Origin of the sequence: Allobrachymonas chironomi DSM 19884, assembly GCF_000374625.1 — a bacterium.
In the GTDB taxonomy this organism is placed as follows: domain Bacteria; phylum Pseudomonadota; class Gammaproteobacteria; order Burkholderiales; family Burkholderiaceae_C; genus Brachymonas; species Brachymonas chironomi.
The window spans coordinates 83,776-139,777 of record NZ_KB894768.1 but is presented as its reverse complement, the minus strand read 5'-3'; the positions used below and the strand labels follow the sequence as shown (position 1 = coordinate 139,777).

Below are 56,002 nucleotides of genomic sequence, written 5' to 3'. Positions count from 1 at the left end.
CGCGGCAGCTTCCGCCGCCTGTGCGCCCTGATCGACAACCTGGATGGCGGTCCGCGCAGCGTGACCGAATTCAACTACCGCATGCACAGCAGCCAGCAGGCGCATGTGTATATCGGCATCTCCACCCACGGCAAGGGCGAAAGCCAGATGATCGCGCAGAAGCTGCATGAAAACGGCTTCGATACGCTGGACCTGACGGACAACGAGCTGGCCAAGGGCCATATCCGCTACATGGTGGGCGGCCCGAGCTCGGTCGCCGGCAACGAGCGCCTGCTGCGCTTCGAATTCCCCGAGCGTCCGGGCGCGCTGATGCGCTTTCTCAGCATGCTCAACCCGGACTGGAACATCAGCCTGTTCCACTACCGCAATCAGGGCGCCGACTACAGCGAGGTGCTGGTCGGCATCCAGGCTCCGCCCGAGGACAACGTCCCGTTCCAGGAATTCCTGCATTCGCTGGGCTATCCCTATGTCGAGGAAACGCAGAACCCGGTCTACCAGATGTTCCTGCGCAAACCGGCATGAGCACCTGAGGCGATGAGCGAGTTTGCGCGCAACCTGCTGCTGGCGCTGCAGTTCTTCACCCGGCTGCCGCTACCGGCCAGCCTGGCTGCCTGGGCCGATTTCAGCCCGGCGCGCATGCGGGCCGCGCTGGTGCACTTTCCGGCCATCGGCTGGCTGACCGGCTCGGTGGCAGTGCTGGTCTATCTGCTCGTGCTCTGGCTCTGGGGCTCTCCGGTCATGCTGATGGCCTCGTCCAGCCTGCTGATGGCGCTGGCGGCCCTGCTCAGCACCCTGGCCACGATCTGGCTCACCGGGGCGCTGCATGAAGATGGCCTGTCCGATGTGGCCGATGCCCTCGGCGGTCACGCCAGCCCGACGCGCGCGCTCGAAATCATGAAGGATTCGCGCGTTGGCAGCTATGCCGTCATCACGCTGGGCATGACGCTGCTGCTCAAGGTGCTGCTGCTGGCCAGTCTGGGCGTGCTGCAACCCGGCGTGGTGCTGGCCAGCCTGCTGTGTGCCCATGTGGTGTCGCGCTTCTTCCCGCTGCTGCTGATCAACGCCCTGCCCCATATCGGCCTTGATCAGCAGTCCAAGACCCTGCGCATCACCGGCGGCCTGCAGCAGGTATCGGTCTGGAGCGCCGCCCTCTGGTGCCTGCCACTGGCGGCTTTCTACTACGTTACCGGCCAGGGCGCCTGGACGCTGGCCATTCTCGGCAGCGCCACCATCGCCAGCGGCATCGCCGCCGCCCTGATGGGCTGGTGGTTCCGCCGCAGGCTGCAGGGCTTTACCGGCGACTGCCTGGGGGCCACGCAGCAGGTCTGCGAGCTGGTGTTCTACGCTGCCAGCCTGACGGCCACGCTGTACGCGATGGCGCACGCATGACACGGCTGCCTGAGCAGCCCTGGTGGTTGTTGCGGCACGCCACGCCGCTGGTGGATGCCGGCATCTGCTACGGCCAGCTGGATGTGCCGGCCGATGCCGCCGCAACCCGGCGCAGCGCCCATGCCTTTCTGGCGGCCTTGCCAGCCCTGTCACAGCCGCTGCACATCGTCTCCTCACCGGCACGGCGCTGCCGGCAGCTGGCACTGGCATTGCAGCAGCAGGCGGAGCAGGCCGGCATGGCCACCCTGCCGCGCGTCGATACACGCCTGCAGGAAATGCATTTCGGCAGCTGGGAAGGCCGCCCCTGGAGCGCCTTGCCCGCCCGCGAATGGGAGCACTGGATGGCGGATTTCGGCGGCTGGCACGCTGGTGGCCATGGGGAATCCCTGCACGATTTCATGGCACGGGTACAGGCTGCCGCACGCCAGCATCAGTCCCTGGCAAGCGCCCCGCCCACCGTCTGGGTCACCCACGCCGGTGTCATGCGCATCATGCACCTGTGGCAACACGGTGTGCTGCGCGTGCATCACGCGCACGACTGGCCCCGGCAGGGCGCGACCGATCCGGGCGGCTGGCTGCGCATCGGCCAGCCCGCTGCGGGCATCTAGGTCTTTGAGGTCTTTACTGCGCTGCCGAAGCGTCTTCCAGCGGCGGCAGGGCCTCGCTGGCATCCGGTAGCGGCGCTTCCGCTGCGGCATCATCCTGCTGCGGCATGGGCTGTGCTTCCGGCTGGTGGCGCTGCAGCTCCACCCCGCCCGGCGCCACAATCGCCCCTTCCTGCTGTCGCGCCGGATCCGCCTGTCCCTGCAGCGGCGGACGACCGGTCAGCTCCTCGGTCTGGGCCGAGGCATCCAGCGCCGCTGCCGATGCCGCTCCGCCATGGACGGTCAACTCGGCCGCCCCGTCTTCACGCACCGGCGAGCCATCGCTGCCGGCACCACGGCCCAGCCAGATACCGGCCAGCACGGCAAACAGCACCAAGGCAACAGCCGCCAGCAAAAGAAGGCGGCCACGGGAAGAACGGGAAGATCGGGATTGCATGGGTTTCGTACGGGATCAGCGGGTCAGCCCGCCTGTCCGGCTCCTTCAGTTGCCAAAAAAGATATCCACCTGCGCAGGCTCACGGCTGGTGTGCATGGCGCGGGACGGCGTCCGCACCAGCGCTGGCGGCGGTGCGTCCATGGCGGCGATGTCCATGGCCGATTGCAGCGGCGGCAGCGGGCGTTCCGGCATGCCCCGCTCCTGCGCCATCATATCGCGACGGATCTGCTCATCAAGCGCATTCAGCTCGGCCTGCAGCTCCGGGTCCATGCCGGCATCCAGCGGATCGACGATCTTGCCGTCCGGTCCCAGCTCGTGTACCAGGCCTTCTTCGTCAATCACGATCTGGCTGCGCGCCGCGGCTTCCGCCAGATAGGAATGGCCTGTGCCCCCCATGCTGACAGACGTCCCCTTGCCGACTAGCTCGCGGCTTTGCGCATGCTGATCCATGCCGGCTCGCAGCGGCGCTTCACCGGCCAGGCCCTGGTCAAACTCGGCACGCACATGCGGCCCCTGGGAAATACCCGTGCCCAGCATGTTGCCACCCACATAACCGACCAGACCGATCGTCGCGACCGCCAGCACGGCCCACAGCCAGCCCCAGCCGGCGTGGTCGGCAGAATCGGATGCCGCAGGCTGCTGCGTACCGGATGCTTGGCGAAATGGCGTTTTCATGATCTTCTCCTGCAGGTGCGGACCTAGCCCTGTTGATGGCCTTACCTTACGCCCGGTGCCTGCCACCGGCTGTCAGACAAGAGCGCATGCTCCTGCCAGTGCCGGCTGCAGGTATCATCGCACAAGCTGCATGCTTCGCGTGCAACCATTCATTTCCTTGCCAGGATTCCGCCCATGCCCGCATCCCTCGAAGGCCAGCTCGTCGTTGCCATTTCCTCGCGCGCCCTGTTCAATCTCGAAGAAGAAAACCGCCTGTTCGAATCCGGCGACACCCAGGGCTACATGCAGGCCCAGCTGGACCGCCTGACACAGACTGCCGAGCCCGGCGTGGCCTTCTCGCTGGTACGCAAACTGCTCGCCTTCAACCAGGGCGAGCAGCGCCGCGTCGAGGTCGTGCTGCTGTCGCGCAATGACCCGGTCAGCGGCATGCGCATCTTCCGCTCGGCACAGGCGCATGGCCTGAGCACTATCGAGCGCGGCGTGTTCACCCAGGGAGCCGATCCCTTCCGCTATCTGCGCCCGCTGGGAGCCCACCTGTTTCTTTCAGCCAATGATCACGATGTGCGTCAGGCGCTGGCACTGGGCTTTCCGGCGGCGCGCGTCTCCACCGAGTCCATGCGCGCCGGCGACCGGCATCCGCACGAAGTCCGCATCGCCTTTGACGGCGATGCCGTGCTGTTCAGCGACGAGGCCGAGCGCGTCTACCAGCAAAACGGCCTGCCTGCCTTCCAGCGCCACGAGATCGACAAGGCCGAACTGCCGCTGCCACCCGGGCCGTTCAAGCCGTTCCTGGACGCGCTGCACCAGCTGCAGCAGGCCTCGCGCCAGAGTGATGCGCCCATGCATATCCGCACCGCGCTGGTCACGGCACGCAGCGCGCCAGCGCATGAGCGCGCGATCCGGACCCTGATGAGCTGGAACATCGCCGTCGACGAAGCCATGTTCCTCGGCGGCCTGCCCAAGGGCGGCTTCCTGCAGGAATTCGAGCCCGATTTCTTCTTTGACGACCAGACCGGCCATGTCAACAACGCCGCCGCACATGTCCCGGCCGGCCATGTCAGCAGCGGCATTGCCAACATGATTTCCGGCGAGACCGTGGTTTCCCTGCCTGCCTCGACATGAGCTCCCGGCTTCCCAACCTCTCCCATCGCAATGCCCTGGTGCTGTTCTCCGGCGGCCAGGATTCGGCCACCTGCCTGGCGCACGCGCTGCGCATCTATGGCCGCGTCGAAACCGTCGGCTTCGACTATGGCCAGCGCCACCGCATCGAGCTGGACGCGCGCCAGCAGGTGCTGCGTGCCTTCCGCGAGCAGTTTCCGCAGTGGGCCGGCCATCTCGGCGATGACCACCTGCTGGACGTGAACATCCTCGGCCAGATCAGCGACACCTCGCTCACGCGCGATACCGCCTTCGCCATGGAGGCCAGCGGCCTGCCGAATACCTTTGTGCCAGGCCGCAACCTGCTGTTCCTGACCCTGGCCGCCGCCCTGGCCTACCGGCGCGGCATCGATGTGCTGGTCACCGGCGTCTGCGAAACCGACTACTCCGGCTACCCGGACTGCCGCGACGACACCATGAAGGCGATGCAGATCGCGCTCTCGCTCGGCATGGACAAGCGCCTGCTGATCGACACCCCGCTGATGTGGATCGACAAGGCGCAGACCTGGCAGCTGGCGCACGATCTGGGTGAAGGCTCCGGCACGCCCGATGGCGGCCGGCAGCTGGTGGAGCTGATCATCGAGCACAGCCACACCTGCTACCTGGGCGACCGGGAGCATCGCCATGACTGGGGCTACGGCTGCGGCAGCTGCCCGGCCTGCGAGCTGCGTGCGCGCGGCTACCAGCTCTGGATGCAGGCACAGGCCGCCGCCTGATCGCTTGCCGGAAACAGCACGGGGAGCCAGCGGCTCCCCGTTGTGCTGGCAGCGAGCTCAGCCGGCCCGAGCCTGCCGCACGACAAAGCCCTCCTCCGCCGGCTCCAGCAGCCACAAGCCGTCGTGGAAAGCCGCCACGCTCTGCCGGTGCGCCACCGACAGCAGCCCACCGCCATTGCGACGCACCATGGCGATCAGCTCGTGATAAAGCAGCTCCTCGGTCGGGGCATCCAGAGCGCTGGTGGCCTCGTCGGCAAACACCCACTTCGGCTGGCGCAGCAGCGCACGCGCAATCGCCACGCGCTGCTGTTCGCCACCCGAGAGCTTGTGCCCCCAGTTTTCACGCTGTTCCAGCTGATCGGACAGATGCGGCATGCGCACGATCGCCAGTACGCGGCGGATCTCGGCATCGTCATAGGCATCTTCCTGCGCCGGATAGGCCAGCGCGGCACGCAGGCTGCCATGCGGCAGGTAGGGACGCTGCGGCAGGAACATGCTGTGCTCGGGCAGCTGCACACGGCCAAAGGCCAGCGGCCAGATACCGGCAATCGCGCGCAGCAGCGTGGACTTGCCGCTGCCGGACGGTCCCTGCACCAGCACCGTCTCACCAGGCTGCAACACCAGGCCATCGGCCTGCACCTGCAGCTTGCCGCTGGGCAACAGACACTGCACATGCTGCAGCTCCAGCCGGTTGCCGGCCACCACGTGTTCACGCGGTGCTGTCGGCTGCAGCCCGGTCGTCACCTGCCAGCTGTCGGCCACGCCCCGGTCAAAGGTGTTCAGACGCTCGGTGGTGGCACGCCAGCTGGCCAGCGCCGGGTAGGCATCGACAAACCAGCTCAGCGAATCCTGCACCTTGCCAAAGGCGGAAGAAATCTGGATCAGGTCCCCCAGCTTGATGGCACCGGCAAAATAGCGCGGAGCCGCCACCAGGAACGGGAAGATGATGGCCGCCTGCTGAAAGAAGGAGGTGAACCAGACCAGCCGCTTTTGCGCCTTGATCAGGCGCAGGTAGTTGCCCAGCACCGCACCGAAGCGGTTGTCCAGCTGCTCATGCGATGCCGGTTCGCCACGGTCCAGCGCAATCGGTTCGCTGTACTCGCGCACGCGCACCAGGTTGTAGCGAAAATCGGCCTCGCGCCACTCCTGCCAGAAATTCAGCCGGATCAGGATGCGGCCAATATAGTGCGCCATCACGCTGCCGATCGCGCAGTAGGCGATCGCGACCCACACCATATACCCCGGCAGCGTCCATTCCTGCCCTCCCAGGCTGAAGCTGAAGCTGCCCGACAGTGTCCACAGGATGCCAATGAACGACACCAGCGTCACCACCGAGTTCAGCAGCCCCATGGAAATGCCGAGCGAGCTGCCGGTAAAGCGTGCAATGTCTTCCTGGATCCGCTGGTCCGGGTTGTCCGATACCGTGGCACCCCCGCTTTGCCGCGCCAGTTCCAGATGGTAGTAGCGATAGTGCCCGAGCCACTTGTCCAGGTAGTTGCGCGTCATCCAGGCACGCCAGCGCAGGTCCAGCAGCTGCGTGATGTAGAACTTGTACACCGCCAGGATGATGGCGATCACCGCCAGCCAGCTGAAGCGGGCCATCTGGCTCCAGAACACCTCGACATTCTTGTCCTGCAAGGCGTTGTAGAACACGTTGTACCACTGGTTGAACAGCACGCTCATGTAGACCGTGCCCAGGTTCAGCGCCACGATCACCGCCAGCATGGCACGTGCCCGCCATTTTTCCTCGGAGTGGAAATACGGCCGGGCCAGTCGCCAGGCATCTTTCAGGAAGACGCCCCAGCTGCGGCCCGGGCCGCTCCAGGGATCAGGCAGCGTCTCTTCGGCCACCTCTGCCGTGCGGGTGCCGTTCATGCGCCACCATCCTCGCTCTCGATCACGCGCACGGTCCCCGAGGGCAACTCACGTGACAGGTCGGACACGCCGGGAAGCAGCGGCCCGACCTGCCCCAGGCGCTCGCGCAGCGACTGCGGCTGGCCGGTCAGCAGGATGGCGTAGTTGGTGCTGTTGGCCAGCACCTTCTTGATGTAGTCACGCGTCTCGCCAAACGGAATCGATTCGGCCCAGGCCGCGCCTTCCATCACCGGGCCGTTGCGCCAGCTGCGCGGGCGGCTCGGGCCGGCATTGTAGGCCGCCGTGGCCATCGGATAGGAGCCCTGGAAGTCGTCCAGCACCAGCTTCAGGTAGCCGGTACCCAGCTGGACGTTGGTTTCCAGGTTGTTGATCATCGAAGGAGCATACGAAATGCCGAGCTTGTTGGCGGTCCAGCGCGCCGTTGCCGGCATCACCTGCATCAGGCCTGAGGCCCCCACGTGCGAACGCGCGTTGGTGGCAAAGCGGCTTTCCTGGCGCACCAGACCATAGACATAGGCCGGATCCAGCCCGATATTGCGGCTGCGGCGTACCACCACCTCGCGGAACGGCATCGGAAAACGCTGTTCCATGTTGATCACGCCCTTGGTCCGGTCGCTGGTATTGATGCAGCGATCCCACCACTGCTGCTGGCAGGCCAGCTCGGCTGCGGCCAGCAGGTCGCGGTCGTTCATGCCGCCCGGCGTGTGCAGGTTGGTGGCGTAGTTCCATTCGCGCGTGGCTTCGCTGGTCAGCCCCATGTTGCGCGCATACTGGGCGCGCTGCAGGCTCGGATTCGCGCGTGCCTGCGCCAGCTCGGCGCTGCCCGGGCGGGCATCGCGCGGCCGCGTGATGCGTTCGCCCAGCGCCTCGGTCGCCAGCATCTCGTAAAAGCCCTGGTTGCCGGCAATGCTGCGGTACAGCTGCTCGGACTGGCGATCCGCACCACGGCCATGCAGGCCGCCCTGCAGCGCACGCGCCTTCCAGTAGACCCAGACCGGCTGCTCGCGCATGGCCGGCGTCATCGCATCGATCGCCTGACGCACCTGCGGCCAGTAGCCGGTGCGCAGCGCCGAACGTGCCATCCACTCCAGGTCGTCATCCAGCAGGTCATGCAGATCGCGCACCTGGCTGTAGTAGTTCATCGACTGGCTGTCCAGATCCAGCACCGCCTGCTTGCCGATCTCGCCCCAGACGGTATTGCGCTGACGCGCATTGAGCCGGCTGGACCAGCCCTCGTGCATCAGCTGGGCCGCACGCTGCGGCGTGCTGTTGGCCACGCGCAGCAGGGCCAGCACGGCCAGCTCACCACCGCTGCGCGAACTGCTGTCCAGCGTCGCCAGAAAAGCCGCCGGATTGGCAAACAGCGCCGACAGCTGGCTGGCCGCTGCCGGATCGACAATCGCGACCGCACTGCGTGCCGCAGCCTGGCGATTGTTTTCCGTGGCCAGACGCGCCCGATGCCAGATGTCCTCGGCCTTCACGGTGCCGCTGGCGTAGAGCTGGCCCGCTGCAAAATTGCAGGCCTCTTCATCATTCCGCTGCGGATACCAGTTCTCGCGCAGCATCTCCACCGCCGAGGCAGCGCGCTCCGCCCCCGACACCTGTGCATAACAGCGCACATTGCGGTCATCGCGCATGCGGAAGGCCGGATAGTAGCGGTTGAAAGCCTGAAAATCGCGGTTCTTGCCCAGCTGCAACAGCCAGTCGTTGCGCAGGCGATCCTCCTGGTAGCTGCCGGCATAGCGCTGCAGGAAGGCATCCACCTCGTAGGGCTGCGCCGTCTGCAGGCGCGCGCTCAATTCCCAGTAGGCCGCCCAGGGCTCCAGCGGGTGGCCCATGGCCTGCGGCAACAGGCTGCCCAGCGTGGCCGTGTCCTTGCGGCGGAAGGCATTGGCCATGCGCTGAATCACGTCATCGCTGGCCACGCCCAGCGCTGCCGGCGCCGACGGAATGCGCACCGTGCGGCCACTGCCTTCGCGCACGCTGCCGGCAATATCCATGTTCTCGTCCTGATACTGCGCCTGCGACGAATGGCATGCCAGGCCAAGGGCCAGGCATGTCACAATAAGCCGGAACGGGCGGCGGGCATCGGCTGCGGAAGAAGGGATTGTTCTGGTTTGCATGGGGCCATTATGGATAAAAAATCTGACAAACAATCGTTGCGCCAGCGCCTGATCGCGGAAAGACTGGCACTGCCCAACCGGCTCATCCTGTCCGAGGAGTTGCAGCGTGTCATGCGCTTCTGGCTGATGGGCCGCGAAGACACCGTCATCGGCGCCTACTGGCCGATCAAGGGAGAATTCGACCCGCTGCCGGCACTGCACCGCTGGAAGGAAGACGGCGAACTGCTCGAAGAACCCCAGCTGCGCCGCATCGGCCTGCCGGTGATCGACAAGCAGACCAAGACCCTGTCCTTCCACGCCTGGTACCCCGGCTGCCCGATGGAAGAAGACGCCTACGGCATCCCCAAGCCCAAGGACACCGAGGAAATCGTGCCCACCCTGCTGTTCGTGCCCTGCGTCGGCTACGGCCCGGGTGGCTACCGCCTGGGCTACGGTGGCGGTTTCTATGACCGCACCCTGGCCTCGCTGCAACCCAGGCCGTTTACCGTCGGCCTCGGCTTCACCCACGGCTACCTGGACGATCTCGAACCGGCCGAGCATGACATCCCGCTCGATGCCATCCTGAATGACAACGGCGTGGTCTGGCCGATCAACGGCCTGCCGGTCTGACAGAAAAAAGGCTTCTGCACACTGCAGAAGCCTGTTTCCTTCAGCCGGTCAGCAGCACCGGCCCGGATGTATCAGCGATACAGCTCGTTGCCCACCACGCGCACGCGGTCGCCATTGCGCACGCCCGGATCCACGCTGTAGTCAAAGTTGCGAACAGCACCGTTGTCCTGACGCACCGTCACGCGGTACATCGGCTGGCTGCCCCAGTTACCGTTGTTGCGGTCAATCTGGCGGCCGATCAGCGCACCACCAATCACGCCAGCCACACGCGCCACATCCTTGCCACGGCCATCACCAATCTGGTCACCAGCCAGGCCGCCCAGCAGGCCGCCGATCAGGGTGCCGGCAATGCCGTCACCACCAGCTTGCGTGCCCTGGGCAAAGTAGCGCACATCGGTCACCGTGGCGTACTGCTGCGTGACCGTGCTGCCCGCGCCCACACCTGTGGTGTTGCCACCCAGCGGCGTGTTGTAGGCGGTGCCACAAGCCGTCAGCGTCAGGCTGGCGGCAGCGATGCCCAGGCCAATCCAGGTCTTGCGTTGTGTGATCTTCATGAGTCCCTCCTGTTATTCTGGTTGCTGCCAGTCACTTGCGACCGGCACGCAGCCATCATCCCACGAAGCGGCATGTCCGCATTGTGAGAGTTGTATGAAGATCCAGACGATTGTTACCGGGTGCTGCCGGCCTGCGTCACCTGGGCCTTCTCGGCGCGCCCGGCTTTCCAGGCCCCGTACAGCGCGATCAGGCCCGGCACCAGGATCAGCCCCCAGATGATGATCTGCAGATTCTGCTGCACCCACGGAATATTGCCGAACAGATAGCCTGCCACCACGATGCCGCCAACCCAGATCGTCGCCCCCAGCACGTTGTAGAAGGTGAACTTGGCCCGGCTCATCTCGGCCACTCCAGCGACGAACGGCACAAAGGTGCGGATAAACGGCATGAAGCGCGCCAGCACGATGGTGATGCCGCCATAACGCTCATAGAAGTTGTGCGCCTTGTCAAACGCCTTCTTGTTGAACAGGCGCGAATCTTCCCACTGGAACACCTTGGGCCCGAAATAGCGCCCGATGCTGTAGTTGCACTGATCCCCCAGCACCGCTGCCACCCACAGCACCGCCATGGCAATCCACAGATCCAGATGGCCGGTACCGGCCAGCGCGCCCACGATGAACAGCAGCGAATCGCCCGGCAGGAAAGGCATGATCACCACCCCGGTCTCGACAAACACGATCAGGAACAGCAGCCCATAGACCCAGTTGCCGTACTGCTGCACGAATTCGAAGATATGGCGGTCGATATGAAGAATGAAGTCGATCAGGAATCCGATGATTTCCATGCTGGGGTCCGGCAATGTATGTGGCGATGCAGCATTATCGCAGCATGCCCCCTTCCCGACACAGGCTGGCTACAATGCCCCGATACCTTTTTTGTCCTCCATGTCTGCTGTCCCCCACCCTACCATCCAGGCCCTGCCCGACGAACTGATCAGCCAGATCGCCGCTGGTGAAGTCATCGAGCGTCCGGCTGCCGTCGTGCGTGAACTGCTCGACAATGCCCTCGATTCCGGCGCGCGCCACATCACCGTGCGACTGCAGGCTGGCGGCATCCGCCTGATCGCGGTCGAGGATGACGGCATCGGCATCCCGTCCACGCAGCTGCCACTGGCGATCCAGCGTCACGCCACCAGCAAGATCCGCAGCCTGCACGATCTCGAAGCGGTCGAAACCATGGGCTTCCGCGGCGAGGCCCTGGCTGCCATCGGTTCCGTCTCCGAACTCAGCCTGCTCTCCGCCACCGCCGATGCCGAACACGCGCATTTTCTCGATGCCCGCAGCGGCGAAGTGCGGCCGGCAGCGCGCCAGCGCGGCACCTCGGTCGAGGTGCGCGAGTTGTTCTTCAGCACGCCGGCGCGCCGCAAGTTCCTGAAAAGCGAAACCACCGAACTCGCCCATTGCCTCGATGCCGTGCGCCGCCACGCGCTGGCGCGTCCCGATGTCGCCTTCACGCTCTGGCACGACGGCAAACTGCTGGAACAGTGGCGCGCCGCCGACGCCGAACGCCGCATGGCCGATGTCCTCGGCGATGCCTTCATCGAACAAAGTCTGGCCGTCGATTACGAGATCCAGACCCCGGGTGGCCCCTTGCGCGTGCAAGGCCGCTGCGGCCTGCCCGACCACGCCCGCTCGCGCGCCGACCAGCAATACGCCTACGTCAACGGCCGCTACGTGCGTGACAAGGTGATCGCGCACGCCGCCCGCAACGCCTACGAGGACATACTGCACGGCCAGCGCCAGCCGGTCTATGTGCTCCATATCGGGATTGATCCGCTGCGCGTGGATGTCAACGTGCACCCGACCAAGATCGAGGTCCGTTTCCGCGACAGCCGCGAGGTGCACCAGGCCGTGCGCCAGGCACTGCAACAGGCACTCGCCCCGTCTCGCGCCGGTCAGGCCGATGGCGGCAGCAACCCGCTGCAGCTCACGCCGCCACCCGGCCTGCCACTGAGCACCAGCGCCATGCCCGCCTGGCGACAACAGGGCATGCCGCTCAACCCCTACCAGCCCGATGCCCGTTCCGGCCCCTACCGCGACCAGCTGCAGGAAGGCATCGCCCCCTGGGCCATGCTGTCCCCGGCCGATCCGGCAACCCCCGCCAGTCCGGCCATCGGCACGGCAGCGACCACGGACGTCAGCCCGCAACCGCTGCCCGACACCCACGACCAGTGGCCACTGGGCCGCGCCGTGGCGCAAATCCACGGCGTCTACGTGATCGCCGAAAACGCCTTCGGCATGGTGCTGGTCGACATGCATGCCGCCCACGAGCGCATCGTCTACGAACAGCTCAAGCAGCAACTCGATCAGGCCACGCTGCACAGCCAGCCACTGCTGATTCCGGCGACCTTCGCCGCCACGCCGCAGGAAATCGCCGCCGCCCAGGACTACGCCGACGTGCTGGCGCAACTGGGGCTGGAAGTCTCGCTGCTGGCCGCCCGCACGCTGGCGGTGCGCTCCGTCCCCACCCAGCTTGCCAGCAGCGACCCGGTGGAGCTGGCCCGCCAGGTGCTGGACGAGCTGGCACGCCACGACGCCAGTACCGTGCTGCAACGCGCCCGCAACGAGATCCTCGCCACCATGGCCTGTCACGGCGCGGTACGCGCCAACCGACGCCTGACCCTGGAAGAAATGAACGCCCTGCTGCGCCAGATGGAAGCGACCGAACGCGCCGACCAGTGCAACCATGGCCGCCCCACCTGGCGTCAGCTCGGCATGCGCGAACTCGACGCCCTGTTCCTGCGTGGCCGCTGACCATGACCGATGCCAGCCTCCCCCGCTATCTGGCGATTGCCGGCCCCACCGCCAGTGGCAAGACCGCCGCAGCGCTGGCGCTGGCCGAGCACGCACACCAGCACTGGCAGCTGCCGGTGGAAATCGTCAGTGTCGATTCCGCCCTGGTCTACCGCCAGATGGATATCGGCACTGCCAAGCCCAGCGCAGAAGAGCTGGTCCTGGCCCCGCATCACCTGATTAACCTGATTGATCCGCTGGAAAGCTACAGCGCCGCCCGTTTCGTCCAGGACGCCCGTGCCGCCATGCAGGCGATCCAGTCCCGTGGCCACCTGCCGCTGCTGGTCGGCGGCACCATGCTCTACTTCAAGGCTCTGTTCGAGGGTCTGAACGACATGCCCGCCACCGACCCGGCTATCCGGGCCCAGATCGAGCAGGAAGCCCTGCGCCACGGCTGGCCGGCGCTGCACGCGCGCCTGCAGCAAGTCGATGCCACCACCGCCCACCGCCTCGCCCCCAACGACAGCCAGCGTATCGGCCGGGCACTGGAAGTCTGGCACCAGACCGGCAAGCCCCTGTCACACTGGCACGCCGGCCAGGACAGCCGGCTCGGTGGCCACATGCCGCTGGCCCTGCTGAGCCTGGAGCCATCCGACCGTGGCTGGCTGCACCAGCGCATTGCGCTGCGCTTCGACGCCATGCTGGCAGCCGGTTTTGAAGCGGAAGTCCGCCAGCTGCGCCAGCGCGGCGATTTGGATGTGTCCCTGCCCTCGATCCGCTGTGTCGGCTATCGCCAGGCCTGGGAAGGCATGGACCAGGGCGAGCCGGTCGCCATCTGGCGCGAGAAGGCGCTTGCCGCCACCCGCCAGCTGGCCAAACGCCAGCTCACCTGGCTGCGCAGCATGCCCTGGCGGCAAACCATTGCCTGTGATCAGCCAGACGCCATCGGACAACTCATCCGGCATGCCGCCGATGCGCTGCAGAGGGAACCAGCATCAGCCTGGCCGGGCAGGAACTGACCCCTTCCGGCAGAGCGGGAAACAGGAGCGGCAAGCATCGGCAGACCTGCCGCAACCTCCGTCACCAGGCCTTATTGCAGCTTGCCCTGGGACACCTTGGGAATCGGCAATGACACCACATCGATGCCCTCCTCGCGCAAGGCTTCGGTTTCTTCCGGGCTGGCCTGGCCACGGATCGGGGCCTCGTCCAGCTCTCCGTAATGCATCTTGCGCGCCTGCTCCGGAAAGGCATCGCCCACATCTTCGGTATGTTCGATCACATGCTGCACCATGCGCTCGTACATGGCCTGCACCACGCGACGGCGCTGCTGCTGCTCGGTCGGCTGGCCGGCTGACGGCTGCGCCTTGCCATGACCCAGGTTGATATGTGGTGCCGACAGCATTTTCTCCACCTGCATGTCACCGCATTCAGGGCAGGACAGCAGACCGCCCTGCTGCTGCGACAGAAAGTCCTCCTCCGACGCAAACCAGCCTTCAAAATCGTGCCCTGCGCCGCAGCGCAGATTGAACACCTTCACGTCTGCCCATCCTTCTGCCAATCAGGCTGCCAGCTGCCATCCAGCATCTGTTGCAGCCACAGCATGCAGGTGATGGTCTTGGCATCGGTCAACAGCCCGTCCCGCATGCTCTGCAGCAATTCCTGCGGCGTGGCAGTCACCAGATCCAGCAGCTCGCCTTCTTCCAGCTGCTGCTGGTGATAATCCAGTCCGCGCGCAAACCAGATATCGATGTGCTCATCAGAATAGCCTATGCAGTTGTGCATGGTGCCGGCAAACGCCCATTCCCGCGCCACGCAACCGGTCTCCTCCAGCAGTTCACGCTGGGCGCAGCGCAGTCCCGGCTCGCCGTCATCCAGCTTGCCCGCAGGGAACTCGATCATCACGCGCTCCACCGGATGGCGGTACTGGCGCTCCAGCAGCAGGCGGCCGCCCTCCAGCAGCGGAACCACCACCACTGCCCCCGGATGCTGGACAAATTCGCGTGAAGACAGCTTGCCGTCCGGCAACATCACCTGATCGCGTACCACCTTCAGAAAACGCCCTGCCACCAGCAATTCGCGGGACTGGGTACGCTCGCGCAAGCCGTCATGCTCGCACTGCAGATGCTCGTGCAGGGTCGGAAAAGCAGGAACCGCCATACGCCCTCCTCAATCGGTGTGGCGCATCAGATGGCTGTAGACAAAACCCGGAAACGCCAGTGTGGCAAACATGGCCAGCGTGGTGGCATAAAACTGCCAGCCCTGGGGATAAATCTGGCCGGCATTGCGCTCCAGTGTCAGGCTGAACAGCCCCACCAGCAGATACAGCACCAGCCACTCGGCCAGCTGCAGCGCAATCCCCTTGCGCTGCGGGCTCTTGCGGGGAACCAGCGCAAAAATGCGCTGGTTCAGGAATGGCAGGTTGGCGGCCACCAGGGCCACCAGAATCACCAGCCAGATCGACAGGTCAAGTCCCATGTGTCAGCCAGTACCTCAGGCCGACAGCATGCGATAAATCGCGTGGGCACACAGGCTCATCAGGCCAGCCGGCATCAGGCCCAGCACCAGCACCAGGGCACCGTTCAGGGACAGCACGGCACGCACGTCCAGACCGGCATGCAGGGTTTCCGGCAGACGCGGATTCGGGGCATCAAAGTACATGACCTTGATCACGCGCAGGTAGTAGAAGGCGCCAATCAGCGACATGACCACCGCAAACACGGCCAGACCGATGTGGAAGACTGTTCCGGAAGACACCAGCGACTGCAACACGCTCATCTTGGCGTAGAAGCCGACCATGGGCGGGATACCGGCCAGCGACAGCAGGCTGATGGCCATCACGCCGGCATACAGCGGGCTGCGCTGGTTCAGGCCAGCCAGATCATTGATGTTGTCGCACTCGAAACCGTCACGTGCCAGCAGCAGGATCACGCCGAAGTTGACCAGCGTGGTCAGCACATAGGTCACGATATAGAACATGCCTGCCGAGTAGGCATCCACCACGTTGCTGAAGTTGTTGTTGGTATAACCAGCTGCCAGCGCCAGCAGCACGAAGCCGATCTGGGCGATGGTGGAATACGCCAGCATGCGCTTGATGTTCTGCTGCATGATGGCCGCCAGGTTACCGACCAGCAACGACAGCACCGCGAGGATGATCAGCATCTGCTGCCACTCGACCGCCATTGGCAGCATGCCTTCGACCAGCAGACGGATCGCCATGGCAAAAGCGGCCAGCTTGGGCGCTGCGGCAATCACCAGGGTCACCGACGTGGGCGCACCCTGATAGACGTCAGGCATCCACATGTGGAAGGGAACGGCACCCAGCTTGAACGCCAGGCCGGACACGATGAAGACCACGCCGAACACCAGGATCTGGGTCTTGGCCATGCCGCTGGCGATCACATGCTGCACTTCGGGCAGCAGCAGCGAACCGGTGGCACCGTAGAGCATGGACATGCCATACAGCAGGAAACCGGAAGACAGCGAACCCAGCACAAAGTACTTCATGGCCGATTCGCTGGCTTCGGCATTGTCACGACGCAGCGCCACCATGGCATAGGACGGCAGTGTCAGCAGTTCCAGACCCAGGTAGATCAGCAGGAAATGGTTGGCCGAGGTCAGCACGAAGATGCCCAGCAGGCTGAACAACACCAGCGGGTAGAGCTCGCCACCACGCAGGAACATGCCGCGTTGCTCGGAGTACGGACGGGCATAGACCAGCGTCACGAAAGTGGCCAGGGCGGCAAAACACTTCAGCCAGCTGCCCATGGTGTCGCTCACCACCGTATCGCCGAAGGCGTAGATGGTATAGCCGTTGAGTGCGTACAGGGCCTGGATCGCCACCAGCGCCAGCAGCGTCAGCTGCGTCAGCAGGTAGGTCGGCACGCGGCCCGGGCTCTTCACGAACAGGTCGGCCAGCAAGATCACACTGGCCATCACCGCCAGGAAAATTTCCGGATAGATGGCAATCCAACTCAGTTTGTCAATCATTGCAGGCTCTCTCAGGGCAGTTTGGTCGCAGCCACTTGCTGCAGCAGGTGTGCAACAGAAGCGTCCATGACGTCAGTGAAGGGCTTGGGATAGACACCCATGGCCAGCACGGCGATGGCCAGCAGCGCCAGCATCACGAATTCGCGGCAGTTGATGTCCTGCAGGGCGCGGACATTGTCGTTGGTCACCGGACCCAGATAGACGCGCTTGTACATCCACAGGGTATAGGAAGCCGCCAGGATCAGGGCAGTCGCCGTCAGCAGGCCAATCCAGAAATCGTATTCGACACTGGCCAGGATCACCATCCACTCGCCGACGAAACCGGCCGTTGCCGGCAGGCCGCTATTGGCCATCGAGAACAGCAGTGCAAAGGCAGCAAACTTGGGCATGGTGTTGATCACGCCACCGTAATCGGCGATTTCACGCGAATGCACGCGATCGTACAGCACGCCGATACACAGGAACATGGCTGCAGAGACGAAACCGTGTGCAATCATCTGCACGATGGCACCGGACACGCCCATGTCGCTGAAGACAAAGAAGCCCAGCGTCACGAAGCCCATGTGCGCGACCGAGGAGTACGCCACCAGCTTCTTCATGTCCTTTTGCACCAGGGCCACCAGACCGACGTAGACCACGGCAATCAGCGACAGCGCAATCATCAGCCAGGCCCACTCTTGCGAAGCGTCCGGCGTGATCGGCAGGTTGAAGCGCAGGAAACCGTAGCCACCCAGCTTCAGCATGATGGCTGCCAGCACGGCGGAACCACCGGTCGGTGCTTCCACGTGCACATCGGGCAACCAGGTATGTACCGGCCACATCGGGATCTTCACGGCAAAGGCGGCAAAGAAGGCGAAGAACAGCAGCGTCTGCGCCGTTGCTCCCAAGGGCAACTTGTACCAGGTCTGGAAGTCGAAGCTGCCACCGGACACGTTGTACAGGTAGACCAGGGCCACCAGCATCAGCAGCGAACCGAGCAGCGTATACAGGAAGAACTTGAAGGCGGCGTAGATCTTGCGCGGCCCCCCCCAGATACCGATGATCAGGTACATCGGAATCAGCGTGGCCTCGAAGAACACGTAGAACAGCATCGCATCCTGGGCAGCAAACACGCCGATCATGGCCCCGCTGAGGATCAGGAAGGCAGCCATGTACTGGTTCACGCGCTGGGAAATCACTTCCCAGGCCGAGATCACCACCACAACCGTGATGAAGGCAGTCAGCAGCACGAACCACAGCGAGATGCCATCAACACCGAGGTGGTAGTTGATGTTGAAACGCGGAATCCACGGATTCTTTTCCACGAACTGCAAGGCAGCCGTGTTCAGCTGGAAACCGGTGTACAGCGGTATCGTCACCAGGAAGCTGGCGATGGAACCGATCAACGCAATCCAGCGCACCATGCGGGCGTGGCGATCCTCGTTGAAGGCGAGCAGAACGGCTCCGATCGCGATGGGTAGCCAGATGGCCAGGCTCAACAATCCCATTTTTCTATTTCTCCCTTATTAGGCGAACCAGACGAACCAGGCCACCATCACCAGCACACCCAGGATCATGGCCAGGGCGTAGTGGTAGATATAACCGGTCTGGACTTTCCGGACCACCGAAGCGATACCGCCGACAACCTTCCAGGAACCATTCACGATGGCACCATCGATCAGGCCCTGGTCACCCGCCTTCCACAGGCCGGTACCGAGACAGCGTGCACCACGGGCCACGATGTTCTCGTTGACCCAGTCGACGTAGTACTTGTTTTCCAGCACGGCGATGATCGGGGCAAAGGCCTTGGCCAGGCTGGCAGCCACGTTGTTCTTCATCATGTAGAGGAAGTAGGCCACGGCAAAGCCGGCCACTGTCAGCCAGAACGGCACGGTCTGTACCGCGTGCAGGGCAAAACCGGTGGCACCGTGGAAGACGTTGACCCAGTGCTCAGCGTAGGTTGCCATGGCCGGGTGACGTGCATCCACATGGATGGCATCCTTGAAGAAGTCGCCAAACAGCATGGCATCCACAGCCAGGTAGCCGATGATCACCGACGGAATCGCCAGCAGCACCAGCGGCAGCGTCACCACCCACGGAGATTCGTGCGGCTTGCCGTCGCCATGGTCATCATGGTGATCGTCATGGTGCGGCTCCGGATTCTGGTCATAGCGCTCCTTGCCATGGAAGACCAGGAAGTAGACGCGGAAGCTGTACAGCGAGGTCACAAAGACGCTCAGCAGGGCCGCCCAGTAGGCGATGCCGGCTGCGGGCAGCGTGCTGAAGTGCAGCGCCTCGATGATGCTTTCCTTGGAGTAGAAGCCCGAGAAGAACGGCGTACCGATCAGGGACAGGGTACCAATCAGGAAAGTGATCCAGGTGATCGGCATGTACTTGCGCACATTGCCCATCCAGCGGATGTCCTGGTTGTGGTGCATGCCGATGATGACGGAGCCGGCCGCCAGGAACAGCAGGGCCTTGAAGAAGGCGTGCGTCATCAGGTGGAACACGGCCACGGAGTAGGCGGAGGCACCCAGGGCCATGGTCATGTAACCCAACTGCGACAGCGTGGAGTACGCCACCACGCGCTTGATATCATTCTGGATGATGCCCAGGATACCCATGAAGAAGGCCGTGATGGCACCGATGATCAGGATGAAGTTCAGCGCAACATCACTCATCTCGAACAGCGGCGACATGCGCGACACCATGAAGATGCCGGCGGTCACCATGGTGGCCGCGTGGATCAGTGCGGAGATCGGCGTCGGGCCTTCCATCGAGTCCGGCAGCCAGGCGTGCAGCGGGAACTGCGCCGACTTGCCCATGGCACCGATGAACAGGCAGATGGACGCCACGGTCACGATCTGCCAGCCGGTACCCGGCATGGTCTGGCCAGCCAGCGTGTTCACCTTGCCGAAGAACTCGGTGTAGTTCAGTGTGCCGGTATAGGCCAGCAGCAGGCCGATGCCCAGGATGAAGCCGAAGTCACCCACGCGGTTGATCAGGAACGCCTTCATGTTGGCGAAGATCGCCGTCGGACGCTGGTACCAGAAGCCGATCAGCAGGTAGGACACCAGGCCCACCGCTTCCCAGCCAAAGAACAGCTGCATGAAGTTGTTGCTCATCACCAGCATCAGCATGGAGAAGGTGAACAGCGAGATGTAGGAGAAGAAGCGGTTGTAGCCCGGATCACCCTGCATGTAGCCGATGGTGTAGATGTGCACCATCAGCGACACCGAGGTCACCACCACCATCATCATGGCGGTCAGGCTGTCGACCATGAAGCCGACTTCCATGTTCAGGCCACCAATGCTCAGCCAGGTGTACAGCGTCTGGTCATAGCGGGCACCGTCAAGCACCTGCATCAGCACCATCACGGACAGCACGCAGGAGACCAGCACGCCGCCGATGGTCAGCGTGTGCGAGGCCTTGTTGCCCAGGATACGGCCACCGATTGCCGTACCAAAGATGCCTACCAGGGTGGCAGTCAACAGCGGCAGAAAGGCAATGATGACCAGGGTCGTCGTGGAAAGGGTCGTTTGTGTCATGTTCTGATTACCCCTTCAGCACGTTGAGTTCTTCCACATCGATGCTGGACTTGTTGCGGAACAGCAGCATCAGGATGGCCAGACCAATGGCAGCTTCGGCAGCGGCCACGGTCAGGATGAAGAACACGAAGATCTGCCCGTTCAGGTCACCCCAGAAACGGGAGAAGGTCACGAAGTTCATGTTGACTGCCAGCAGCATCAGCTCGACGCACATCAGCAGCACGATCAGGTTCTTGCGGTTCAGGAAAATGCCCACTGCCGCGAACGCAAACAGGATCCCGCCCAGGGTCAGGAAATGGCCGATAGTCAGACTCATGCTTTGTTCTCCTCCGTGGCAGCTTCGGCAGCCGGTGCAGCACGGGTTGCCTCCATCTTCACGATACGCACGCGATCGGCAGAGCGCACATGCACCTGCTCGGAAGGCGGAATGGCCTTGCTGTCCTTGCGCTTGCGCAGGGTCAGGGCAATCGCACTGATCATGGCTACCAGCAGGATGATGGCAGCGATTTCCAGCGGGTACAGGTAATGCGTGTACAGCAGCTTGCCCAGCTCGGTGGTATTGGAAGCATCCGCAGGCAGCGGAGCGCCATCCATGCCGCGCATCGGCAGGGCTTGCGTTTCCGTGAAGTTGCTCAGCAGGATGATGGACAGCTGCAGGATGACCAGCACGCCCACCACGGCTGCCGCCGGGAAATGCTTCCAGAAGCCTGTCTTGAGCCGCTCGACATCCTCGTCAAGCATCATCACGACAAACAGGAACAGCACCATCACGGCACCGACGTAGACCAGCACCAGCGTAATGGAGAGGAATTCGGCTTCCAGCAGCATCCAGATGGCGGATGCCTGGAAGAACGACAGCACCAGGTACAGCACAGCGCTGACCGGGTTGCGTGCAGTGATCACGCGGAAGGCCGCGAAAATCAGCACCACAGCAAACAGATAGAAAAGACCAGTTTTGACGTCCATGTTGTCCTCGTATGTATTCCCTGGTCCTGTCAGCGGTAAGGCGCATCCGCCGCCTTGTTGGCAGCGATCTGGGCTTCGTACTTGTCACCCACGGCCAGCAACATGTCCTTGGTGAAGTACAGGTCGCCACGCTTTTCACCGTGGTATTCGAAGATGTGGGTCTCGACGATGGAGTCGACCGGGCAGCTCTCCTCGCAGAAACCGCAGAAGATGCACTTGGTCAGGTCGATGTCATAGCGCGTGGTGCGGCGGCTGCCGTCATCACGCTGGTCGGACTCGATGGTGATCGCCAGGGCCGGACAGACCGCCTCGCACAGCTTGCAGGCAATGCAGCGCTCTTCACCGTTTTCATAACGGCGCAGGGCGTGCAGACCACGGAAGCGCGGGCTCAGCGGCGTCTTCTCTTCCGGGTAGTTCAGGGTCACCTTGCTCTTGAAGGCGTAACGTCCTGTCAGGGCCATGCCCTTGAACAACTCGGCCAGCATGAAACTGCCGAGGAAGTCCTTCAGGCTGAAGCCGGATTCGGTTTTCGTTGCAGTAGTAGACATCTCGTACTCCTCCTTACGGCCAGATATTCCAGGAGGTCTGCATCCATGCCGCCACCAGCACCAGCCAGAACAGCGTCAACGGGATGAAGATCTTCCAGCCCAGACGCATGATCTGGTCATAGCGGTAGCGCGGGAAGGTGGCCCGGATCCAGATGAACATGCTCACCACGACAAAGGTCTTGATGAACAGCCAGATCCAGCCGGGAATGAAGCTCAGGAACTCGAACGGGGGCAGCCAGCCGCCCAGGAACATGACCACTGCCAGCAGGGAGAACAGGATCATGTTGGCATATTCGGCCAGGAAGAAGATGGCAAAGCCCATGCCGGAATATTCCACCATGTGGCCGGCCACGATTTCCGCCTCGCCTTCCACCACGTCAAACGGGTGACGGTTGGTTTCGGCAACACCGGAAATCAGGTAGACCATGAAGATCGGCAGCAGCGGCAACCAGTTCCAGGATAGGAAGTTGATGCCCTTGTCGGCAAACATGCCCTGCGCCTGACCGGTAACGATCTCGCCCATGTTCATGCTGCCCGCCACCAGTACCACCACCAGCAGGCAGAAGCCCATGGCGATTTCATAGGAGATCATCTGGGCCGACGCACGCAGTGCGCCCAGGAACGGGTACTTGGAGTTGGAAGCCCAGCCGGCCATGATCACGCCATAGACCTCGATCGAGGTGATGGCCATGATCAGCAGCAGACCGGCATTGACGTTGGCCAGCGCCACATCCGGGCCAAAGGGCATCACGGCCCAGGCCGCGAGGGCCGGCATGATGGCCATCAGCGGACCCATGTAGTAGATCCAGGTGTGGGCACGATCCGGCTTGATCAGTTCCTTGGTCAGCAGCTTCAGGCCATCGGCCATGGGCTGCAGCAGGCCCAGCGGACCCACGCGGTTGGGGCCACGGCGGTGCTGCATGAAGCCCAGCAGACGACGCTCCCACAAGGTCAGGTAGGCCACGCACAGCATCAGCGGAATGACCACGATGATGATCTTGAGCAATGCCCAGATCACCGGCCACACCACGTCCATCCACCAGGCCGCCTGGATCAGGCCTTCGCCTGCGGCAAAGATTGCGTCCATCATGCGCTCACCCCCTGCGTGCTCGCGGCAGCACGGGCATCCACCGTGGCCTGCAGCGCTGGCGCACGACGCACCAGACTGTCGAGTTGATAAATGGAAGCCACCACCGGACGACCGTCAGCCTTGGCCACGGTCAGGGCAGCATCCGTACTGTTGTCCAGGCGCGCGACGAAAGTGCCCGCTTCGCGCTGTTCCAGACCCAGGCCTGCCAGCACATCTTGCGAGGACTCCGCATCGAAGCCCGGCAGCTGCAGCAGGTTACCCAGCACACGCAGCACCTTCCAGCCCGGACGGGTATCGGCCTGCGGCTTGACCACGGCGTGGAAGCTCTGGGCACGGCCTTCGGCATTGACGAAGGTACCGGAAGTTTCGGTAAACGGGCTGATCGGCAGCAGCACATCGCTGATCGCCATGTTGGTCTTGAACGGGCTCAGCGTGACGACCATCTGTGCCTGGTTCAGACCGGCCACGGCCTGCTGGCCAGCGGCGGTATCGAATTCGGGTTCGACATTCAGCAGGATCGCGGCCTTCAGCGCACCAGCCGTCATCGCGGCAGCATCCAGACCACCGGTTTGCGGCTGCGCACCGACGAACTGGGCACCCACCGTGTTGGCGGCTTCGGTCAGGTAACCGAAGCTGGCTCCGGTCTGTGCAGCAATCCACTGCGCCAGCGCCAGCAGGCTTTCGGCCTGGGCATGGTGTGCCGCCGCATTGCCCAGCAGCACGGCCTTGCGCTCACCGCCCAGCAGGGACTTGGCGATCGCCTGTGCCGTTGCATCCGCCTGGCCGGCCGCAGGAGCGGCAACGCCCTTCTGCTCGGCGATGGCGGCAGCCACATTGGCCAGCGCCTGGGTCCAGTCGGCGGCATCAGCCTGCAGCACATTTTTCAGGGTCATGGCCCAGTCCTGACGCTGTTCGACCAGCGCATTCACCTGGGCTCCGTGGCGCACGGCCTGACGGATACGCTGGGCAAACAGCGGATGGTCCTTGCGCAGGTTGCTGCCCACCACCAGCACGCGCTGCAGCGTGCTCAGGGCGGCCACCGGCATGCCCAGCCAGCGCACCTTGCCATGGGTTGCCGTGAAATCGGCGCGACGCAGGCGGTGATCGATATTGTCGCTACCCAGACCACGCACCAGCTTGCCGGCCAGCGTCAGCTCTTCCAGCGTGCTGTGCGGGCTGACCAGGGCACCGATGCTGTTGGCACCGTGCTCGGTGGCAATCTGCTTCAGACCGTTGGCCACGTATTCCAGTGCCGTCTGCCAGCTGACTTCCTGCCAGCTGCCGCCCTGCTTGATCATCGGTGCCGTCAGGCGATCCGGACCATTCAGCGACTCGTAGCTGAAGCGGTCGCGGTCGGCAATCCAGCATTCGTTGACGGCCTCGTTCTCGAACGGCACAACGCGCAGCACCTGGTGGTTCTTGACCTGCACGATCAGGTTGGCACCCGACGCATCGTGCGGCGCCACCGACTTGCGGCGACCCAGCTCCCAGGTACGGGCGCTGTAACGGAACGGCTTGCTGGTAAGCGCACCCACCGGACAGATGTCGATCATGTTGCCGGACAGTTCGGAATCCACCGTGCTGCCGACAAAGGTTTCGATTTCGGAGTGCTCGCCACGGTTAGACATGCCGAGCTCCATGACACCGGCGATTTCCTGACCGAAGCGTACGCAGCGCGTGCACTGGATGCAGCGGCTCATCTCCTCCATGGAGATCAGCGGACCGACATCCTTGGGTGTGACAACACGCTTTTCCTCTTCGTAGCGCGAGGTGTTGTTGCCGTAGCCCACGGCCAGATCCTGCAGCTGGCATTCGCCACCCTGGTCGCAGATCGGGCAATCCAGCGGGTGGTTGATCAGCAGGAATTCCATGACGGACTGCTGTGCCGCCAGCGCCTTCGGGCTCTTGGTATGGACGATCATGCCCTGGGCCACCGGTGTGGCACAAGCCGGCACGGCCTTGGGCATCTTCTCGACATCCACCAGGCACATGCGGCAGTTGGCCGCAATGCTCAGTTTCTTGTGATAGCAAAAATGCGGAATGAAGGTTCCGGCACCTTCGGCAGCATGCATGATCATGCTGCCTTCCGGTACCTCGATCTTCTTTCCGTCCAGTTCGATTTCAACCATGGCGATCACTCGTCAAATATAGGCAGGGACCTGACAGGTCTTGTGCTCGATGTGGTAGGCGAATTCATCGCGGAAGTGCTTCAGCATGGCACGCACCGGCATGGCAGCAGCATCGCCGAGCGCACAGATGGTGCGCCCCTGGATGTTGCCCGCCACGGAGTCGAGCAGGTCCAGATCTTCCGGACGGCCCTGACCGTTTTCGATGCGCTGCACCACGCGCCACAACCAGCCGGTACCTTCACGACAGGGTGTGCACTGGCCGCAGGACTCGTGCATGTAGAAATAGCTCAGGCGCAACAGCGACTTGACCATGCAGCGGCTGTCATCCATCACGATCACGGCACCGGATCCGAGCATGGAGCCGGCCTTGGCGATGGAATCGTAGTCCATCGTGCACTGCATCATGATGTCTGCCGGCAGCACCGGGGACGAAGAGCCACCCGGAATCACGGCCTTGAGCTTGCGCCCCGTGCGTACGCCACCGGCCAGTTCGAGCAAGGTGGAGAACGGCGTACCCATCGGCACTTCGTAGTTGCCGGGCAGGTTGACATCGCCCGACACCGAGTAGATCTTGGTACCACCGTTGTTCGGCTTGCCACACTCCAGATAGGCCTGACCGCCGTTGCGGATGATCCACGGCACGGCAGCAAAGGTCTCGGTGTTGTTGATGGTCGTCGGCTTGCCGTACAGGCCAAAGCTGGCCGGGAACGGCGGCTTGAAGCGCGGCTGGCCCTTCTTGCCTTCCAGCGACTCGAGCAGCGCTGTTTCCTCGCCACAGATGTAGGCACCAAAACCATGGTGGGCATGCAGCTGGAAGCTGAAATCGCTGCCCAGGATGTTGTCACCCAGGTAACCGGCAGCACGTGCCTCTTCCAGGGCGGCCTCGAAGCGCTCGTAAACCTCGAAGATCTCGCCGTGGATGTAGTTGTATCCCACGCTGGCACCCATGGCAAAGCCCGCAATGATCATGCCTTCGATCACGATATGCGGGTTGAACATCAGGATGTCGCGGTCCTTGCAGGTACCGGGCTCGCCTTCGTCGGAGTTGCAGACGATGTACTTCTGGCCCGGGAAGTTGCGCGGCATGAAGCTCCACTTCAGGCCGGACGGGAAGCCGGCACCACCACGTCCACGCAGTGCGGACTCCTTCATGGTGGCGATGACATCGTCCTGCGACATGCCCGTGCCGTCATCCTTGCCCAGGATCTTGCGCAGCGCCTGATAGCCGCCACGCGCCTCGTAATCCTTCAGGCTCCAGTTGCTGCCGTTCAGATCCTTGTAGATCTGCGGCTCGATATGGCGGCCATGGAAACAGGTTTCCTGACCGCTGGACGCGAATTGCGCCAGGATGTTGCTCACGCTCATGCCTTGCCCTCCGCGTTACGCAGACCTTCCACCAGCGCCTCCAGGCGCTCGACGGACATGAAGCTGCACATGTTGCGATCGTTGACCAGCATCACCGGGGAATCGGCACAGGCACCCAGACATTCGCACTGCTGCAGGGTGAACATGCCGTCAGCCGTGGTTTCGCCGGCGGTCACGCCGAGCTTGTCTTCGAGGTACTTGAGCGCCTTGCCGCCATCGCGCAACTGGCACGGCAGGTTGGTGCACACGGCCAGCTTGTACTTGCCGACCGGCTGCTGGTTGTACATGTTGTAGAAGGTCGTGACTTCGTGCACGGCCATCGGCGCAATGCCGAGGTATTCGGCGATCTCGCGCTCGCTCTCGGCCGACACGTGACCCTGCTCCTGCTGCACGATGGACAGGCAGGCCATGACGGCAGATTGCTTCTGCGCATCGGGGTACTTGGCCACTTCCTTGGCGAAGCGCGCCTTGGTAGCTTCAGAAATCATCGGTCAATCTCTCCAAACACAATGTCCAGCGTGCCGATCACTGCCACCGCGTCAGCCAGCATGTGGCCGGTGGCGAGTTCATCCAGCGCGGCCAGATGCACGAAGCCCGGCGGGCGGATCTTCATGCGGTAGGGCTTGTTGCCACCATCGCTGATCAGGTAGATGCCGAACTCGCCCTTGGGGTGCTCGACAGCGGCGTAGGCTTCGCCCTCGGGGACGTGGAAGCCTTCGGTGAACAGCTTGAAGTGGTGGATCAGGTCTTCCATGCCCGACTTCATGTTCGCGCGCGACGGCGGCGCCACCTTGCGGTTGTCGGTGATGACCGGACCCGGGTTGGCACGCAGCCATTCCACGCACTGCTGGATGATGCGGTTGGATTCGCGCATTTCATTGACGCGAACCAGATAGCGATCATAGGTATCGCCGGTGGTACCCACCGGAATATCGAAGTCCAGACGGTCGTAAACCTCGTAGGGCTGCGTCTTGCGCAGGTCCCAGGCGATGCCGGAGCCGCGCAGCATGGGACCCGTCATGCCCAGGTTGATGGCACGCTCTGCCGTCAACACGCCGATGCCCACGGTGCGCTGCTTCCAGATGCGGTTTTCGGTGAGCAGGGTCTCGTACTCGTCGACGCACTTGGGGAAGCGGTTGGTGAAGTCCTCGATGAAATCGAGCAACGAACCACCACGCGCCTTGTTGATCTTGTCGACCGAGCTGCTGCTGCGCAACTTGCTGGCGAACTGCGGCATGCTGTGCGGCAGGTCACGGTAGACACCACCCGGACGGAAGTAGGCTGCGTGCATGCGCGCGCCGGAAACGGCCTCGTACATGTCGAACAGGTCTTCACGCTCGCGGAAGGTGTACATCAGGATGGTGGAGCTGCCACAGTCGTTGCCGTGCGAACCCAGCCACATCAGGTGGTTCAGGATACGCGTGATCTCTGAAAACATGACGCGGATGTACTGCGCACGGATCGGCACCTCGATACCCAGCAGCTTTTCGACCGACAGGCAGTAGGCATGCTCGTTGCACATCATGGACACGTAATCCAGGCGATCCATGTAGGGCAGCGCCTGGAGATAGGTCTTGTGCTCGGCCAGCTTTTCGGTGGCACGGTGCAGCAGACCGATGTGCGGGTCGGCACGCTGCACCACCTCGCCATCCAGCTCCAGCACCAGACGCAGCACGCCGTGCGCTGCTGGGTGCTGCGGACCGAAGTTCAGGGTGTAGTTCTTGATTTCAGCCATATGTCATTCCTTCTCGCCGGAGCCGGCGATCAGTGCAGCCCCCCGTAGTTGTCTTCGCGGATGATGCGCGGCGTGATTTCGCGCGGCTCGATGGTCACGGGCTGGTACACCACACGCTTCTGCTCCTCGTCGTAGCGCATCTCGACGTAGCCGGACAGCGGGAAGTCCTTGCGGAACGGGTGACCAATGAAACCATAGTCGGTCAGGATGCGACGCAGATCCGGGTGACCCTCGAACACGATGCCGTACAGGTCGAAGGCCTCGCGCTCGAACCAGTTGGCAGCGGCCCAGACATCGTTGATGGTGGCCACGACCGGGAAATCGTCATCAGGCGCAAACACCTTCAGGCGCAGGCGCTGGTTCAGCGTGATGGACAGCAGATGCAGCACCACGCAATAACGCGGACCTTCCCACACTTCATCGCGGTAATCGGAATAGTCGACACCACACAGGTCAATCAGCTGCTCGAACTGGCAACCGGGGGCGTCACGCAACTGGCGTGCGACTTCGACATAGTCGGCGGCAGCCACCTCGATGGTCAGCTCGCCGCGAGCCACCACGGAGGAACGGATCTTGTCACCCAGCAGCTGCGTCACCGTCTGGGACAGCGCCTGGATATCTACAGCGTATGCAGTCATGCGGATCTCCTCAGGCGCGGGCAATGGTATTGGTACGGCGGATCTTCTGCTGCAACTGCATGATGCCGTAGATCAGCGCCTCGGCCGTGGGCGGGCAGCCCGGCACGTAGACATCGACCGGCACCACGCGATCGCAACCGCGCACCACGGAGTAGCTGTAGTGGTAATAGCCACCCCCATTGGCACAGGAGCCCATGGACAGCACCCAGCGCGGCTCGGCCATCTGGTCGTAGACCTTGCGCAAGGCCGGCCCCATCTTGTTGCACAGCGTACCCGCCACGATCATCAGATCGGACTGACGCGGGCTGGCACGAAATACCTCGGCACCAAAACGCGCCAGATCGTAGCGCGCACTGGCCGCGTGCATCATTTCGACGGCACAGCAGGCCAGGCCAAACGTCATGGGCCAGATCGAACCCGTCTTGGCCCAGTTCGCCACCGCGTCATAGCTGGTGGTGATGAAGCCTTCCTTGAAAACACCTTCAATCGACATGCGACTCTCCAGAAGTGCGAGCAGCCGGGACTAGCACCCAGCCACCCTCAGCCTGTGTTTATTCCCAATCCAGGGCGCCCTTCTTCCACTCGTAGATGAATCCGATGAGCAGGATGAACAGGAAAATCATGGCGGCCCAGAAGCCGACCGGACCCAGCTGCTTGTAGGCAGCAGCCCAAGGGAAGAGGAATGCCACTTCCAGGTCAAACAGGATGAACAGAATGGCCACGAGGTAGTAGCGCACGTCAAACTTCATGCGCGCGTCTTCAAAGGCCTCGAAGCCACATTCATAAGGGGAGTTCTTGGCAGGATCAGGGCGATTGGGACCCAGACCCCGACCCATGACCAGACAGGCAGCACCCACGAGGATGCCCACGATCACGAACAGCATGACGGGAAGATATTGCGAGAGATCCATGTTTTCCTGCAGAAAAATCCGGCCGGAGGCCAAAGGTGATTCTGGTGCCGTCGGCGAGACTCGAACTCGCACAGCTTTCGCCACTACCCCCTCAAGATAGCGTGTCTACCAATTCCACCACGACGGCAATCGTGTCTCTTCCCGGAGCATGGAAGGCAGGAAATTTCCCACCTACCCGGGTTAGCCCCTCATTGTAACCATATTCAACGAGCGAGGCACCTGAGGCAGGGTTTTTCTTAGTCTCCCGACCTGCCTGCGGGAGACGCTTGTAACAATCAGCCGGCAGAAGCAGCGGAAACCGCCGGCGATGCCGGTACGACTGCCGGTACGGCTGCAGCGCCTGGTACCAGCGATTCGGCAGCAGATGCCGGCACGGAAGCCGGTGCAGCTGGCGCTGCAGCACTGGCTGCCGGCGCGTTCACCAGACCGCTCAGCACACTGCCGGAACCACCGGTGTTGGGCAGGTTGCCGAAATAGGCCAGGATCAGCGTGGAGGCAAAGAACACGGTGGCCAGCACCGCGGTGCTGCGCGACAGGAAGTTGGCACTGCCGGAAGCCCCAAACAGGCTGCCGGAGGAGCCGGCACCAAAGGCCGCGCCCATGTCGGCACCCTTGCCATGCTGAACCAGGATCAGGCCGATCATGGCCAGTGCCGACAGCACCTGGATGACCAGCAGGAGATTGAGAAGAATATTCATGAAAACATTACCGGAGAAAGGCTTGCCGCACCGGCGGCAAACCCGTTATTTTATTGCGCTGCAGCGATGATGGCGAGGAAATCCTGCGCCTTGAGGGCTGCGCCACCAATCAGGCCGCCATCGATGTCGGGCTGCGCCAACAGCTGGGCCGCATTGGAAGCATTCATGCTGCCGCCATACAGCAGGCGGATGCGGTCGGCGTGCTCGGTAGCCGCCTTGAGCTGGTTGCGCATGATGTCGTGCACGTGCTGCGCCTCTTCGGGAGTCGCCGTCTTGCCGGTACCGATGGCCCAGACCGGCTCGTAGGCGACCACGATCTCGCTGATGCAGTGCCCGACCAGATGGATCACGGCCGCCAACTGACGACGCACGATGTAATCGGTCATGCCTTCATCACGCTCACGCTGGGTCTCGCCAACACAGACGATAGGCGTGACGCCGGCCTCGAGGGCACGTTTGGCCTTGATGGCGACGTTGGTATCGGTTTCGGCCTGGTGCATGCGGCGCTCGCTGTGGCCGACGATGGCGTAGCGCACACCGAATTCCTTCAGCATGTCGGCAGACACGTCACCGGTGTAGGGCCCGTTCTGGTGCTGCGAGACGTTCTGCACGCCCAGCGCGACCTTGTCCTGGCCAGCCAGCAGGGTCTGCACCTGTGGCACATAAATGCCCGGCGGGCAAATCGCCACGTCACAGGCGGGTTCGCCGATACCGGCCAGAATGTCCTTGACCAGTGCCTCGTTGGCAGCCAGGCTGCCATTCATCTTCCAGTTGCCGGCAATCAGTTTTCTCATGTGCTTCTCCTTGCGTTACCAGGACAATACGATTTTGCCAATGTGTTGATTCGATTCCATCAGGGCGTGTGCCTGCGCCGCTTCGGCCGCCGGGAACACCGCATGGATGACCGGCTTGATGCTGCCGTTTTCGATCAGCGGCCAGACCTGCGCACGCAACTGCTGCGCAATGGCTGCCTTGAACGCCACCGGCTGCTTGCGCAGCGTGGAACCCATGATCGACAGACGACGCGTCAGCACCAGACCGGCATGGAATTCGGACCGGGTGCCGCCCTGCACCGCGATGATGACGATACGGCCATCTTCGGCCAGGCATTTCACCTCGCGCGCCACATAGTCGCCAGCGACCATGTCGAGTACCACATCCACGCCCTTGCCACCGGTGATGGCACGGACTTCCTCGACGAAATCCTGCGTCTTGTAGTTGATGGCGTGATCGGCACCCAGGTCCAGGCAGGCCTGGCACTTGGCATCCGAACCGGCGGTGACAATGATGCGCGAGCCGCGCGCCTTGGCCAACTGGATCGCCGTGACACCGATACCGCTGCTGCCGCCCTGCACCAGCAGGGTTTCGCCCGGTTGCAGGCCGGCACGGTCATACAGGTTGCTCCAGACCGTGTAGAAGGTCTCGGGCAGGCTGGCTGCCTCGACCAGACTCAGGCCGGCAGGCACCGGCAGGCATTGCACGGCCGGTGCCACGCAGAACTGGGCATACCCACCGCCGGCTACCAGTGCACAAACCTGATCACCGATCGCCAGACCGGCCTGCTGCATGGCCTCGGCATCACCGGCGACGATCTCGCCAGCGACTTCCAGACCTGGCAGCTCCGATTCGCCTGGCGGTGCCGGATAGTGTCCCTGGCGCTGCACCACATCCGGGCGGTTGACGCCGGAGGCTGCCACACGGATCAGCACCTGCCCCGGTCCGGCGACCGGATCAGGGCAGGTGGTGAGCTGCAGGACTTCAGGCCCGCCAAACCCGGCCAAGGCGATCGCTTGCATGCCGATTACTGCTGTTGCTGTTGCTGCTGCTCGGCGTCGCTGCCCTGGCGGCCATTGCCGTTGCCATTGCGGTCGCCGCGATCACCACGCTCGGCGCGTTCGGGACGCTCCAGCAGGGCCTTCATGGACAGCTTGATGCGGCCCTTGTCGTCGGTTTCCAGCGCCTTGACGCGCACCACCTGGCCTTCGCTCAGGTAGTCGGTGACCTTCTCGACGCGCTCGTGGGCGATCTGGCTGATGTGCAGCAGGCCATCCTTGCCCGGCAGCACGTTGACCAGTGCACCAAAGTCCAGCAGCTTGACGATCGGGCCTTCGTAGATCTTGCCGACCTCGACCTCGGCCGTGATCTGCTCGATGCGGCGCTTGGCCTCTTCGGCCTTGGCACCGTCGGTGCTGGCAATGGTGATCACGCCGTCTTCGGCGATATCGATCTGGGTACCGGTTTCCTCGGTCAGCTGACGAATGGTGGCACCACCCTTGCCGATCACGTCACGGATCTTCTCGGGGTTGATCTTCATGGTGTACAGACGCGGAGCGAACTGGGATACCTCGGCCTTGGACTCGCCCATGGCTTCCTGCATCTTGTCCAGGATGTGCATACGTGCTTCCTTGGCCTGGGCCAGTGCCACCTGCATGATTTCCTTGGTGATACCCTGGATCTTGATGTCCATCTGCAGGGCGGTGATGCCGCTGGTGGTACCGGCCACCTTGAAGTCCATGTCGCCCAGGTGATCTTCGTCACCCAGGATGTCGGTCAGCACGGCGAAGCGGTTGTCTTCCTTGATCAGGCCCATGGCGATACCGGCCACGTGCGCCTTCATCGGCACGCCGGCGTCCATCAGCGACAGGCAGCCGCCGCACACCGAGGCCATGGAAGAAGAGCCATTGGATTCGGTGATTTCGGACACCACACGGATGGTGTAGGGGAAATCTTCCTTGCTCGGCAGGCAGGCCGCCAGGGCGCGCTTGGCCAGACGGCCGTGACCGATTTCGCGGCGCTTGGTGCTGCCCATGCGACCGACTTCGCCGGTGGCAAAGGGAGGCATGTTGTAGTGCAGCAGGAAGCGGTCTTCGTATTCGCCGGCCAGCGCATCGATGCGCTGGGCGTCGCGGTCGGTGCCCAGCGTGGACACGACCAGTGCCTGGGTTTCGCCACGCGTGAACAGGGCGGAGCCGTGGGTGCGCGGCAGCAGACCGGTACGGATCTCGATCGGGCGCACGGTGCGGGTGTCACGACCGTCGATGCGCGGCTCGCCGGACAGGATCTGGCTGCGGACGATACGGGCCTCGATGTCGAACAGCAGGTTTTCCAGCTTGACTTCGTCGAATTCCACGCCTTGCGCGGTCAGCTCGGCCTTGGCGGCAGCGTAGGCTTCGCGGCAGGCCTGGGTACGGGCCTGCTTGCTGCGGATCTGGTAGGCGGTGCGCAGCTTCTCTTCAGCCACGGCATTCACCTTGCCGATGAAGTCTTCGTCCTTGGCTTCCGGCTGCCAGTCCCAGACCGGCTTGCCAGCGTCGCGCACCAGCTCGTGGATGGCATTGATGGCCACCTGGCTCTGCTCGTGACCGAACACCACGGCACCCAGCATCACGTCTTCGGTCAGCTGGTCGGCTTCGGATTCGACCATCAGCACAGCGGCTTCGGTGCCGGCCACCACCAGGTCCAGCTGGCTGTTCTTGCGCTGGGTCTGGCCCGGGTTGAGCACGTATTCGCCGTTGATGTAACCCACGCGGGCCGCACCGATCGGGCCGTTGAACGGAATGCCGGAGATGGCCAGGGCCGCGCTCACGCCAATCATGGCGGCGATGTCGGCATCCACCTCGGGGTTGAGGGAGATGGTGTGGATCACCACGTGAACTTCGTTGTAGAAGCCTTCGGGGAACAGCGGGCGGATCGGGCGGTCGATCAGGCGGCTGGTCAGGGTTTCCAGTTCGCTGGGCTTGGCCTCGCGCTTGAAGAAGCTGCCGGGGATCTTGCCGGCGGCATAGGTTTTCTCGATGTAGTCGACGGTCAGCGGAAAGAAGTCCTGACCGGGCTTGGCGGTCTTGGAGCCGACCACGGTGGCGAGCACCACGGTGTCGTCGATGTTGACGAGCACGGCACCGCTGGCCTGACGGGCGATTTCACCGGTTTCGAGGGTAACGGTATGCTGGCCCCACTGGAAGGTCTTGGTGACTTTATTGAAGATGGACATGAGGGTCTCCTGTATGGGAAAGAATGGAGTCCTGCAGCACACGATGCCATTCCGTCAGGATCGTCGCGGGACGGTACTGGTGGAATGACACAGCGCTCGTGCTTGCACTACTCCGGAAACAAAAAAACAAAACGCCTGAGAAAGGCACTCTCTCAGGCGTCATGCATGCGGTGCCCGCTTACTTGCGCAGACCCAGCTTGGCGATCAGCGCCAGGTAGCGGTCAGCGTCCTTGGACTTCAGGTAGTCCAGCAGCTTGCGGCGACGGCTCACCATGCGCAGCAGGCCACGACGACCGTGGTGGTCCTTGGAGTGGGTCTTGAAGTGGGGGGTCAGCTGGTTGATGCGTGCGGTCAGCAGTGCAACCTGGACTTCCGGGCTGCCAGTGTCATTGGCGGCGCGGGCGTTATCCTTGATAACGGCAACTTTATCGATCATGTTGATTTCCTTGGGAATTATTTGACTTGCGCCACAAGCCGGACTACCTGTGACGTGCTTTCACCTGCCCATGAGGGGCAAATGAATCGAACAATTATATAGGACGCCACCGATTTGTCCAGTGCGCTGTTGCGATCGCACCAGCCGGAATCAGGCCGACTGCTGTTCCAGATCCCAGCGCGGACGCACATCGAAACCGTAATCCTGGCTGGCGCGGGCAACGCCGGCCTGCAGGCGCATGGCAGCAGCCAACGCAATCATGGCGCCATTGTCGGTACACAGGTGCAGCTCCGGATAGTGGACGCGCACGCCACGCTTGCGACAGGCGGCATCGAGCTGTTGGCGCAGCTCGGCATTGGCTCCCACGCCGCCGGCTACTACCAGGCGCTTGAGGCCGGTGCTGTCCACCGCCTTGAGCGCCTTTTTCACCAGCACCTCGACGATCGCGGCCTGGGTACTGGCAGCCAGATCGGCCTGGGTCTGGTAACAGGGCTGACCCTCGATCTTGCGCACCTGGGTCAGCACCGCCGTCTTGAGGCCGGCAAAGGAGAAATTCAGGTCACCGCTGTGCAGCAGCGGACGTGGCAGCGCATAGGCCTGGGGGTTGCCGAACTCGGCCAGGCGCGACAGCGCCGGACCACCGGGATAGCCGAGGCCCAGCAGCTTGGCCGACTTGTCGAAAGCCTCGCCGGCAGCATCGTCAATGGTTTCGCCCAGCAGGGTGTAGCGCCCTACCCCGTCCACCTGCATCAGCTGCGTGTGACCGCCAGACACCAGCAGCGCCACAAAGGGGAACTCGGGCGGATCGGCACTCAGGAAAGGCGACAACAGATGACCTTCGAGGTGGTGCACGCCCAGCACCGGCTTGTCCAGCGCGGCGGCCAGTGCGCAGGCCGCACCGGCGCCCACCAGCAGCGCGCCGGCCAGACCGGGACCGCGCGTGAAAGCCACCACATCCACTTCGGACAGGCTGCGGCCGGCCTGCGCCAGCACCTGGCGCGTGAGTGGCACGACGCGGCGGATATGGTCCCGGCTGGCCAGCTCGGGCACGACGCCGCCATAGGCCTGGTGCATGTCAATCTGGCTGTGCAGCCCATGACCCAGCAGGGCCGGCACCGGCTGGCCGGGCCTGGCCTCGACCAGGGCAACGCCGGTTTCGTCGCAGGAGGATTCGAAACCCAGCACCAGCAAGGGGGAAGTAAGGGAGTTTTGCATCAGGCTGCCATTGTGCCGCGACTTGGCCCAGGCTGCCATCGGGCTGCTGCGTGACCAGACCATGCAGGGGTGCATCGGCGACTGGCGTGAGGCAACTTCGCTGACAATACCCTCATGCAAGAATCTCCAAGCTCCTCCCCGAAAGAAATCGCTCCCGTCCGGCCCACCCAGGAGCCGTTGGCATGAGCAGCAACACCGAATTCGATGTCGTGGTGATAGGTGCCGGCGCTGCCGGCCTGTTCTGCGCTGGCCAGGCCGGCCAGCGTGGCCTGCGTGTGCTGCTGATCGATCATGCGGCCAAGGTGGCCGAAAAGATCCGCATCAGCGGCGGCGGCCGCTGCAACTTCACCAATGCCGGAGCCACGCCGGCGCAGTTCATCAGCCAGAACCCGCATTTCTGCCGCAGCGCGCTGGCGCGCTATGGGGCGCAGGACTTTATCGAACTGGTGCAACGCCATCGCATTGCCTTTCACGAAAAGCACAAGGGCCAGCTGTTCTGCGACCGTTCGGCACAGGACATCATCGACCTGCTGCTGCGCGAATGCGAAGCTGGCGGCGTGGAACGCTGGCAGCCCTGCGCGATGCAGGGCCTGCAGCACGCGCCGGCATCGGCTCTGCCCTGGCAGATCGATACCGCCCGTGGCCGGGTAGCTGCACGCGCCGTGGTGCTGGCCACCGGCGGCCTGTCGATTCCCAAGATTGGCGCAACGGATCTGGCCTGGCGCGTGGCTGCACAGTTCGGCTTGCGCACGATCGCGCCGCGCCCGGGACTGGTGCCGCTGACCTTTGATGCGGCCAGCTGGCAGCCGTTTGCCGCGCTCTCCGGCGTGGCATTGCCGGTGGAAATCGGCACCGATGCGCCCGTTGGCAAGCGCCAGCAGCGCATGGCTTTCAGCGAAGACCTGCTGTTCACGCACCGCGGTCTGAGCGGCCCGGCGATTCTGCAGATTTCCAGCTACTGGCAGGATGGCCAGCCGCTGCATATCAACCTGATTCCGGACGAGGACAGCAAGCTGCCCGATGCGCCCCGCCGCCCTGCCCTGCTGCAGCAGCTGCAACAGGCCAAGGCACGCGGATCGCGCAAACTGGTGGCCAACGAGATCGGCCATTACCTGCCGGCACGCCTGGTGGAGCACTGGATCACGCAGCATCCGGGCTGCCAACGCCCGGTGGCCGAGGTGTCGGACAAGGCACTGCAGCAGTTCTGCGAGAGCCTGCAGCACTGGCAGATCATCCCCAAGGGCAGCGAAGGCTACCTGAAGGCGGAAGTGACACTGGGCGGTATCGATACGCGCGATGTGTCCTCGCAAACCATGGAGACGAAGATGCCCGGCCTGTACGTGATTGGCGAAGCGGTGGATGTGACCGGCTGGCTCGGCGGCTACAACTTCCAGTGGGCCTGGGCCAGCGGACATGCGTGTGCGGAGGCGCTGGCGGCCTCGCTGCCGGGCTGAATCTCCCTGCCAGAAACGCACAAGCCCCGCTCGCAAGCGGGGCTTGTTCATGGGCATGCTACGGCAGTTGCCTGGCAACCGCCCACTGCCCGTCGGCTTACGCCACTTCGGCCAGACGCTGCTCCAGCGCCGCCTTGGTCTCGACCAGCGCCTGCGGCAGACGCTCCTTCAGCTTGTCGAAGTGCTCGTCGTGCGACTTGAACTCTTCCGCCCAGGCGGCCTTGTCGATGCTGGTGACGGTCTTGAACTGGTCGGCGCTGAAGCTCAGGCCATTCCAGTTGATTTCGTCGTAGGCCGGTGCCACGCCGAACATGGTCTGTTCGCCGGCAGCCTTGCCTTCGATGCGATCCAGCATCCACTTCAGCACACGCATGTTCTCGCCGTAGCCCGGCCAGACGAACTTGCCGTCGGCATCCTTGCGGAACCAGTTGACGCAGTAGACCGGCGGCACCTTGGCGCCGCTGGCCTGCAGCTTCTCGCCCAGGTCCAGCCAGTGCTGGAAGTAATCGCTCATGTTGTAGCCGCAGAACGGCAGCATGGCGAAGGGATCGCGGCGCACCACGCCCTGCGCACCAAAGGCGGCAGCGGTGGTTTCGGAGCCCATGGTGGCAGCCATGTAGACGCCTTCGGTCCAGTTGCGCGCTTCGGTCACCAGCGGCACGGTGGTGCTGCGACGGCCGCCGAAGATGAAGGCATCAATCGCCACGCCAGCCGGATCGTCCCAGGCCGCATCCAGCGCCGGGTTGTTGATGGCCGCCACGGTGAAACGGGCGTTGGCGTGGGCTGCCTTGCGGCCGGCCTTGCCGTCTTCCGGCGTCCAGTCCTTGCCCTGCCAGTCGATCAGGTGCTCCGGGGTCTTGCCCTGGTCCTTTTCCATGCCTTCCCACCAGACGTCGCCGTCATCGGTCAGGGCCACGTTGGTAAAGATCACGTTTTCGTTCAGGCTGGCCATGCAGTTCGGGTTGGTCAGCGTGTTGGTGCCCGGAGCCACGCCAAAATAGCCGGCTTCCGGGTTGATTGCGTACAGCTTGCCATCCGCACCCGGCTTGATCCAGGCGATGTCGTCGCCGATCGTGGTGACCTGCCAGCCCTCGAAAGCCGGCGGCGGCACCAGCATGGAGAAGTTGGTCTTGCCACAGGCGCTCGGGAAAGCTGCCGCCACGTGGTACTTCTTGCCTTCGGGATTGGTCACGCCCAGGATCAGCATGTGCTCGGCCAGCCAGCCCTGGTCCTTGCCCATCTTGGAGGCGATGCGCAGTGCCAGGCACTTCTTGCCCAGCAGCGCGTTGCCGCCGTAGCCGGAGCCGTAGGACCAGATTTCACGTGTTTCGGGGTAGTGCACGATGTACTTGACATCGGGGTTGCAGGGCCAGGAAGTCTGATCCTTCTCGCCTTCGGCCAGCGGAGCGCCTACCGTGTGCACGCAGGGCACGAACGGGCCATCGCTGCCCAGCACGTCGTACACGGCCTTGCCCATGCGCGTCATCAGCTTCTGGTTCACGACCACGTAGGCGCTGTCGGAAAGCTCGACACCGATATGTGCGATCGGGCTGCCCAGCGGGCCCATGCTGAACGGGATCACGTACATGGTGCGGCCCTTCATGCAGCCGTCAAACAGCGGCTGCAGGGTCTTGCGCATCTCGGCGGGATCCATCCAGTTGTTGGTCGGGCCGGCATCGGCCTTGTCCTGCGAGCAGATGTAGGTGCGATCCTCGACACGCGCCACGTCGGACGGGTCGGACCAGGCCAGGAAGCTGCCCGGACGCTTGGCCGGATTCAGCTTGCGGAAAGTGCCGGCATCGACCAGCTGCTGGCACAGGCGGTCGTACTCCTCCTGGCTGCCATCACACCAGTAGACCTGGTCGGGCTTGCACAGGTTGGCCATGTCCTGCACCCAGGCGATCAGTTGCGGGTGCTTGACGAAATCGGGAACGTTCAGTTGAACAGCGGTTGCAGTCATTGCAAGACTCCAGAGATGAAAAACCGTATCCGGGTCGCCTGTACTGCACTGCGTGCCCGATGAATGGGTGCCACGTGAACGCCAGCCGCAGTTCACGCGCGCGGTCTACCATGTAGACATGTCTTGTATAAGAGTAAGGACCGAAGAATACCATGGAAGCCTGCTTCCGGGATGGAAAATGCCCGATCCATGGGCTGCCACCACGCCCATCAGAGAGGAAGGGCACAGGGTAAATTGCAGCCTGTTTGCAACGTCTGCGCACACTTTCTTGCGTATCGGCCATCGGCAGCATATAATTTCACCCTTGCTGGCAAACTCCGTCGGCCTGATCAACTGTATGACGGGGAAACTTTGCGGGCTGTCCCGCAGGCCCGATCTTCCTGCGGCAAACTCTCGCACCAACTGAATCCATTAGCTAATGACCACTATCCGCATCAAAGAAAACGAACCTTTTGAAGTTGCCCTGCGCCGTTTCAAGCGCACCATCGAAAAGCTGGGCCTGCTGACCGACCTGCGGGCCCGCGAGTTCTACGAGAAGCCCACGGCCGAGCGCAAGCGCAAGAAGGCTGCTGCCGTCAAGCGCCACTACAAGCGCGTGCGTTCGCAGCAACTGCCCAAGAAACTGTACTGATTGCAGTTCCGGCACTGAAAAAACCCGCTCGGGACGCCGATGCGGGTTTTTTTGTCTCCATTTTTCACCTCTAGACCAGGAATCACGATGTCACTCAAGGACCAGATCACCGAAGACATGAAGACCGCCATGCGCGCCAAGGACATGGAGCGCCTGGGTACCATCCGCCTGCTGCAGGCTGCCATCAAGCAGAAGGAAGTGGACGAGCGCATCACGCTGGACGACGCCGCCGTGGTGGCGGTGGTGGACAAGCTGCTGAAGCAGCGCAAGGACAGCATCACCGCCTTCGAGGCTGCCGGTCGGCAGGATCTGGCCGACAAGGAGAAAGCCGAAGCCGGAGTGCTGCAGGTCTATCTGCCGGCGCGTCTGGGCGAGGCCGAGATTGCCGAAGCGGTACGTGCGATTGGCGCAGCCTTCGAGGCGGAACAGGGTCGTGCGCCCGCCGCAGCCGACATGGGCAAGCTGATGGGCGCGGCCAAGGCGCAACTGGCGGGCCAGGCCGACATGGGCCAGGTGTCTGCTGCCGTGAAAGCGCTGCTGGCCGGCTGATCCCGGCACGGCTTCAGCAAAAAGGCAGACCTGCGGGTCTGCCTTTTTGCATGGTGCCTGGCTTGTGTCAGCGCACGCCCGGACGGCGGAACCAGTCCCAGCACCAGAATGCCAGGAACAGCACCAGCCAGATGCCGGCAAACGTCATGGCATTGGGCGGCAAGGCCACCAGCGGCGCACCACAGCTGACACTGGCACGATCACCAAACGCCAGTGACAGCAGCACCGGGAACGGCATCACCGAGATGATCTCGCACGCCAGGATGGCCGGCGACAGCAGCAAGGCCACCAAGCCGGCCCGCAGCAGACTGCGCAGCACCGGACCCAGGCAGCGCGTCAGCCACCAGCCCAGCGCGATCAGCAGCAGCGCGCCCACTCCATACAGCCACAACTCGGGCGGTGTATGCCAGGCGTCGTTGGACAGCTGGAATGCCAGTTTGGGCAGGGTGCCATCGGCAACGATCAGGGAAGGCCCGGTGTCTGCCATCAGTTGCCTGCCACTTTCATGCGATTGATCAGGATCGAGCCGGTGGATTTGGCTCCGGTGGTGTAGACATCGGCACCAATGGCCTCGATGCCCTTGAACATGGTCTTGAGGTTGCCGGCGATGGTGATTTCCTGCACCGGGAAGGCGATTTCACCGTTTTCGACCCAGAAGCCGCTGGCACCGCGCGAATAGTCACCGGTGACATAGTTGATGCCGTGGCCCATCAGCTCGGTGACAAACAGACCGGTGCCCAGCTTGCGCAGCATGGCGTCCAGCGTATCGCCTGGCTGTGTGCGCTGGCTGTGGAAAGACAGGTTGTGGCTGCCGCCGGCATTGCCGGTGGTGCGCATGCCGAGCTTGCGCGCCGTATAGGCACTCAGGAAATAGCCCTGCAGCTTGCCCTGCTCCACCACCAGCCGGCGCTGTTCGCGCACGCCTTCATCGTCGAACGGGCTGCTGCCCTTGCCGCGCAGGACAAAGGGATCTTCCAGGATGTCGATATGCTTCGGGAACACCTGCTTGCCAAGGCTGTCGAGCAGAAAACTGCTCTTGCGGTATTGCGCACCGCCGCTGACAGCCTGCACAAAGCTGCCGAGCAGGCCGGCCGCCAGCGGCGACTCGAACAGCACCGGGCATTCGACGGTATCGATCTTGCGACCGCCGAGACGGCTCAGGGCACGCTCTGCGGCATAACGGCCGACCGCGCTGGCGCTGGCCAGTTCGTCCGGGTGGCGCATCGAGCTATACCAGTAATCGCGCTGCATGGCATCGCCCTTGCCGGCGATCGGGGCCACGCTCAGGGAATGGCGCGAACTGGCATAGCCCCCCCGGAAGCCATGCGTGTGGGCACTGAAGAAATGGCTTTGCTGCGCCGATACCGCAGCCCCTTCGCTGTTGCTGATTTGCGGATCACAGGCAAAAGCGGCGTCTTCACAAGCCAATGCCAGCTGCGCGGCCGCATCGGAATCGATATTCCAGGGGTGAAACAGATCCAGCTCGCGCATGTCGGTTTCCACGTCCTGCTCGTGGGGCAGGCCGGCAGCCGGGTCCTGCGCCGTGTAGCGCGCCACATCGTAGGCCGCCTGCACCGTCTGCTCGATCGCCTTGCGCGAAAAGTCGGAGGTGCTGGCATTGCCACGCTGCTGGCCGATGTAGACCGTCACGCCGAGCGACTTGTCGCGGTTGCGCTCGACGTTTTCCAGCTCGCCACGGCGCACCGATACCGACAGGCCACAGCCCTCGGAGGCTTCGGCGCCGACATCGGTGGCACCCAGCTTTTTCGCATGGGCGATGGCGAGATCAACCAGTTCCTCGAAGTGGGATCGGCTGTAGGCAAAGCCGCTCAGGGGCTGATCGGCAGGAACAGAAAGACGGGACGCTTTGGCTTTGGATTTCATGGGGAAGTATCATACGTCCTATTGCCATGCTTACCGGATAACCACCCATGTCACGCAAACCCAAACGCGGCTATTACGTCCGCGGCCAATTCGTTGCCGAAGGCAGCGAGATGGACCTGGAGCTCAAGCGCCAGGCCAAGGGCGATACCGATACCAGCAAGACCGATCTGAAGCGCGAGAGCGAAGCCCTGCAGCAGCTGGGCCAGGAGCTGCTCACGCTGCGCGCCGGCCTGCTGGATCCGCTGGATCTGCCCGAGCGCCTGCTCGAAGCGCTGAAGGAATACAAGCGCATTACCGATTTCGAAGGCGGACGCCGACAGATGCAGTACATCGGCAAGCTGATGCGCAAGCTGGATGACGAAGAGGTCGCCGCCATCCGTACCGCGCTGCAGGTGCAGCGTGACGGCAGCGCAGCAGAAATCGCCCTGCTGCATCAGGCTGAACATTGGCGCGATCGCCTGATTGATGCTGACACGCACGATGCGGCCCTGTCCGAATGGCTGACCCAGTATCCCGACACCGATACCCAGCAGCTGCGTGCGCTGGTGCGCCAGGCGCGCAAGGATGCCGAAGCGGCGGCGAAACAGCCGGCCGGTGCGGCGCCGCGCCAGGCCCGTTCCTACCGGGAACTTTTCCAGCTGGTCAAGGGGCAATTGCTGACCATGGAGGATGGCGCATGACTGGCGCCGAATGAAAATGGTACCGGCACGAATCCTCAGCTGTGCGCCGGGTTTCATGTTGCATGCATGACAGGAGCCGGCAGACAGGGTTAAGCTTCTCGCATCACATGTCTGAGGCTCGCCTGCCATGTCCGACTCTGCACCTTTCCGCGCCATCCGACGCGCCCGTACTGCCGTCCTGCTGGGTCTTTGTCTGGGCTTGCTGTCGCCTCTGATCCATGCCCAGCGTGCCGAACCCATCCATCATGAAGTCCCGCCTCCCAGCTATACGGTGCAGTCGGGCGATACCCTGGCCAACATCAGCCAGGCCATGGGCGTTCCCGTTCAGGAATGGGCCCAGGTCGCCAGCTACAACCAACTGCTCCGGAATCTGCAGGTTCCCGCTCCTGGCACCGTCCTGCGCGTACCGTTGCAGTTGCTGCCACACAAGCCCGCCACCGCGCTGCTGATCCAGACAGTCGGCGAAGTCCGGGTCAACGGCCGCATCGTGGAGGCTGGCATACGACTGCGGGAATCGACTCGGATTCAGACCCGCAACGACAGTTCGGCCGTGATTGAGCTGGATGACGGCTCCCGCATCCAGATCATGCCCCGCACCGTGGCAGACATCGTCGAAAACCGGCACCACCCGGCCCCTGACGCAGCAAGCGGGAGGGTAGTGAACTGGTTTACCAGCAAGCTGCGACTGGTGCAAGGTGCGCTGGACTCTTCCATCGACCTGATTGCGCCCCGTGCCAAGCCACTGGAAGTGGAGACGGCCGATTCGCTGATCGGGGTTCGGGGCACCCAATTCCGTGTCACCAGCGCACAGGCACAGCCGGACCGGATCGAAGTCCTGCGCGGAGCAGTCAGCCATACGGACCGGAAAAGCCGGACTGAAATCGCCCTGCAAGCTGGTGAGGGCCTGGTGATGGATGCCGCCCAACCCGAAGCCCGCCAGGTTTCCCGCCTGCTGCCAGCGCCCCAGCTCGGCAGTCAGACCACCACCTTGAGCCTGCCCCACGCCATCTGGTCCTTCCCGGCGCAAGCCGATGCACATGCCTACCGCGTCATCGTGTCACGCGATCCCGGTTTTGAAACGGTGGTGTCCAGCGAATTGCTGCAACTGCCGCACAAGGATATGGGCTCTCTGGGAGACGGCCTTTGGCATGTACGTGTACGCAGCGTGGACCGCCACGGACTGGAAGGTTTTGATGCCGATACCAGCCTGTTGATACAAGCGGCCCCCTTGAGCCTCTCCCGCTGCATGTGGCGTGCTGCCGGTAACCGGTATTGCAACGGCGCCCTGTGCTGTTAAGCTTCTGCCTGACGGATGGGCATGGCCCTGAAAAGACAGGGCGCAAGCCTATTCCCCGATCCGACAAGGAAGATTGACCCATCCTTTAAAATCCGTGTCATTATCATGGTCTTTGGGGAGCAATTGATCCACAAGCCAGTTTCCTGCTCACCGCCTTTCCGGGGACCCATGCGCATGCCTCAACCTCACCTTAGCATTCTCTTTCAGCGCTCTGTCCTGGGGCTATGCCTGGGCCTGCTACCACTGGCAGCCAGTGCCGCCGGGCCGGAAGCTGCTGCCAACAGCCGCTTCCAGCAGCCCAGCCATGTGGTGCGATCCGGCGACTCCATCCAGAGTATCAGCAAGGCGATCGGTGTGCCGGCCCGCCAGTGGGAACAGGTCGCCATCTACAACAAGCTGCCGGATACGCGCCGAACACCGCCGGTAGGCACCACCATCCGTGCGCCGCTGCAGCTGCTGCCGCATACTCCGGCCACCGCCCATGTCGTGAAGACGATTGGCGAAGTGCAGGTTGGTGGCCAGCCGATCCATGCCGGTGTACGTCTGGGCGAGCAGGCCAGTATCCGGACCAACGCCAACAGCTCTGCCGTGCTCCAGCTGGAAGACGGTTCCCGTGTCCAGCTGATGCCCAATTCGGTAGCGCAAATCGTGGAAAACCGCCACTACCCGGCTCGCGACGACTCCGGCAAGGTCGTCAACTGGTTTGCCAGCAAGTTGCGCCTGGCCCAGGGGGCGCTGGAAGCCGCAGTGCAGAAGATTTCGCCGCGAGCCAAGCCGCTGGAAGTCGAAACCACCACCTCCATGATCGGTGTGCGTGGCACCCGCTTCCGGGTCGCCAGTGCCGACCAGTATGTCCATGCCGATCGCGCCGAAGTCCTGGAAGGCGCAGTCAACAACGAGAACACCTGGAAAGATACGGCCATCCTGCTGCAGGCTGGTCAGGGTGTCGTCGTGGATCCGAATCAGGGAGCGATGCAGGCACACACTCTGCTGCCGGCACCGGCGCTGCAGCCGGTACAGGAGCCACTCACCCTGCCGAATGGTGTCTGGACTTTTCCGGCCCAGCCGGATGCCAGCGCCTACCGCGTGATCGTTTCGGGTGATGCGCAGTACGACACCATCTACCGCAGCGAACTGCTGTCCGGACCGGCGATGGACATGGGCGCGTTGGGTGAGGGTCTCTGGCATCTGCGCGTACGCAGCATGGACCGCCATGGCCTGGAAGGACTGGATGCCGACACGCAGCTGCGCGTCAACGCCGCTCCCAATCTGCTGGAAAAAGCCTCGGTCTACCAGGGCAACGACTTCCGTCCGGTGCTGCGCTGGAGCCGCGTGCTGCTGAAAAAGCCGCTATCAGGCCAGCAGCAGGCCGACATCAGCGTGCAGGTGTTCCGTGATGCCGCCCTGCGCCAGCCAGTCGGCGCGGCCGTGCAGGGTCGCCAGGATCTGCTGCTGCCGCTGCTGGCTGCCGGCACCTACTACCTGCAGATCACAGCCAGCCATGCGCAAATGCCTGCCCCCGAGCAGCAGACTTACGTGCTGAACTGGGCCGGCAATACGCGTCAGATCGGCTACCACGCCCTGCTGGACTACCTGCCGCGCTGATGCGGCAGCTCACATCTCGTCGTCGATCAGCTTGCTCAGCTCTTCGGGCGTGATGCCCTCGTGACGCGGTGCGTCCTTGGGCATGGCCTCGGGACAGGGCAGGTGCTCGGACAGCTTGGCCACGGCCTGCCATAGCAGTTCGATCTGCTGTTCCTGGCCGGCGGCGTTGTCGACCAGGCCACGCATGGCCAGGCTGAACGGATCGTCCTTCTGTGTCACGCCATAGGCGCTGAAACGGCCGGAGCTGGTCTTGGGCCGGGCATCATCGGGATGGATGATGCGTGCCGGGTTGCCGACCGCCGTGGCGCCTGCCGGGATCGGCTTGGTGACGACCGCATTGCTGCCGACCTTGGCACCATCGCCCACGGTAAAGCCGCCAAGCACCTTGGCACCCGCCCCCACGACCACCCCCTTGCCGAGCGTCGGGTGGCGCTTGGTGCCCTTGTAGAGCGATGTGCCGCCGAGCGTGACGCCGTGGTAGATGGTGCAGTCATCGCCGATTTCGGCAGTTTCACCGATCACCACGCCCATGCCGTGGTCGATGAACACACGCTCGCCCAGTTGGGCCGCCGGATGGATCTCGATACCGGTCAGGAAACGCGCCCAGTGCGAAATCCAGCGTGCCAGCCAGGTCCAGCCCTTTTTCCAGCAAACATGTGCCAGCCGGTGCATCTGCACCGCGTGGAAACCGGGATAGGAGAACAGCACATCCCATTGGCTGCGCGCCGCCGGGTCGCGCTCCAGGATGCAATCGATATCGGACTTGATGCGTGCAAACATGAATGCAGTGTACAACCAGCCAATAGGCCGACTGCTGTCAGGGATTGCGATCTTTCAGGCACTGCTGCATCTTGCGCGCAATGCCGCGCAGGATGTGAATCTCTTCCTCGTGCAGGCCGGCACGGTGGAACAGCTGCTGCAGACGCGGCATCAGCTTTTTCGGTGCAGCCGGATCCAGATAGCCGATGCCGGTCAGCATCTGCTGCCAGTGCGCCAGCATGCCCTCGATCTGGCCGGCGTCGGCCCGTCTGGCTGACGTGACCGAAGGGGCCTCGGCGACCTGGAAGCCGCCCAGTGCCTGCCGCCATTCATAGGCCAGCACTTGCGCGGCGGAAGCCAGGTTCAGCGAACCGTAATCGGGATTGGTGGGAATGCTGATGCAGGCATGGCAGCGGTAGACCTCCTCGTTGAACATGCCGTAGCGCTCGCTGCCGAACACCAGTCCCAGACTGCGCAGCGGCGGCTGTTCCGCACTGCCCTGCTGCTGACGCACCAGATCGGCAAAATGCGCACGCGGCTCCACCGTGGGCGGGCCGAAATCGCGCGGCGTCATGGCAGTGGCACACAGGTGCTCGATGCCGTCCACCGCCTCTTCCCAATCCTGCACGATACGCGCCTGGCGCAGCACGTCATCGGCACCGCTGGCGCGTTCCAGCGCCTCGATGCGCGTCAGCACATCGGGCCAGCGCGGCTTGACCAGCACCAGGTCTTCAAAACCCATGACCTTCATGGCGCGTGCCACGGCACCGACATTGCCGGCGTGGCTGGTGTTCAACAGGATGAATCGGGTATGCATGCTCATGCTCCGGCCTTGTCCTGCAGCTCTTTCAGCGCATAGAGTGCCTGCAGCGCCTCGCGCGGGCTCATGGCATCGGGATCGAGTTCGTGCAAGGCCAGCTCGATCTCGCCAGGCTCGTGGCTGGCTTGCGCCACGGCCAGGTCGGGCGGCGCACCGAACAGGTCGATCTGGTGCTGCTGCTCCTGCTGCTGGGTTTCCAGCTGCTGTAACACGTGGCGCGCATGATGGATCACCGCTGCCGGCATGCCCGCCAGTTTCGCCACCTGAATGCCGTAGCTGCGGCTGGCAGGCCCCGGCTCGATGGCGTGCAGAAACACGATATCCTGGCCCGATTCGGCCGCGCTGACATGCACATTGATCGCCTCATGGTGCTCGCGCGGGAACTCGGTCAGCTCGAAGTAGTGGGTGGCAAACAGGGTCAGCGCCTGGGTCTTGTCATGCAGGTGACTGGCGATGCCGCCGGCCAGCGCCAGGCCGTCAAAGGTGCTGGTGCCGCGACCAATCTCGTCCATCAGCACCAGGCTGTTGCGTGTGGCAGTGTGCAGGATCTGCGCCGCCTCCGTCATTTCCAGCATGAAGGTGGATTGCGCATTGGCCAGGTCATCGGCCGCGCCAATGCGCGTCAGGATCGCATCGATCGGGCCGATGCGCGCGCTGGATGCCGGCACGTAGCTGCCCATGCCGGCCAGCAGCACGATCAGCGCCACCTGGCGCATATAGGTCGATTTGCCGCCCATGTTGGGGCCGGTGATGATCTGCATGCGCTGCCTGGGCGACAGGAAGGTATCGTTGGCGATGAAGCCGGCACCGGTGGTTTCCATCAGGCGCGACTGCACCACCGGGTGGCGGCCGGCCTCGATCCCGATGCTGGGCTCGACGGCAAATACCGGCGCACACCAGTCCAGCGTCAGGCTGCGCTCGGCCAGCGCACACAGGGCATCGAGCGTGGCCAGCGCAGCGGCCAGCTGCTGCAGGCCGGCGATCTGCGGTTGCAGCTGTTCCAGCAGCTGTTCGTACAGCCATTTTTCGCGCGCCAGCGCACGGTCCTGCGCCGACAGCGCCTTGTCCTCGAAGGCCTTCAGCTCGGGCGTGATGAAGCGCTCGGCATTCTTCATGGTCTGACGGCGCTGGTAATCGTCCGGCACCTTGTCGAGCTGGCTGCTGGTGACCTCGATATAGAAACCATGCACGCGGTTGTACTGCACACGCAGATTGCCGATGCCGGTGCGTTCGCGTTCGCGCTGCTCCATCGCCAACAGGTACTCGGCGCTGCGCGCATGGATGCCGCGCAGCTCGTCAAGTTCGGCATCGTAGCCTTCGGCGATGACGCCGCCATCGCGGATATGCACGGCCGGCTCGGACTGGATCGCCTGCTGCAGATGCTCCAGCACGCCGGCAGGCGGTTGCAGCTGCTCGGCGACCTGTTGCAGCAGCGCTGGCGACTCGGGCACGGCATCAAGCACGCGCAGCAGCCGGTCACGCAGCCCCTGCGCCTGATCCAGCGTGCGCAGCAGACCGGACAGCTCGCGTGGGCGGCTCTGGCGCAGCGCCAATCGCGCGCTGATGCGCTCCACATCGCTGGTGCCATGCAGGGCGGCTCGCAGGTCACGCAAACCCTGCTCGCGCAGCAAGGCGATGGCATCGAGCCGCTGCTGCGCCTGCTGGCGATCGCGCTGCTGCTGCAGCATCCAGCCGCGCAAGGCCCGGCTGCCCATGCCGCACTGGCAGGTATCGAGCAGGCTGAACAGCGTCGGGCTGGGTTCGCCGCGCAGGGTTTGCGTCAGCTCCAGGTTGCGCTGCGTCGTCAGCGGCAAATGCACCAGGCTGTCATCGCGCTGCACCTGCAGGTAGTGCAGATGCGTCATGGCGCGACCCTGGGTGTGTTCGGCGTAGGCCAGCAGCGCAGCGGCGGCGGCATGCGCCTGTACCACCTCGTCGGCCTGCCAGGCATTCAGGTTGGGCGATTGCAGTTGTTCGGTCAGCTTGCGCAGGCCAAGACCGCTGTCAAAGGTGAAGGCCGGACGCTCGGTGATGATGAAGCGCTGCATGGCTCCGTGCTGCTGCCACTGCGCCAGCTGCTGTTGCAGCGTCTCGCTGGCATCGGCGCTGTACAGCACTTCCACCGGCTGGATGCGGCTGATCCATTGCGGCAGCTCGTCGGGCGTGCATTCGGCCAGGCTCATGCGGCCCTGCGTCAGGCTCATCCAGGCCAGGCCAACGCTGCGCTGGCGGCCGATGCGCACCGGCACCTGGAGCGCCAGCAGCACGGCTTCGGTCTTATCCCCCAACAGCTCGGATTCGGTCAGCGTCCCGGGTGTGACCACGCGCACCACCTTGCGCTCCACCGGCCCCTTGCCGGCTCCGACTTCGCCCACCTGCTCGCCAATCGCCACCGATTCGCCCAGCTGGATCAGCTTGGCCAGATAGTTGTCCAGCGCATGCACCGGCACGCCAGCCATCGGAATCGGCTGACCGGCCGACTGGCCGCGGTTGGTCAGCGTGATGCCGAGCAGGCGTGCGGCCTTGATCGCATCGTCGTAGAACAGCTCGTAGAAATCACCCATGCGATAGAAGAGCAAATTGGACGGAAAGTCCCTCTTCATCGAGAAATATTGGGTCATCATGGGGGTATGCCCCGGCAAATCGGCGATGACAGGGGCGGTCGTCATGGGTATGCAGAATCCTGGTGTACGGCAAAAGACAAGGCCACGCCCAGCAAGGCTGGCGCAGCATGCTGCATTGTAGGCTGCTGTCGTCCGGCCTTACAGCCAGCCCCGTTCCGACAATACCTGCAGCTGACGGGCGGCCTCGGCACGGATGTGTGCCAGCATGGCTTCTGCCGCAGGCGACAGGGTGCGGCCACGGCGCGTGAACACGTACACACCGCGCCGAACCACCGGCGCCTGCAGCGGCCGCAACAACAAACCCTGTTGCTCGACCAGCTCGGCCGCATACGGCAGGCACACCGTCACCCCCAGCCCTGCAGCTACCATCTTGAGCGCAGTGGCCATGAAGCTGACCTCGTGCGCCGGCTTGAGACCCGGCCCGCGCCTGCCAGTGCCCAGTTCCAGCGTCAAGCGCTCGGTGAACTGACCCTGCAAGGTGATCAAGGCCTCTGGCGCCAGATCGTCCCAGACCAGGCGCTCATGCCCCGCCAGCCGATGCCCGGCCGGCAACACCGCCAGAAACGGCACCTCCAGCAACAGGCTGGCCTCGATATCCGAATTCGGGTCGCGCTCCGGCCCGATGCCAAAGTCCACCTCACCGGCAAATACGCGTGACACCACGGTCTCCACCAGGCTGTCCAGCAAGCGCAACTCCACCTGTGGATGCTGCTGGCGAAACCCTGCCAGCATGGGCGGCAGCCAGGTGCTGGCCAGCAGCTGCGGCACCGCCACCCGCACCAGGCCGCGTTCCAGCGCCTTGATCTTGCCTACCTCGGCCATCACGCCGTCGAGATCGTCCAGGATTTTCTGCACCAGCGGAAACAGCTGGCTGCCCATGTCGGTCAGCCGCATGCGGCGCGTGCTGCGGTCCACCAGCCGCAGCTGCAGATTCTGCTCCAGCTCCCGGATCAGGCCGCTCAAGGCGGATTGCGTGATGTACAGGCTCTCGGCTGCCAGCGTAAAGCTGCCGTAACGCGCCACCGCCACAAAGGCGCGCAATTGCCGCAGGGAAACATTCATCAGAAAATCCGATATATCGATCAATTAATACCGTTTGCATGATAAATCAAGCTGGTCTCTAATGCACCCAGGACGGCTACAGACCGTCTGTCATTCCAGAAGGCCGACCGCAGCTGCGGCGGCTTTTCCCCACCACCAATTCCGGAGACCCCCATGAGCCTGATCCAGCATATCCACCACGTCGCCTATCGTTGCAAGGACGCCAAGGAAACCGTCGAGTGGTACGGCAAGCACCTCGACATGAAGTTCGTGCTCGCCATTGCCGAAAACGAAGTCCCCTCCACCAAGGCCCCCGATCCCTACATGCACGTGTTCCTGGATGCCGGCAACGGCAACATCCTGGCTTTCTTTGAACTGCCCACCCGTCCCGACATGGGCCGTGACGAAAACACCCCGGCCTGGGTACAGCACCTGGCCCTGAAGGTCGATTCGCTCGACACCCTGGTCAAGACCAAGGAACGCCTGGAAGCCGCCGGCATCGACGTGCTGGGCCCGACCGAGCACACCATCTTCAAGTCGATTTACTTCTTCGACCCCAACGGTCACCGCATTGAACTGGCCGCCGATACCGGCACGCCCGAGATGCACCGCAAGCTGGACGAGGTGAAATGGGACATGCTGAACGAGTGGGCCCAAGCCAAACGCGCCCCCGAACACGCACGCTCGATGCACGACGGCAGTGCCGCCCACTGAGCCACCTTGAGCGACATGTCCACGCTTTACACCTACTACCGCAGCTCCGCCGCCTAGCGGGTGCGCATCGCCCTGAACCTGAAGGGCATGCCCTATACGGCCGTTCCGGTGCATCTGGTCAAGGACGGCGGCCAGCACTGCAGCGCAGCGTACCGCGCCCGCAATCCGCAGGCGCTGGTCCCGGCTTTCGAACTGGAAGACGGCACCGTGCTGACGCAGTCGCTGGCCATCATGGAATATCTGGACGAAGTGCAGCCCGAACCGGCCCTGCTGCCGGCTGATGCCATTGGCCGGGCCCGCGTGCGAGCCTTGGCCCAGGCCATAGCCTGCGACCTGCACCCGGTCAACAACCTGCGCGTGCTGCAGTACGTGAGCCAGCAGCTGGGCATCAGCGCCGAACAGAAGGATGCCTGGTACCGGCACTGGGTTGCCACAGGCCTGCAAGGTCTGAAAGCCCTGCTGGCCGATCATCCGTCCACCGGCCGTTTCTGCCACGGCGACACGCCCACGCTGGCCGATTGTTGTCTGGTGCCACAGCTGTACAACGCCCGCCGTTTCCAGTGTCCGCTGGACGCCTACCCCACGATCCAGCGCATTGCCGCAGCCTGCGAGACGCTGCCCGCCTTCCAGCAGGCAGCACCTGAGGTGCAGCCCGACGCGGACTGAAACTGCCAGGCCCCTGCAACCGGCACTCTGCCCGGAGCTTGCTGCAGGCGTAAAAAAACCGGATGCCATGACAGCATCCGGTGCCAGCCTGCAGGCAGATCAGGCTTCGGCTGCGCCGGTGTCCTCGCCGGCCGTCTCTTCAGAGGTCTGGGGTTCGGGCTTGCTGCGCGCCAATGCGGCCTCGCCGTAGCGGCTGTACTGGTTCAGCATGCCGACCATCAGTGCGTAGATCTTGGGGTTGGCGGCCAGACATTCCTGGCTGAACAGGAAATCAGATTCGCCGGTGAAGTTGCCGACCAGGCCACCGGCTTCCTGCACCAGCAGACTGCCCGCAGCCACGTCCCAGGGCTGCAGGCCGGTCTCGAAGAAACCGTCACTGAAGCCGGCCGCCACATAGGCCAGGTCCAGTGCTGCCGCGCCCGGACGACGCACGCCGGCAGTCTTCTTCATCATGTCGGTGAACATCTGCATGAACTGGCTGTAGTCCTGGCCCGGACGGAACGGGAAACCGGTGCTGATCAGGCAATCCGCCATGCGGATGCGCTTGCTGACGCGGATGCGGCGGTCGTTCAGGTAGGCACCACGACCACGCGTGGCGGTGAACAGGTCGTTGCGGCTGGGATCATAAATCACCGCCTGCTCCATCTTGCCGCGCACCGCCAGAGCAATGCTCACGCAGTAGACCGGAAAGCCGTGGATGAAGTTGGTGGTGCCATCGAGCGGATCGATGTACCAGACGAAATCGCTGTCCGGGTTGCCATGCGCCTGGCCGGTTTCCTCGGCGAAAAAACCGTGCTGCGGGTAGGCGGTATGGAGGGTATCGATGATGGCGAGTTCCGCCTGCTGGTCTACCTCGGTCACAAAGTCATTGACCTGCTTCTGGCTGACACGGACGGCCTCGACGTCGAGAGAGGCACGGTTGATGATGGCGCCAGCGGCGCGCGCAGCCTTGATGGCCACATTGAGCATGGGGTGCAGGGTAGATGACATGTGAATTGTGAACAAGAGCAAAACAGAATGGCCGCTGTCGATGCAGCGCCATCGGCAATCGTGCAATTTTACGTGAGCGCGCCGGAAACTGCACCCCCGGCGTCGCCTGCACCCCACAGGCAGCCGGGCTTTCGGGTGCCATACCGGCCCGGATCAGGGGCGTGATGCCGCAGTAGCCGGGACTTGCGCCTGCCCTGTCGGCAGGCGTCTGGCCCCGGTATCGGCATCAAATTCGATCTTGCGCGTCTGACCGTTCTGACCCGGGAAGCCGTCAAATGCCGATTCCATCAGATAGGGCATGAGCGACGGCAGCTGCACCGGATTGCCGGCATACTGCGCAGTCGATTCGAACACGCTTGGTGCTGCGGCGCGGCCCTGCTGCTGTGCACGGTCACGGATGCGCACCTTGAGGCTGTAGGTATGCAGCGGCTGGCGCACCAGCTGCTCGTCCAGGTACATGCCGCCCCAGGCGCCACCCAGACCACCATCTTCCCAGTGGTCCCAGGGACCAAAGCCCGGACCGAAGTTGTAGCCCGGCCAGCCCCACCATGGCATGTGGCGGTACACCGGGCGCGAGTATTCGATGATCTCGCGCTTGAGCGTCACGCCCATGTCGGCTTCCAGCCGTGCCGATTCCGGCTTGGCCGCCGGCACCAGCCCCTGCGCCTGCAGCGCGCGTGACAGCTGGTTTTCATAGGTCTGCCGCTCCAGCTCGCTCAGCTCCAGCGTGCCCGGCTGCGCCGTCTGCACGATGGTGTAAGTGGCGCCCGCCACATGCTGCGGCCACTGGTTGAAATTGGTGACCTGGGTGCTGAAGGTGGTGCTGCAGCCAGCCAGCAAGGCGGCGCCAGCGGCCAAGGCCATGGCGGCCAGCGACCGGCGACGGGCCACCGCAGCCTGGCGGGAATCGTGATGAACGGACTGCTTCATGGCGATGCTCCTGTCTGGTTCTCCCTGCCATCTGCCGACAGCAGGCCGGCAGGTGCTTCCTGCCCTGGTTTCATTCTTGCAGGATATGGATTCCGTCGCCAGCAAATAGTTCACGCCGGCAGGCGCTGCACGGGCAAAGTCGGGACAAAAAAAAACCGGGCTGGAACAGCCCGGCAAATCAGGCGGCCCTTGCGGGCGCGCCTGGGTTGCAACTTGGTGCAATCAGTGGTCGGATGCCTTGGAAGCGCCCAGACCGGTCTCGGAACGGACCTGCTGTGCCGGGAAGGCAGCGCGCTCGCGGGCAGCTTGCGGGCTACGGTCCAGCACGGAGAACAGCCAGATACCGACGAAGCCGATGGTCATGGAGAACAGGGCCGGCGAGGTGTAGGGGAACAGCGCGGAACCCTTGGGGTTGCCCAGCACCGCTTCCCACACCGAGGGCGACACGATGGTCAGCGCCACGGAGGAGATCAGGCCCAGGAAACCGCCGATCACGGCACCCTTGGTGGTCATGTCCTTCCACATGATGGACAGGAACAGCACCGGGAAGTTGGCCGAGGCTGCCACGGCAAAGGCCATGGCCACCATGAACGCGATGTTCATGCGCTCGAACACGATACCCAGCAGCACGGCGACCACACCCAGCGTCAGCGTGGTGATGCGGGATACGCGCAGTTCGGCAGCGCTGTCGGCCTTGCCCTTCTTGAACACGGTGGAGTACAGGTCGTGCGACACGGCGGAAGCGCCGGACAGCGTCAGACCGGCCACCACGGCCAGGATGGTGGCGAAAGCCACGGCAGAGATGAAGCCGAAGAACACGTCACCGCCCACCACTTCGGCCACCAGCACGGCTGCCATGTTGGAGGTACCGGCACCGCCCTTGATGACACCCTTGGCAGTATCGGCAAAGGTCGGGTCGGTCAGCACCAGGGTAATGGCGCCGAAGCCGATGATGAAGATCAGCACGTAGAAGTAGCCGATCCAGGTCGTGGCCCAGGCCACGGACTTGCGGGCTTCCTTGGCGTTCGGCACGGTGAAGAAGCGCATCAGCACGTGCGGCAGACCTGCGGTACCGAACATCAGCGCCATGCCGAAGCTGATGGCAGAGATCGGATCCTTGATGAAGCCTCCCGGGCCCATGATGGCCAGACCGGTCTTGGCTGCCTCGTCAGCGCTGGCACCACCATTCTGGGCGATGGCCGCCTTCACTTCCACGGCGTGGCGGAACAGGGCTTCGGGGCTGAAGCCGTACTTCAGCAGCACCATGAAGGCCATGAAGGTCACGCCGG

55 protein-coding genes and 1 tRNA gene (2 of these 56 running past the window's edge) are annotated in these 56,002 nt (G+C 63.5%); 16 read left to right on the top strand and 40 right to left on the bottom strand.

Features of this window, described 5'->3' with window-relative positions:
* The 3 genes in view from ilvA to C513_RS0106640 are tightly spaced (at most 12 nt apart) and all read left to right on the top strand, a layout consistent with a single transcriptional unit that may run on beyond the window.
* Window positions 1-522, top strand: the 3' portion of a protein-coding gene (gene ilvA, locus C513_RS0106650) for a threonine ammonia-lyase, biosynthetic (protein WP_018715260.1). Its footprint begins 1,056 nt before the window's first position; 522 of the gene's 1,578 nt are visible here — the last part of the coding sequence; its start codon lies off the left edge, out of view; the stop codon is at window positions 520-522.
* A 12-nt stretch (window positions 523-534) separates the two neighbouring features.
* Window positions 535-1,389, top strand: coding sequence for an adenosylcobinamide-GDP ribazoletransferase (locus C513_RS0106645; protein ID WP_018715259.1), 855 nt, complete (start codon window positions 535-537; stop codon window positions 1,387-1,389).
* A complete protein-coding gene (locus C513_RS0106640) occupies window positions 1,386-1,997 on the top strand; it encodes a histidine phosphatase family protein (RefSeq protein ID WP_018715258.1) in 612 nt (203 codons plus the stop codon). Before C513_RS0106645 ends, C513_RS0106640 begins: the two co-directional genes overlap by 4 nt.
* 13 nt (window positions 1,998-2,010) lie before the next feature.
* Here C513_RS0106640 and C513_RS0106635 read toward each other — a convergent pair whose 3' ends face one another.
* Together C513_RS0106635 and C513_RS0106630 are read right to left on the bottom strand one after the other, a co-directional pair.
* Window positions 2,011-2,430: a hypothetical protein gene (locus C513_RS0106635; RefSeq protein WP_156816059.1), complete on the bottom strand. Its 420-nt coding sequence runs from the start codon at window positions 2,428-2,430 to the stop codon at window positions 2,011-2,013.
* Between the two features lie 45 nt (window positions 2,431-2,475).
* Window positions 2,476-3,105 carry a hypothetical protein gene (locus tag C513_RS0106630; protein WP_018715256.1) on the bottom strand — a complete coding sequence of 210 codons (630 nt, stop codon included), beginning with the start codon at window positions 3,103-3,105 and terminating at the stop codon, window positions 2,476-2,478.
* A 174-nt stretch (window positions 3,106-3,279) separates the two neighbouring features.
* Between C513_RS0106630 and C513_RS0106625 the strand changes: the two genes are divergently transcribed.
* Both C513_RS0106625 and queC read left to right on the top strand, forming a co-directional pair.
* Window positions 3,280-4,227, top strand: a complete 948-nt coding sequence (locus C513_RS0106625; protein WP_018715255.1) for a 5'-nucleotidase — start codon at window positions 3,280-3,282, stop codon at window positions 4,225-4,227.
* Entirely contained in the window at window positions 4,224-4,979 is a 756-nt protein-coding gene (gene queC, locus C513_RS0106620; protein ID WP_018715254.1) for a 7-cyano-7-deazaguanine synthase QueC, read from the top strand. The genes C513_RS0106625 and queC overlap by 4 nt, the downstream gene beginning before the upstream one ends.
* A 57-nt stretch (window positions 4,980-5,036) precedes the next feature.
* On the opposite strand, the gene C513_RS0106615 is transcribed toward queC, so the two are convergent.
* Both C513_RS0106615 and C513_RS0106610 read right to left on the bottom strand, forming a co-directional pair.
* The gene (locus C513_RS0106615) at window positions 5,037-6,854 is read right to left on the bottom strand and encodes an ABC transporter ATP-binding protein/permease (RefSeq protein ID WP_018715253.1); all 1,818 of its coding nucleotides are present in this window, start codon (window positions 6,852-6,854) and stop codon (window positions 5,037-5,039) included.
* Window positions 6,851-8,854, bottom strand: a complete 2,004-nt coding sequence (locus tag C513_RS0106610; RefSeq protein WP_018715252.1) for a lytic transglycosylase domain-containing protein — start codon at window positions 8,852-8,854, stop codon at window positions 6,851-6,853. The genes C513_RS0106615 and C513_RS0106610 overlap by 4 nt, the downstream gene beginning before the upstream one ends.
* 132 nt (window positions 8,855-8,986) lie before the next feature.
* On the opposite strand from C513_RS0106610, the gene C513_RS0106605 reads away from it, so the two are divergent.
* A complete protein-coding gene (locus tag C513_RS0106605) occupies window positions 8,987-9,586 on the top strand; it encodes a 5-formyltetrahydrofolate cyclo-ligase (protein ID WP_026320627.1) in 600 nt (199 codons plus the stop codon).
* Window positions 9,587-9,657: 71 nt separating this feature from the next.
* Here the strand turns inward: C513_RS0106605 and C513_RS13665 are convergent, their stop codons facing one another.
* Together C513_RS13665 and C513_RS0106595 are read right to left on the bottom strand one after the other, a co-directional pair.
* Window positions 9,658-10,140, bottom strand: a complete 483-nt coding sequence (locus C513_RS13665; protein WP_018715250.1) for a glycine zipper 2TM domain-containing protein — start codon at window positions 10,138-10,140, stop codon at window positions 9,658-9,660.
* Between the two features lie 113 nt (window positions 10,141-10,253).
* The gene (locus C513_RS0106595) at window positions 10,254-10,925 is read right to left on the bottom strand and encodes a DedA family protein (protein WP_018715249.1); all 672 of its coding nucleotides are present in this window, start codon (window positions 10,923-10,925) and stop codon (window positions 10,254-10,256) included.
* Between the two features lie 100 nt (window positions 10,926-11,025).
* On the opposite strand from C513_RS0106595, the gene mutL reads away from it, so the two are divergent.
* Together mutL and miaA are read left to right on the top strand one after the other, a co-directional pair.
* A complete protein-coding gene (mutL, locus tag C513_RS0106590) occupies window positions 11,026-12,894 on the top strand; it encodes a DNA mismatch repair endonuclease MutL (RefSeq protein WP_018715248.1) in 1,869 nt (622 codons plus the stop codon).
* A 2-nt stretch (window positions 12,895-12,896) separates the two neighbouring features.
* Complete coding sequence (gene miaA, locus C513_RS0106585) at window positions 12,897-13,892, top strand: tRNA (adenosine(37)-N6)-dimethylallyltransferase MiaA (protein ID WP_018715247.1); 996 nt, start codon at window positions 12,897-12,899, stop codon at window positions 13,890-13,892.
* Between the two features lie 71 nt (window positions 13,893-13,963).
* On the opposite strand, the gene C513_RS0106580 is transcribed toward miaA, so the two are convergent.
* The 24 genes from C513_RS0106580 to tsaD form a co-directional block, all read right to left on the bottom strand.
* Window positions 13,964-14,410: a DUF1178 family protein gene (locus tag C513_RS0106580; protein ID WP_018715246.1), complete on the bottom strand. Its 447-nt coding sequence runs from the start codon at window positions 14,408-14,410 to the stop codon at window positions 13,964-13,966.
* Entirely contained in the window at window positions 14,407-15,030 is a 624-nt protein-coding gene (locus C513_RS0106575) for an NUDIX domain-containing protein (RefSeq protein ID WP_018715245.1), read from the bottom strand. The genes C513_RS0106580 and C513_RS0106575 overlap by 4 nt, the downstream gene beginning before the upstream one ends.
* A gap of 9 nt (window positions 15,031-15,039) precedes the next feature.
* On the bottom strand, window positions 15,040-15,348 hold the full coding sequence (locus C513_RS0106570) for a DUF2818 family protein (protein WP_018715244.1): 309 nt from the start codon (window positions 15,346-15,348) through the stop codon (window positions 15,040-15,042).
* A gap of 15 nt (window positions 15,349-15,363) precedes the next feature.
* Window positions 15,364-16,860 carry an NADH-quinone oxidoreductase subunit NuoN gene (gene nuoN, locus C513_RS0106565; protein WP_018715243.1) on the bottom strand — a complete coding sequence of 499 codons (1,497 nt, stop codon included), beginning with the start codon at window positions 16,858-16,860 and terminating at the stop codon, window positions 15,364-15,366.
* A gap of 11 nt (window positions 16,861-16,871) precedes the next feature.
* Window positions 16,872-18,347, bottom strand: a complete 1,476-nt coding sequence (locus C513_RS0106560; protein ID WP_026320625.1) for an NADH-quinone oxidoreductase subunit M — start codon at window positions 18,345-18,347, stop codon at window positions 16,872-16,874.
* Between the two features lie 18 nt (window positions 18,348-18,365).
* A complete protein-coding gene (nuoL, locus tag C513_RS0106555) occupies window positions 18,366-20,387 on the bottom strand; it encodes an NADH-quinone oxidoreductase subunit L (RefSeq protein WP_018715241.1) in 2,022 nt (673 codons plus the stop codon).
* 7 nt (window positions 20,388-20,394) lie between these two features.
* A complete protein-coding gene (gene nuoK, locus C513_RS0106550) occupies window positions 20,395-20,703 on the bottom strand; it encodes an NADH-quinone oxidoreductase subunit NuoK (RefSeq protein ID WP_018715240.1) in 309 nt (102 codons plus the stop codon).
* The gene (locus tag C513_RS0106545) at window positions 20,700-21,353 is read right to left on the bottom strand and encodes an NADH-quinone oxidoreductase subunit J (protein ID WP_018715239.1); all 654 of its coding nucleotides are present in this window, start codon (window positions 21,351-21,353) and stop codon (window positions 20,700-20,702) included. The genes nuoK and C513_RS0106545 overlap by 4 nt, the downstream gene beginning before the upstream one ends.
* A gap of 29 nt (window positions 21,354-21,382) precedes the next feature.
* Window positions 21,383-21,901, bottom strand: coding sequence for an NADH-quinone oxidoreductase subunit NuoI (gene nuoI / locus C513_RS0106540; protein ID WP_018715238.1), 519 nt, complete (start codon window positions 21,899-21,901; stop codon window positions 21,383-21,385).
* Window positions 21,902-21,914: 13 nt separating this feature from the next.
* On the bottom strand, window positions 21,915-22,991 hold the full coding sequence (nuoH, locus tag C513_RS0106535) for an NADH-quinone oxidoreductase subunit NuoH (RefSeq protein WP_026320624.1): 1,077 nt from the start codon (window positions 22,989-22,991) through the stop codon (window positions 21,915-21,917).
* Entirely contained in the window at window positions 22,988-25,120 is a 2,133-nt protein-coding gene (gene nuoG, locus C513_RS0106530) for an NADH-quinone oxidoreductase subunit NuoG (protein WP_026320623.1), read from the bottom strand. The genes nuoH and nuoG overlap by 4 nt, the downstream gene beginning before the upstream one ends.
* A gap of 12 nt (window positions 25,121-25,132) precedes the next feature.
* Complete coding sequence (gene nuoF / locus C513_RS0106525; protein ID WP_018715235.1) at window positions 25,133-26,485, bottom strand: NADH-quinone oxidoreductase subunit NuoF; 1,353 nt, start codon at window positions 26,483-26,485, stop codon at window positions 25,133-25,135.
* Entirely contained in the window at window positions 26,482-26,973 is a 492-nt protein-coding gene (nuoE, locus tag C513_RS0106520) for an NADH-quinone oxidoreductase subunit NuoE (protein ID WP_018715234.1), read from the bottom strand. The genes nuoF and nuoE overlap by 4 nt, the downstream gene beginning before the upstream one ends.
* A complete protein-coding gene (locus C513_RS0106515) occupies window positions 26,970-28,220 on the bottom strand; it encodes an NADH-quinone oxidoreductase subunit D (protein ID WP_018715233.1) in 1,251 nt (416 codons plus the stop codon). Before C513_RS0106515 ends, nuoE begins: the two co-directional genes overlap by 4 nt.
* Before the next feature lie 29 nt (window positions 28,221-28,249).
* On the bottom strand, window positions 28,250-28,858 hold the full coding sequence (locus C513_RS0106510; RefSeq protein ID WP_018715232.1) for an NADH-quinone oxidoreductase subunit C: 609 nt from the start codon (window positions 28,856-28,858) through the stop codon (window positions 28,250-28,252).
* 10 nt (window positions 28,859-28,868) lie between these two features.
* Window positions 28,869-29,351, bottom strand: coding sequence for a NuoB/complex I 20 kDa subunit family protein (locus C513_RS0106505; RefSeq protein ID WP_018715231.1), 483 nt, complete (start codon window positions 29,349-29,351; stop codon window positions 28,869-28,871).
* Window positions 29,352-29,409: 58 nt separating this feature from the next.
* Complete coding sequence (locus C513_RS0106500) at window positions 29,410-29,769, bottom strand: NADH-quinone oxidoreductase subunit A (RefSeq protein ID WP_026320622.1); 360 nt, start codon at window positions 29,767-29,769, stop codon at window positions 29,410-29,412.
* Between the two features lie 42 nt (window positions 29,770-29,811).
* Window positions 29,812-29,896 (bottom strand) — tRNA-Leu (locus tag C513_RS0106495).
* Between the two features lie 148 nt (window positions 29,897-30,044).
* Complete coding sequence (secG, locus tag C513_RS0106490) at window positions 30,045-30,467, bottom strand: preprotein translocase subunit SecG (RefSeq protein ID WP_018715229.1); 423 nt, start codon at window positions 30,465-30,467, stop codon at window positions 30,045-30,047.
* Between the two features lie 50 nt (window positions 30,468-30,517).
* Window positions 30,518-31,261: a triose-phosphate isomerase gene (gene tpiA, locus C513_RS0106485; protein ID WP_018715228.1), complete on the bottom strand. Its 744-nt coding sequence runs from the start codon at window positions 31,259-31,261 to the stop codon at window positions 30,518-30,520.
* Window positions 31,262-31,276: 15 nt separating this feature from the next.
* Window positions 31,277-32,263, bottom strand: coding sequence for an NAD(P)H-quinone oxidoreductase (locus C513_RS0106480; protein ID WP_018715227.1), 987 nt, complete (start codon window positions 32,261-32,263; stop codon window positions 31,277-31,279).
* Between the two features lie 5 nt (window positions 32,264-32,268).
* Complete coding sequence (gene pnp, locus C513_RS0106475) at window positions 32,269-34,458, bottom strand: polyribonucleotide nucleotidyltransferase (protein ID WP_018715226.1); 2,190 nt, start codon at window positions 34,456-34,458, stop codon at window positions 32,269-32,271.
* A gap of 178 nt (window positions 34,459-34,636) precedes the next feature.
* Window positions 34,637-34,894: a 30S ribosomal protein S15 gene (gene rpsO / locus C513_RS0106470; protein ID WP_018715225.1), complete on the bottom strand. Its 258-nt coding sequence runs from the start codon at window positions 34,892-34,894 to the stop codon at window positions 34,637-34,639.
* A gap of 150 nt (window positions 34,895-35,044) precedes the next feature.
* Window positions 35,045-36,085, bottom strand: coding sequence for a tRNA (adenosine(37)-N6)-threonylcarbamoyltransferase complex transferase subunit TsaD (tsaD, locus tag C513_RS0106465; protein ID WP_026320621.1), 1,041 nt, complete (start codon window positions 36,083-36,085; stop codon window positions 35,045-35,047).
* Between the two features lie 206 nt (window positions 36,086-36,291).
* Between tsaD and C513_RS0106460 the strand changes: the two genes are divergently transcribed.
* Entirely contained in the window at window positions 36,292-37,563 is a 1,272-nt protein-coding gene (locus tag C513_RS0106460; RefSeq protein ID WP_018715223.1) for a BaiN/RdsA family NAD(P)/FAD-dependent oxidoreductase, read from the top strand.
* A 97-nt stretch (window positions 37,564-37,660) separates the two neighbouring features.
* Here the strand turns inward: C513_RS0106460 and C513_RS0106455 are convergent, their stop codons facing one another.
* Window positions 37,661-39,523, bottom strand: a complete 1,863-nt coding sequence (locus tag C513_RS0106455; RefSeq protein WP_018715222.1) for a phosphoenolpyruvate carboxykinase (GTP) — start codon at window positions 39,521-39,523, stop codon at window positions 37,661-37,663.
* Window positions 39,524-39,941: 418 nt separating this feature from the next.
* Here C513_RS0106455 and rpsU point away from each other — a divergent pair, with 418 nt between their 5' ends.
* Both rpsU and C513_RS0106445 read left to right on the top strand, forming a co-directional pair.
* Entirely contained in the window at window positions 39,942-40,154 is a 213-nt protein-coding gene (gene rpsU, locus C513_RS0106450) for a 30S ribosomal protein S21 (RefSeq protein WP_018715221.1), read from the top strand.
* Between the two features lie 87 nt (window positions 40,155-40,241).
* Entirely contained in the window at window positions 40,242-40,703 is a 462-nt protein-coding gene (locus C513_RS0106445) for a GatB/YqeY domain-containing protein (protein ID WP_018715220.1), read from the top strand.
* Between the two features lie 67 nt (window positions 40,704-40,770).
* Here the strand turns inward: C513_RS0106445 and C513_RS0106440 are convergent, their stop codons facing one another.
* Window positions 40,771-41,190, bottom strand: a complete 420-nt coding sequence (locus C513_RS0106440) for a hypothetical protein (RefSeq protein WP_018715219.1) — start codon at window positions 41,188-41,190, stop codon at window positions 40,771-40,773.
* Window positions 41,190-42,587 (bottom strand): metalloprotease PmbA, encoded by a 1,398-nt coding sequence (pmbA, locus tag C513_RS0106435; protein ID WP_018715218.1) that lies wholly within the window; start codon window positions 42,585-42,587, stop codon window positions 41,190-41,192. Before pmbA ends, C513_RS0106440 begins: the two co-directional genes overlap by 1 nt.
* Window positions 42,588-42,634: 47 nt before the next feature.
* On the opposite strand from pmbA, the gene yjgA reads away from it, so the two are divergent.
* The 3 genes from yjgA to C513_RS0106420 all read left to right on the top strand — a co-directional run bounded on the left by yjgA (window position 42,635) and on the right by C513_RS0106420 (window position 46,169).
* Complete coding sequence (yjgA, locus tag C513_RS12885) at window positions 42,635-43,267, top strand: ribosome biogenesis factor YjgA (protein ID WP_018715217.1); 633 nt, start codon at window positions 42,635-42,637, stop codon at window positions 43,265-43,267.
* A 127-nt stretch (window positions 43,268-43,394) separates the two neighbouring features.
* A complete protein-coding gene (locus tag C513_RS0106425) occupies window positions 43,395-44,564 on the top strand; it encodes a FecR family protein (RefSeq protein WP_033394913.1) in 1,170 nt (389 codons plus the stop codon).
* A 174-nt stretch (window positions 44,565-44,738) separates the two neighbouring features.
* Window positions 44,739-46,169: a FecR family protein gene (locus C513_RS0106420; RefSeq protein ID WP_169335119.1), complete on the top strand. Its 1,431-nt coding sequence runs from the start codon at window positions 44,739-44,741 to the stop codon at window positions 46,167-46,169.
* 9 nt (window positions 46,170-46,178) lie between these two features.
* Here the strand turns inward: C513_RS0106420 and cysE are convergent, their stop codons facing one another.
* From cysE to C513_RS0106400, 4 genes are all read right to left on the bottom strand, one after another.
* On the bottom strand, window positions 46,179-46,949 hold the full coding sequence (gene cysE, locus C513_RS0106415; protein ID WP_018715214.1) for a serine O-acetyltransferase: 771 nt from the start codon (window positions 46,947-46,949) through the stop codon (window positions 46,179-46,181).
* Window positions 46,950-46,986: 37 nt separating this feature from the next.
* Complete coding sequence (locus tag C513_RS0106410) at window positions 46,987-47,745, bottom strand: RNA methyltransferase (protein ID WP_026320620.1); 759 nt, start codon at window positions 47,743-47,745, stop codon at window positions 46,987-46,989.
* 2 nt (window positions 47,746-47,747) lie between these two features.
* Window positions 47,748-50,417 carry a DNA mismatch repair protein MutS gene (mutS, locus tag C513_RS0106405; protein ID WP_033394912.1) on the bottom strand — a complete coding sequence of 890 codons (2,670 nt, stop codon included), beginning with the start codon at window positions 50,415-50,417 and terminating at the stop codon, window positions 47,748-47,750.
* Between the two features lie 93 nt (window positions 50,418-50,510).
* Window positions 50,511-51,434, bottom strand: coding sequence for a LysR family transcriptional regulator (locus tag C513_RS0106400; RefSeq protein ID WP_018715211.1), 924 nt, complete (start codon window positions 51,432-51,434; stop codon window positions 50,511-50,513).
* Between the two features lie 153 nt (window positions 51,435-51,587).
* Here C513_RS0106400 and C513_RS0106395 point away from each other — a divergent pair, with 153 nt between their 5' ends.
* Both C513_RS0106395 and maiA read left to right on the top strand, forming a co-directional pair.
* Entirely contained in the window at window positions 51,588-52,127 is a 540-nt protein-coding gene (locus C513_RS0106395; protein WP_018715210.1) for a VOC family protein, read from the top strand.
* Between the two features lie 60 nt (window positions 52,128-52,187).
* Entirely contained in the window at window positions 52,188-52,793 is a 606-nt protein-coding gene (gene maiA / locus C513_RS13565; protein WP_018715209.1) for a maleylacetoacetate isomerase, read from the top strand.
* Window positions 52,794-52,892: 99 nt separating this feature from the next.
* Here maiA and C513_RS12875 read toward each other — a convergent pair whose 3' ends face one another.
* From C513_RS12875 to C513_RS0106375, 3 genes are all read right to left on the bottom strand, one after another.
* The gene (locus C513_RS12875) at window positions 52,893-53,783 is read right to left on the bottom strand and encodes an inositol monophosphatase family protein (protein WP_051084404.1); all 891 of its coding nucleotides are present in this window, start codon (window positions 53,781-53,783) and stop codon (window positions 52,893-52,895) included.
* 153 nt (window positions 53,784-53,936) lie between these two features.
* Window positions 53,937-54,713 carry a DUF4136 domain-containing protein gene (locus tag C513_RS0106380; protein ID WP_018715207.1) on the bottom strand — a complete coding sequence of 259 codons (777 nt, stop codon included), beginning with the start codon at window positions 54,711-54,713 and terminating at the stop codon, window positions 53,937-53,939.
* Between the two features lie 222 nt (window positions 54,714-54,935).
* Window positions 54,936-56,002: the 3' portion of a cation acetate symporter gene (locus C513_RS0106375; RefSeq protein ID WP_018715206.1), read on the bottom strand. Its footprint extends 652 nt past the window's final position; only the last 1,067 of its 1,719 coding nucleotides appear in the window; its start codon lies beyond the right edge, outside the window; it ends in the stop codon at window positions 54,936-54,938.

What these genes read in the sequence shown, in the direction of transcription:
- C513_RS0106640 (WP_018715258.1), top strand. Translation starts at nt 1,386, where the DNA reads ATGACACGGCTGCCTGAGCAGCCCTGGTGGTTGTTGCGGCACGCCACG.
- nuoI (WP_018715238.1), bottom strand. Translation starts at nt 21,901, where the DNA reads ATGTCTACTACTGCAACGAAAACCGAATCCGGCTTCAGCCTGAAGGAC.
- C513_RS0106595 (WP_018715249.1), bottom strand. Translation starts at nt 10,925, where the DNA reads ATGGAAATCATCGGATTCCTGATCGACTTCATTCTTCATATCGACCGC.
- pnp (WP_018715226.1), bottom strand. Translation starts at nt 34,458, where the DNA reads ATGTCCATCTTCAATAAAGTCACCAAGACCTTCCAGTGGGGCCAGCAT.
- C513_RS0106445 (WP_018715220.1), top strand. Translation starts at nt 40,242, where the DNA reads ATGTCACTCAAGGACCAGATCACCGAAGACATGAAGACCGCCATGCGC.
- C513_RS0106480 (WP_018715227.1), bottom strand. Translation starts at nt 32,263, where the DNA reads ATGCAAGCGATCGCCTTGGCCGGGTTTGGCGGGCCTGAAGTCCTGCAG.
- C513_RS0106455 (WP_018715222.1), bottom strand. Translation starts at nt 39,523, where the DNA reads ATGACTGCAACCGCTGTTCAACTGAACGTTCCCGATTTCGTCAAGCAC.
- C513_RS0106645 (WP_018715259.1), top strand. Translation starts at nt 535, where the DNA reads ATGAGCGAGTTTGCGCGCAACCTGCTGCTGGCGCTGCAGTTCTTCACC.
- miaA (WP_018715247.1), top strand. Translation starts at nt 12,897, where the DNA reads ATGACCGATGCCAGCCTCCCCCGCTATCTGGCGATTGCCGGCCCCACC.
- C513_RS0106575 (WP_018715245.1), bottom strand. Translation starts at nt 15,030, where the DNA reads ATGGCGGTTCCTGCTTTTCCGACCCTGCACGAGCATCTGCAGTGCGAG.
- C513_RS0106615 (WP_018715253.1), bottom strand. Translation starts at nt 6,854, where the DNA reads ATGAACGGCACCCGCACGGCAGAGGTGGCCGAAGAGACGCTGCCTGAT.
- C513_RS0106545 (WP_018715239.1), bottom strand. Translation starts at nt 21,353, where the DNA reads ATGGACGTCAAAACTGGTCTTTTCTATCTGTTTGCTGTGGTGCTGATT.
- nuoL (WP_018715241.1), bottom strand. Translation starts at nt 20,387, where the DNA reads ATGACACAAACGACCCTTTCCACGACGACCCTGGTCATCATTGCCTTT.
- C513_RS0106420 (WP_169335119.1), top strand. Translation starts at nt 44,739, where the DNA reads ATGCCTCAACCTCACCTTAGCATTCTCTTTCAGCGCTCTGTCCTGGGG.
- queC (WP_018715254.1), top strand. Translation starts at nt 4,224, where the DNA reads ATGAGCTCCCGGCTTCCCAACCTCTCCCATCGCAATGCCCTGGTGCTG.
- C513_RS0106625 (WP_018715255.1), top strand. Translation starts at nt 3,280, where the DNA reads ATGCCCGCATCCCTCGAAGGCCAGCTCGTCGTTGCCATTTCCTCGCGC.
- C513_RS0106410 (WP_026320620.1), bottom strand. Translation starts at nt 47,745, where the DNA reads ATGCATACCCGATTCATCCTGTTGAACACCAGCCACGCCGGCAATGTC.
- nuoF (WP_018715235.1), bottom strand. Translation starts at nt 26,485, where the DNA reads ATGAGCGTGAGCAACATCCTGGCGCAATTCGCGTCCAGCGGTCAGGAA.
- C513_RS13665 (WP_018715250.1), bottom strand. Translation starts at nt 10,140, where the DNA reads ATGAAGATCACACAACGCAAGACCTGGATTGGCCTGGGCATCGCTGCC.
- cysE (WP_018715214.1), bottom strand. Translation starts at nt 46,949, where the DNA reads ATGTTTGCACGCATCAAGTCCGATATCGATTGCATCCTGGAGCGCGAC.
- secG (WP_018715229.1), bottom strand. Translation starts at nt 30,467, where the DNA reads ATGAATATTCTTCTCAATCTCCTGCTGGTCATCCAGGTGCTGTCGGCA.
- C513_RS0106500 (WP_026320622.1), bottom strand. Translation starts at nt 29,769, where the DNA reads ATGGATCTCTCGCAATATCTTCCCGTCATGCTGTTCGTGATCGTGGGC.
- nuoH (WP_026320624.1), bottom strand. Translation starts at nt 22,991, where the DNA reads ATGATGGACGCAATCTTTGCCGCAGGCGAAGGCCTGATCCAGGCGGCC.
- C513_RS0106505 (WP_018715231.1), bottom strand. Translation starts at nt 29,351, where the DNA reads ATGTCGATTGAAGGTGTTTTCAAGGAAGGCTTCATCACCACCAGCTAT.
- C513_RS0106610 (WP_018715252.1), bottom strand. Translation starts at nt 8,854, where the DNA reads ATGGATATTGCCGGCAGCGTGCGCGAAGGCAGTGGCCGCACGGTGCGC.
- C513_RS0106510 (WP_018715232.1), bottom strand. Translation starts at nt 28,858, where the DNA reads ATGACTGCATACGCTGTAGATATCCAGGCGCTGTCCCAGACGGTGACG.
- C513_RS0106400 (WP_018715211.1), bottom strand. Translation starts at nt 51,434, where the DNA reads ATGAATGTTTCCCTGCGGCAATTGCGCGCCTTTGTGGCGGTGGCGCGT.
- rpsU (WP_018715221.1), top strand. Translation starts at nt 39,942, where the DNA reads ATGACCACTATCCGCATCAAAGAAAACGAACCTTTTGAAGTTGCCCTG.
- rpsO (WP_018715225.1), bottom strand. Translation starts at nt 34,894, where the DNA reads ATGATCGATAAAGTTGCCGTTATCAAGGATAACGCCCGCGCCGCCAAT.
- pmbA (WP_018715218.1), bottom strand. Translation starts at nt 42,587, where the DNA reads ATGAAATCCAAAGCCAAAGCGTCCCGTCTTTCTGTTCCTGCCGATCAG.
- tpiA (WP_018715228.1), bottom strand. Translation starts at nt 31,261, where the DNA reads ATGAGAAAACTGATTGCCGGCAACTGGAAGATGAATGGCAGCCTGGCT.
- mutS (WP_033394912.1), bottom strand. Translation starts at nt 50,417, where the DNA reads ATGACGACCGCCCCTGTCATCGCCGATTTGCCGGGGCATACCCCCATG.
- C513_RS0106395 (WP_018715210.1), top strand. Translation starts at nt 51,588, where the DNA reads ATGAGCCTGATCCAGCATATCCACCACGTCGCCTATCGTTGCAAGGAC.
- nuoN (WP_018715243.1), bottom strand. Translation starts at nt 16,860, where the DNA reads ATGATTGACAAACTGAGTTGGATTGCCATCTATCCGGAAATTTTCCTG.
- yjgA (WP_018715217.1), top strand. Translation starts at nt 42,635, where the DNA reads ATGTCACGCAAACCCAAACGCGGCTATTACGTCCGCGGCCAATTCGTT.
- C513_RS0106440 (WP_018715219.1), bottom strand. Translation starts at nt 41,190, where the DNA reads ATGGCAGACACCGGGCCTTCCCTGATCGTTGCCGATGGCACCCTGCCC.
- C513_RS0106570 (WP_018715244.1), bottom strand. Translation starts at nt 15,348, where the DNA reads ATGGGACTTGACCTGTCGATCTGGCTGGTGATTCTGGTGGCCCTGGTG.
- C513_RS0106380 (WP_018715207.1), bottom strand. Translation starts at nt 54,713, where the DNA reads ATGAAGCAGTCCGTTCATCACGATTCCCGCCAGGCTGCGGTGGCCCGT.
- C513_RS0106460 (WP_018715223.1), top strand. Translation starts at nt 36,292, where the DNA reads ATGAGCAGCAACACCGAATTCGATGTCGTGGTGATAGGTGCCGGCGCT.
- mutL (WP_018715248.1), top strand. Translation starts at nt 11,026, where the DNA reads ATGTCTGCTGTCCCCCACCCTACCATCCAGGCCCTGCCCGACGAACTG.
- C513_RS12875 (WP_051084404.1), bottom strand. Translation starts at nt 53,783, where the DNA reads ATGTCATCTACCCTGCACCCCATGCTCAATGTGGCCATCAAGGCTGCG.
- C513_RS0106425 (WP_033394913.1), top strand. Translation starts at nt 43,395, where the DNA reads ATGTCCGACTCTGCACCTTTCCGCGCCATCCGACGCGCCCGTACTGCC.
- C513_RS0106635 (WP_156816059.1), bottom strand. Translation starts at nt 2,430, where the DNA reads ATGCAATCCCGATCTTCCCGTTCTTCCCGTGGCCGCCTTCTTTTGCTG.
- nuoE (WP_018715234.1), bottom strand. Translation starts at nt 26,973, where the DNA reads ATGATTTCTGAAGCTACCAAGGCGCGCTTCGCCAAGGAAGTGGCCAAG.
- nuoK (WP_018715240.1), bottom strand. Translation starts at nt 20,703, where the DNA reads ATGAGTCTGACTATCGGCCATTTCCTGACCCTGGGCGGGATCCTGTTT.
- C513_RS0106605 (WP_026320627.1), top strand. Translation starts at nt 8,987, where the DNA reads ATGGATAAAAAATCTGACAAACAATCGTTGCGCCAGCGCCTGATCGCG.
- C513_RS0106515 (WP_018715233.1), bottom strand. Translation starts at nt 28,220, where the DNA reads ATGGCTGAAATCAAGAACTACACCCTGAACTTCGGTCCGCAGCACCCA.
- C513_RS0106630 (WP_018715256.1), bottom strand. Translation starts at nt 3,105, where the DNA reads ATGAAAACGCCATTTCGCCAAGCATCCGGTACGCAGCAGCCTGCGGCA.
- nuoG (WP_026320623.1), bottom strand. Translation starts at nt 25,120, where the DNA reads ATGGTTGAAATCGAACTGGACGGAAAGAAGATCGAGGTACCGGAAGGC.
- C513_RS0106560 (WP_026320625.1), bottom strand. Translation starts at nt 18,347, where the DNA reads ATGGGATTGTTGAGCCTGGCCATCTGGCTACCCATCGCGATCGGAGCC.